Annotated in this window: 43 protein-coding genes and 1 pseudogene (1 of these 44 cut by a window edge); 29 read left to right on the top strand and 15 right to left on the bottom strand. The window is 61.7% G+C overall.

Annotated elements, in window-relative coordinates; translation table 11 throughout:
- On the bottom strand, positions 1-283 hold a 283-nt coding region (locus tag IE166_RS09310; protein ID WP_189503143.1), incomplete at its 3' end, for a TRAP transporter large permease subunit.
- Positions 280-864, bottom strand: coding sequence for a TRAP transporter small permease subunit (locus tag IE166_RS09305; protein WP_189503142.1), 585 nt, complete (start codon positions 862-864; stop codon positions 280-282). The genes IE166_RS09310 and IE166_RS09305, both read right to left, overlap by 4 nt.
- A gap of 306 nt (positions 865-1,170) precedes the next feature.
- Between IE166_RS09305 and IE166_RS09300 the strand changes: the two genes are divergently transcribed.
- From IE166_RS09300 to IE166_RS09265, 8 genes and pseudogenes are all read left to right on the top strand, one after another.
- Positions 1,171-3,498 carry a putative bifunctional diguanylate cyclase/phosphodiesterase gene (locus IE166_RS09300; RefSeq protein WP_189503141.1) on the top strand — a complete coding sequence of 776 codons (2,328 nt, stop codon included), beginning with the start codon at positions 1,171-1,173 and terminating at the stop codon, positions 3,496-3,498.
- A gap of 171 nt (positions 3,499-3,669) precedes the next feature.
- Positions 3,670-4,452 carry an N-acyl amino acid synthase FeeM domain-containing protein gene (locus IE166_RS09295; protein WP_244641379.1) on the top strand — a complete coding sequence of 261 codons (783 nt, stop codon included), beginning with the start codon at positions 3,670-3,672 and terminating at the stop codon, positions 4,450-4,452.
- A 130-nt stretch (positions 4,453-4,582) separates the two neighbouring features.
- On the top strand, positions 4,583-5,182 hold the full coding sequence (locus IE166_RS09290) for an NUDIX domain-containing protein (RefSeq protein WP_244641378.1): 600 nt from the start codon (positions 4,583-4,585) through the stop codon (positions 5,180-5,182).
- A gap of 46 nt (positions 5,183-5,228) precedes the next feature.
- The gene (locus IE166_RS09285; protein ID WP_189503139.1) at positions 5,229-5,378 is read left to right on the top strand and encodes a DUF3096 domain-containing protein; all 150 of its coding nucleotides are present in this window, start codon (positions 5,229-5,231) and stop codon (positions 5,376-5,378) included.
- Positions 5,379-5,489: 111 nt separating this feature from the next.
- On the top strand, positions 5,490-5,723 hold the full coding sequence (locus IE166_RS09280; RefSeq protein ID WP_189503138.1) for an aa3-type cytochrome c oxidase subunit IV: 234 nt from the start codon (positions 5,490-5,492) through the stop codon (positions 5,721-5,723).
- 64 nt (positions 5,724-5,787) lie between these two features.
- Positions 5,788-7,047 carry a Re/Si-specific NAD(P)(+) transhydrogenase subunit alpha gene (locus IE166_RS09275; protein ID WP_189503137.1) on the top strand — a complete coding sequence of 420 codons (1,260 nt, stop codon included), beginning with the start codon at positions 5,788-5,790 and terminating at the stop codon, positions 7,045-7,047.
- A gap of 89 nt (positions 7,048-7,136) precedes the next feature.
- A pseudogene (locus IE166_RS09270) lies at positions 7,137-7,454 on the top strand (proton-translocating transhydrogenase family protein); the annotation flags it as partial.
- A 3-nt stretch (positions 7,455-7,457) separates the two neighbouring features.
- A complete protein-coding gene (locus IE166_RS09265; RefSeq protein ID WP_189503135.1) occupies positions 7,458-8,855 on the top strand; it encodes an NAD(P)(+) transhydrogenase (Re/Si-specific) subunit beta in 1,398 nt (465 codons plus the stop codon).
- A 57-nt stretch (positions 8,856-8,912) separates the two neighbouring features.
- On the opposite strand, the gene IE166_RS09260 is transcribed toward IE166_RS09265, so the two are convergent.
- From IE166_RS09260 to rpsU, 3 genes are all read right to left on the bottom strand, one after another.
- Positions 8,913-9,389 (bottom strand): DUF992 domain-containing protein, encoded by a 477-nt coding sequence (locus IE166_RS09260; RefSeq protein WP_189503134.1) that lies wholly within the window; start codon positions 9,387-9,389, stop codon positions 8,913-8,915.
- Between the two features lie 145 nt (positions 9,390-9,534).
- Positions 9,535-10,386 carry a tetratricopeptide repeat protein gene (locus IE166_RS09255; protein ID WP_189503133.1) on the bottom strand — a complete coding sequence of 284 codons (852 nt, stop codon included), beginning with the start codon at positions 10,384-10,386 and terminating at the stop codon, positions 9,535-9,537.
- A 181-nt stretch (positions 10,387-10,567) separates the two neighbouring features.
- On the bottom strand, positions 10,568-10,816 hold the full coding sequence (gene rpsU / locus IE166_RS09250) for a 30S ribosomal protein S21 (RefSeq protein ID WP_189503132.1): 249 nt from the start codon (positions 10,814-10,816) through the stop codon (positions 10,568-10,570).
- A gap of 321 nt (positions 10,817-11,137) precedes the next feature.
- Here rpsU and IE166_RS09245 point away from each other — a divergent pair, with 321 nt between their 5' ends.
- Genes IE166_RS09245 through IE166_RS09225 form a run of 5 tightly spaced genes read left to right on the top strand, consistent with a single transcriptional unit; the run spans position 11,138 to position 16,705 of the window.
- A complete protein-coding gene (locus IE166_RS09245; RefSeq protein WP_189503131.1) occupies positions 11,138-12,391 on the top strand; it encodes a sarcosine oxidase subunit beta in 1,254 nt (417 codons plus the stop codon).
- A gap of 36 nt (positions 12,392-12,427) precedes the next feature.
- A complete protein-coding gene (locus IE166_RS09240) occupies positions 12,428-12,757 on the top strand; it encodes a hypothetical protein (protein ID WP_189503130.1) in 330 nt (109 codons plus the stop codon).
- 3 nt (positions 12,758-12,760) lie between these two features.
- Positions 12,761-13,150 carry a sarcosine oxidase subunit delta gene (locus IE166_RS09235; RefSeq protein ID WP_189503129.1) on the top strand — a complete coding sequence of 130 codons (390 nt, stop codon included), beginning with the start codon at positions 12,761-12,763 and terminating at the stop codon, positions 13,148-13,150.
- Entirely contained in the window at positions 13,150-16,158 is a 3,009-nt protein-coding gene (locus IE166_RS09230; protein WP_189503128.1) for a sarcosine oxidase subunit alpha, read from the top strand. The genes IE166_RS09235 and IE166_RS09230 overlap by 1 nt, the downstream gene beginning before the upstream one ends.
- Positions 16,151-16,705 (top strand): sarcosine oxidase subunit gamma, encoded by a 555-nt coding sequence (locus IE166_RS09225; protein ID WP_189503127.1) that lies wholly within the window; start codon positions 16,151-16,153, stop codon positions 16,703-16,705. Before IE166_RS09230 ends, IE166_RS09225 begins: the two co-directional genes overlap by 8 nt.
- A 79-nt stretch (positions 16,706-16,784) precedes the next feature.
- Here IE166_RS09225 and IE166_RS09220 read toward each other — a convergent pair whose 3' ends face one another.
- The 4 genes from IE166_RS09220 to IE166_RS09205 form a co-directional block, all read right to left on the bottom strand.
- Positions 16,785-17,561 (bottom strand): SDR family NAD(P)-dependent oxidoreductase, encoded by a 777-nt coding sequence (locus tag IE166_RS09220; protein WP_189503126.1) that lies wholly within the window; start codon positions 17,559-17,561, stop codon positions 16,785-16,787.
- 29 nt (positions 17,562-17,590) lie between these two features.
- Positions 17,591-18,076: a MaoC family dehydratase gene (locus IE166_RS09215; protein WP_189503125.1), complete on the bottom strand. Its 486-nt coding sequence runs from the start codon at positions 18,074-18,076 to the stop codon at positions 17,591-17,593.
- 127 nt (positions 18,077-18,203) lie between these two features.
- Positions 18,204-21,497 carry an efflux RND transporter permease subunit gene (locus IE166_RS09210; protein WP_189503325.1) on the bottom strand — a complete coding sequence of 1,098 codons (3,294 nt, stop codon included), beginning with the start codon at positions 21,495-21,497 and terminating at the stop codon, positions 18,204-18,206.
- Positions 21,498-21,511: 14 nt separating this feature from the next.
- On the bottom strand, positions 21,512-22,696 hold the full coding sequence (locus IE166_RS09205) for an efflux RND transporter periplasmic adaptor subunit (RefSeq protein WP_189503124.1): 1,185 nt from the start codon (positions 22,694-22,696) through the stop codon (positions 21,512-21,514).
- 387 nt (positions 22,697-23,083) lie between these two features.
- Between IE166_RS09205 and IE166_RS09200 the strand changes: the two genes are divergently transcribed.
- The 6 genes from IE166_RS09200 to IE166_RS09175 all read left to right on the top strand — a co-directional run bounded on the left by IE166_RS09200 (position 23,084) and on the right by IE166_RS09175 (position 29,051).
- Positions 23,084-24,145 (top strand): ABC transporter substrate-binding protein, encoded by a 1,062-nt coding sequence (locus tag IE166_RS09200; RefSeq protein WP_244641427.1) that lies wholly within the window; start codon positions 23,084-23,086, stop codon positions 24,143-24,145.
- A gap of 73 nt (positions 24,146-24,218) precedes the next feature.
- Positions 24,219-25,127 carry an ABC transporter permease gene (locus tag IE166_RS09195; RefSeq protein ID WP_189503122.1) on the top strand — a complete coding sequence of 303 codons (909 nt, stop codon included), beginning with the start codon at positions 24,219-24,221 and terminating at the stop codon, positions 25,125-25,127.
- Positions 25,124-25,915 carry an ABC transporter permease gene (locus tag IE166_RS09190; RefSeq protein ID WP_189503121.1) on the top strand — a complete coding sequence of 264 codons (792 nt, stop codon included), beginning with the start codon at positions 25,124-25,126 and terminating at the stop codon, positions 25,913-25,915. The genes IE166_RS09195 and IE166_RS09190 overlap by 4 nt, the downstream gene beginning before the upstream one ends.
- Positions 25,916-25,920: 5 nt before the next feature.
- Complete coding sequence (locus IE166_RS09185; protein WP_189503120.1) at positions 25,921-26,988, top strand: ABC transporter ATP-binding protein; 1,068 nt, start codon at positions 25,921-25,923, stop codon at positions 26,986-26,988.
- A 146-nt stretch (positions 26,989-27,134) separates the two neighbouring features.
- Positions 27,135-27,977: an EamA family transporter gene (locus IE166_RS09180; protein ID WP_189503119.1), complete on the top strand. Its 843-nt coding sequence runs from the start codon at positions 27,135-27,137 to the stop codon at positions 27,975-27,977.
- 108 nt (positions 27,978-28,085) lie between these two features.
- On the top strand, positions 28,086-29,051 hold the full coding sequence (locus tag IE166_RS09175) for a Tim44 domain-containing protein (RefSeq protein WP_244641376.1): 966 nt from the start codon (positions 28,086-28,088) through the stop codon (positions 29,049-29,051).
- Positions 29,052-29,132: 81 nt separating this feature from the next.
- On the opposite strand, the gene IE166_RS09170 is transcribed toward IE166_RS09175, so the two are convergent.
- Positions 29,133-30,026: a hypothetical protein gene (locus IE166_RS09170; RefSeq protein ID WP_189503117.1), complete on the bottom strand. Its 894-nt coding sequence runs from the start codon at positions 30,024-30,026 to the stop codon at positions 29,133-29,135.
- A gap of 174 nt (positions 30,027-30,200) precedes the next feature.
- Between IE166_RS09170 and IE166_RS09165 the strand changes: the two genes are divergently transcribed.
- The gene (locus IE166_RS09165) at positions 30,201-30,776 is read left to right on the top strand and encodes a transglutaminase-like cysteine peptidase (protein ID WP_189503116.1); all 576 of its coding nucleotides are present in this window, start codon (positions 30,201-30,203) and stop codon (positions 30,774-30,776) included.
- Between the two features lie 25 nt (positions 30,777-30,801).
- Here the strand turns inward: IE166_RS09165 and IE166_RS09160 are convergent, their stop codons facing one another.
- Together IE166_RS09160 and IE166_RS09155 are read right to left on the bottom strand one after the other, a co-directional pair.
- A complete protein-coding gene (locus tag IE166_RS09160; protein WP_189503324.1) occupies positions 30,802-31,284 on the bottom strand; it encodes a hypothetical protein in 483 nt (160 codons plus the stop codon).
- A 1-nt stretch (position 31,285) separates the two neighbouring features.
- A complete protein-coding gene (locus IE166_RS09155) occupies positions 31,286-32,059 on the bottom strand; it encodes a helix-turn-helix transcriptional regulator (RefSeq protein WP_244641375.1) in 774 nt (257 codons plus the stop codon).
- Between the two features lie 691 nt (positions 32,060-32,750).
- Here IE166_RS09155 and IE166_RS09150 point away from each other — a divergent pair.
- The 4 genes from IE166_RS09150 to IE166_RS09135 all read left to right on the top strand — a co-directional run bounded on the left by IE166_RS09150 (position 32,751) and on the right by IE166_RS09135 (position 40,267).
- Positions 32,751-34,445, top strand: a complete 1,695-nt coding sequence (locus IE166_RS09150; protein ID WP_189503115.1) for a hypothetical protein — start codon at positions 32,751-32,753, stop codon at positions 34,443-34,445.
- A gap of 97 nt (positions 34,446-34,542) precedes the next feature.
- Positions 34,543-36,606 carry a type I secretion protein gene (locus IE166_RS09145; protein ID WP_189503114.1) on the top strand — a complete coding sequence of 688 codons (2,064 nt, stop codon included), beginning with the start codon at positions 34,543-34,545 and terminating at the stop codon, positions 36,604-36,606.
- Positions 36,607-36,625: 19 nt separating this feature from the next.
- A complete protein-coding gene (locus IE166_RS09140; protein WP_244641374.1) occupies positions 36,626-38,914 on the top strand; it encodes a type I secretion system permease/ATPase in 2,289 nt (762 codons plus the stop codon).
- A gap of 18 nt (positions 38,915-38,932) precedes the next feature.
- Entirely contained in the window at positions 38,933-40,267 is a 1,335-nt protein-coding gene (locus IE166_RS09135; protein WP_189503113.1) for an HlyD family type I secretion periplasmic adaptor subunit, read from the top strand.
- Between the two features lie 47 nt (positions 40,268-40,314).
- On the opposite strand, the gene IE166_RS09130 is transcribed toward IE166_RS09135, so the two are convergent.
- Entirely contained in the window at positions 40,315-41,181 is an 867-nt protein-coding gene (locus IE166_RS09130) for an SDR family oxidoreductase (protein WP_189503112.1), read from the bottom strand.
- Between the two features lie 164 nt (positions 41,182-41,345).
- Here IE166_RS09130 and IE166_RS09125 point away from each other — a divergent pair, with 164 nt between their 5' ends.
- On the top strand, positions 41,346-41,663 hold the full coding sequence (locus IE166_RS09125; RefSeq protein WP_189503111.1) for a hypothetical protein: 318 nt from the start codon (positions 41,346-41,348) through the stop codon (positions 41,661-41,663).
- A 2-nt stretch (positions 41,664-41,665) separates the two neighbouring features.
- Positions 41,666-41,923: a hypothetical protein gene (locus IE166_RS09120; RefSeq protein ID WP_189503110.1), complete on the top strand. Its 258-nt coding sequence runs from the start codon at positions 41,666-41,668 to the stop codon at positions 41,921-41,923.
- A 3-nt stretch (positions 41,924-41,926) separates the two neighbouring features.
- Here IE166_RS09120 and IE166_RS09115 read toward each other — a convergent pair whose 3' ends face one another.
- Positions 41,927-42,661, bottom strand: coding sequence for an IclR family transcriptional regulator (locus tag IE166_RS09115; protein WP_189503109.1), 735 nt, complete (start codon positions 42,659-42,661; stop codon positions 41,927-41,929).
- A 243-nt stretch (positions 42,662-42,904) separates the two neighbouring features.
- Here IE166_RS09115 and IE166_RS09110 point away from each other — a divergent pair, with 243 nt between their 5' ends.
- Entirely contained in the window at positions 42,905-44,902 is a 1,998-nt protein-coding gene (locus IE166_RS09110; protein WP_189503108.1) for a pyridoxamine 5'-phosphate oxidase family protein, read from the top strand.
- Positions 44,903-44,906: 4 nt separating this feature from the next.
- Here the strand turns inward: IE166_RS09110 and IE166_RS09105 are convergent, their stop codons facing one another.
- On the bottom strand, positions 44,907-46,091 hold the full coding sequence (locus tag IE166_RS09105) for an amidohydrolase (protein WP_456121122.1): 1,185 nt from the start codon (positions 46,089-46,091) through the stop codon (positions 44,907-44,909).
- A 437-nt stretch (positions 46,092-46,528) separates the two neighbouring features.
- On the opposite strand from IE166_RS09105, the gene IE166_RS09100 reads away from it, so the two are divergent.
- Both IE166_RS09100 and IE166_RS09095 read left to right on the top strand, forming a co-directional pair.
- Positions 46,529-47,482 (top strand): ABC transporter permease, encoded by a 954-nt coding sequence (locus tag IE166_RS09100; protein ID WP_189503320.1) that lies wholly within the window; start codon positions 46,529-46,531, stop codon positions 47,480-47,482.
- A gap of 13 nt (positions 47,483-47,495) precedes the next feature.
- On the top strand, positions 47,496-48,169 hold the 5' portion of the coding sequence (locus IE166_RS09095; RefSeq protein ID WP_189503107.1) for an ABC transporter permease. 214 nt of this gene lie beyond the right edge of the window; only the first 674 of its 888 coding nucleotides appear in the window; the start codon lies at positions 47,496-47,498; its stop codon lies off the right edge, out of view.

Below are 48,169 nucleotides of genomic sequence, written 5' to 3'. Positions count from 1 at the left end.
CCATGCCGCTTTTTTCAAGCACGATGCCCATGAAGGTAAAGAACGGGATCGCCAACAATGTTTCGTTGGCGAGCGTCCCCCAGAAGCGATCGGGCAGAGCGTAAAGCAGCGGCCAGGACAGGTTGATATTGCCGCCCGACACCGGCGCCAGTTCAACGCCGATCACGAAGAACAGCAAACCGTTCGCGGCGAGCGAGAAGGCGACGGGGTATCCCAGGATCAGGAAGAAGATCAGTGACACGAACATGATCGGCGCCATGTTCTCGGCAATCAAAGCCATCATTTGCGGATGTCCTCCGCGATGGCCTGGCCTTCGAGTTCGGCCGCTTCATGGGCCGACACAAAGGGATTGGGATCCTCGATCAAGCCGCGCATCACGCCGATCTTCTTGATGATTTCGGAAATGCCCTGCAGCCCCAGCATCACGAAGCCGATCAGAAGCAGCGACTTGGCCGGCCAGATCAGCAACCCGCCGGCGCTCGATGAGGTCTCGCCATTGCGGTAGGACAGGAGGAAGTAGGGCCAGAAATAATAGATCATCAGCAGCACGAACGGCATGAGAAAGAACACATGCCCGAACAGGTCGATCCAATGCTGCGTGCGGCGCGACCACATGCCGTAAACGATGTCGACGCGGATATGCTCGTTCTGCTTCAGCGTATAAGCAGCGGCCAGAAGGAAAGCGGCGCCGAACAGGTACCATTGCAGTTCCAGCCAGGCATTGGACGACACGTTGAAGGTCTTGCGCACAACGGCATTGCCGGCGCTGACCAGGATCGCCGCAAGGATCGCCCAGGCAAAGATCTTGCCGATCATCTCGTTGACGCGATCAACTGCCCTCGCAAAAGCGAGCAAAGCTTTCATGCAGAACCTCCTCCCACGACGGCGCATCATCCCACCACGCGCCGACCCGACTGTATGCTCGACCCCATGCACGGCGCAACAACCAGCATTCCACAGGCATCCCGCGCACTAGCAGAGTTGTGTCAGGCTTAAAAGTGCGGCGAAGGGATAAGGAGAGAGTTGCAAGTCTCAGGCGCCTGCTCCCCGCTTGACATCGCCGCCATTCAGGCTGGCATTATCTGTCAATATCAACGGCTTCAATCAGGAAGGTCTAAACCTTTCTTAAGGCGGCATATGCGATAGACAGGCACTGACCGGCACCAGGCAATGAGCAGCGCGAAGCCCGACACAATACCGAAGGACGTCTACGTCCAATTCATCCGGTCATTGTACGACAACGTGCACATGATCCTGATCGGGGCGTTTTGCCATGCGATCATGACCTTCATGTCTTTTCGGACAACGGGGGAGCCGGTCTACCTCTGGCTGACGATCATCCTGGCTGGACTGGGTCTTGGTCGCTTCCTCAGCATGTCTCGGGTCGTTCGACTTTCCTTGATCGTTGATTATGAAAGCGCCAAGGCATGCGAGCGGAACTATATTCTGCTGGGGTCTTTGCAGGGATTGGCACTCGGCGGATATTGCTTCACGGCAATCTACCTCGTTCCGGATGCCTTCTCGGAAATCGCGGCTCTTGCGGTAACGCTGAGCTCGCTGGTCACCGTGTCAGGCCGGAACTACGGCTCCCGCAGCATGGTAGCAATCTTCGGGATCACCATCGTATCGCCGATCTCACTCAGTCTGATCCTTCGAGGTGATCTCCCGAATATCGTTCTCGGTCTCCTGATCTTTCCGTTCCTCTTCGTCCTGAAGGGGACTGCTGACCAAGTCCGCTACGTCCTCTTCTCCGCAGTCACCGGGCACAAGCAAGCGAAGCAGATCGCCCAGCGCTTCGATCGTGCACTGAATACGATGTCGCACGGCTTGGTCATGGTGAACTCGGCCAATGTCGTGGTTGTGGCCAATGCGGAAGCAGCGGGCATGCTACAAATGCAGTCGGCCGATCGCATGATCGGCCGCAGCCTGCATTCCCTGCTCATGCGCAGCGTTGCGGCAGGACTGATGGAGGCGAAAGACTGCGTTTACGTGGAAAGCCAGTTGGGACGTGCTCTGAGAGACCAGCGCGACCGCAAGCTGCTCGTGAGTTTCGCTAATGGTCAGCATGTTGAATTCTCTGCGCGAGAAGGGTCGAACGATCTCGGCGTCATCACGTTCGAGGATGTAACCGCGAGGATCGATGCCGAAGAGCGTGTTCGATTCATGGCGCGGTATGATGGCCTGACGGGGCTTCCCAATCGCGCCTACTTCCATGAAGTGGTGACAGGACATATGGCCGTCGGTGACCGAAGCCGTTTGTGCGGCCTCGTCGTGGTCGATCTCGACGACTTCAAGAGCGTCAATGACACGTTGGGTCATCCGATCGGCGATGGGTTGATCTACGCGATGGCAAGCAAGCTGAGCGCCTTTTCTTCTGACGAGGTGAAAGTCAGCCGTTTCGGGGGCGATGAGTTTGTTTTGTTTTTCGATCAGGTGAAGAACGAAGACGAGTTTGTGTCGCAGCTGGACGACATCTTTCGAAGCGTGTCCGGAGACGTGGACGTGGCCGGCCACAACTTGCGGATGCAGGTCAGTGCGGGTGCCGTCATCTCGCAGGTTCAACGAACCGACGTCGACAGTATGTTCGTGAAGGCGGACCTGGCGCTTTACAAGGCTAAAGAGCAAGGCAAGAACGGGTGGCGTTTGTTCGAAACCGCCATGGATGATGCATTTCGCAATCGGCAGGTCATGAAGGCGGATCTGCGTAGCGCTGTCGACATGGGCAAATTGCGCGTTGTGTATCAGCCGATCGTGGGTCTGACGTCCATGCGCATCGATGGGTGCGAAGCCCTTTGCCGCTGGGATCACCCCGAACTTGGGCCCATTTCGCCAGCGGTGTTTATCCCGCTTGCGGAGGAGATGGGCATCATCTCCGACATCAGCATCTTCGTGCTGAACACGGCGTGTCGTGAATGCCTTGCTTGGCCGCAGCCGATCAGCGTTTCCGTCAACCTGTCGGCGAAAGATCTGCGCGACGGAGATATTGTCGAACAGGTCAGGCTGGCTTTGGAGAGTTCCGGTCTTGAACCGAGCCGCCTGGAGATTGAAGTCACCGAAACAGCGCTGCTAGACGACAAGTCGCAGAGCCGCCACTATCTTGAGGATCTCAAGGCACTGGGTGTCCGAATTGCTTTGGATGACTTCGGCACAGGCTATTCCAGCCTCAGCTACTTGCACACGCTGCCGCTGGACAAGATCAAGATCGACCGCAGCTTCATCATGGATCTGGCAGGCGATGAAAAGTCGCTGACGCTGCTCAAGGGGATCGTCAACCTGTCTCGGTCTCTCGGTTTGCAGGTGACCGTAGAAGGCGTTGAGACCATCGAGCAGCTGCGCATTCTGTCTGACACTGTCGAGCCGGACTTGTTGCAGGGCTTCCTCTTCGGGGCTGTATTGACGGCGACCGGCGTCGATACAATCGCCTCCACTATGTGGCCGTTCGGTAAAAAGTTGCGCGCTGCAAAATCGCGCCGCTCACGATTGGCTTCTCACGTCTGACGACTCGCTCGGCAAACTTGATAGGCCTACATGCGGCCGCCGAGAGGCCTGCTACCGATATGCACAAGAGAAAGGATAAGGTTAACAAAGGGTAAACATGATAGGTCGAATTTTCAGCTTTACTGATGTGCCCGGCGCGGTAACGTCGCCCCCAGGCAGACGGGGGCCATTATGGGAATTGAAGGCAGCGGGGCCGCAGCACAGCAGCCCGGCGTAGAACAGGTTCGGACTATCGCCGAGCCTGATACTTTTACAAAGAGCGTCATCGCTCTTCTCGACCAAGTTGAATATCGACGCTGTGAAACAGGCGAGGACATTGAAGCCATCTACCGGCTTCGCTATGATTCATATTTGGCAACCGGGATGGTCGGGCCAAATCCATCCAAGATGGTCGTTGACGAGTATGACGACCTGGCAAATTCATATCGCTTCGGCGTGTTTATCGACGGCGCGCTCGTCAGCACGATCCGCTTGCACCATGTGAGCGCAGAGCAGCCGCGGTCTCCAAGCATGACGGTTTTCGGTGATGCGCTAAGGCCGAGGCTGGAAGCTGGAGAAACCTTCGTCGATCCAAGTCGGTTCGCAGCCGATCTTTATGTCTCCAAGCAGCATCGGGTCCTGCCCTACCTCACTTTGCGTCTTGCCGTTGTCGCTTGCAGCTACTTCGACCCGACATATTGCCTGACCGCCATCAAGGAGGAGCATGCGGCCTTCTACAAACGGATTTTCAATGCCAGCCAGGCATTGCCGCCGCGTACATATCCCGGACTGATGATGCCAGTGCATTTGTTCCAGTCCCGGACCTCGGAGAACATGGAAAACACCCTGCGCCGGTTCCCCTTCTTCCGCTCAACGGCGGCGGAGCGGCGGATGTTGTTTGCGCGGCCGGGGCCGGGTGAGCTGGCGCCGCTGACGATCCTGCCGACCGCGAAATATTACCGGCCAGCCGCCTGACCTTTGGTGATATGCCGGTAGACGCGGGCAGGGGAATCATCGAGCGTCTGTTTCATGCGCTGGCATTGCCCGCCCAGCTTTTGTTGCCGGAATGCGAGGGATCTTGACCAAGCCGCCGAAACACAACCCCTTGGTTGAGCCTCGCTCCGACGAGCAGGGCGACGTTGCGATCCGCGATGTCCAGGTCCTTTCGGACAACTGGTACACGCTGCGCAACTACACGATCGATGTGCGTCGCTCCGACGGCACATGGCAGCAACAGAAGCGCGAAGTCTTCGACCGCGGCAGCGGCGCGGGCATTCTGCTTTACAACAAGGAACGGCGCAGCATCATCCTGACGCGGCAGTTCCGGCTGCCGGCCTACTTGAATGGTGTGGCTGATGGCATGATGCTGGAAGTCCCTGCGGGCCTTCTCGATGACCGCGATCCGGCCGACGCGATCCGGCACGAAGTCGCCGAGGAAACCGGATATGCGATTGGAGAGCCGCAGAGCATCACCGACTGCTTTTCAAGCCCCGGTTCCGTGACCGAACGGCTGCATCTGTTTCTGGCGGAATATGATCCTGCGTCACGTCCCAGCCTTGGCGGCGGGCTGGTGGATGAGGGCGAGGACATCGAGGTCGTGGAAATGGGCTTCGATGACGCCCTGGCTGCGATTGCCGATGGCCGCATTCGCGACGCCAAGACGATCCTGTTGATCTATCATGCGCGGGTGCATGGGGTTCTTTGAACCTTCGGCGCCACCGGTCGTTCCCAAGCGAACCAAGGAGATTCTCATGACCCTGACTGCCCTGACGCTGACGCCGCTGATTTCGCTGATTGCCGGCGTGCTGATCCTGATCATGCCCCGCCTGCTCAACTATATCGTCGCGCTGTACCTGATCATTATCGGACTGGTCGGCCTCTTTCCGCAGCTTGGCGGATAAGGCGTTCTCCGGGCTGATCTCTTATCAGGCCTTCCGCCGCGACAAGTGCGCCATTGCCCTGATCTCGGAGTTTCGCTATGTGCGAGAACAATCTTGCTTGTGGGGGTAAACATGGCTGATCAGACGCCAAGCGGGCCGCTCGAAATGGGCGCCGAGATGGATTATTCCGAGCATGAGAAAACCTATGAAGGTTTTCTTGCGCTGACCAAGTACGGCACGCTCGTGCTTGTTGCTCTGATGATCGCGATGGCTTTTGGCTTCTTCATGGGAGGCGGGTTCATTTCCTCCATCATCCTGTTCGCCATCATCTGCGCCGGCGGGACGTTCTTCCTGCGCTCCGCTTGAACGGCTTGAGCCTAGGCTGAAGCCGCTTCCTTCCTGAAACATCAACGGCGAAAGGGGCGCGCTGTTGGCTCAGACCGTCTTTATTCCGAAAGAGATTGATCCGGCGGAGCCGCGTGTTGCGGCCTCACCCGACACGGTCAAGCGCATGAAGGCGCTTGGGCTTGATGTCGTGGTGGAAAGCGGTGCCGGGCTTAATTCCCGTATTCCAGACAGCGAGTTCACCAAAGCGGGCGCAACGATCGGCGGTGTCGCCGATGCCTCAAGCGCTGACGTCGTGCTCAAGGTTCGTCGCCCCTCCGCGGACGAGATCCGCGGTTACAAGTCGGGCGCGCTCGTCATTGCGACCATGGATCCCTATGGCAAGCAGGCCGAAGTCGAGGCCATGGGGTCCGCGGGCATCTCTGCTTTCGCCATGGAGTTCATGCCGCGCATCACCCGCGCTCAGGTCATGGACGTGCTGTCCAGCCAGGCAAATCTTGCCGGTTATCAGGCCGTGGTTGATGCCGCAGCAGTTTACGACCGCGCGCTACCGATGATGATGACGGCGGCAGGCACCGTGCCCGCCGCCAAGGTGTTCGTGATGGGTGCGGGCGTTGCAGGCTTGCAGGCGATTGCCACCGCGCGTCGCATGGGCGCCATTGTCACCGCCACTGACGTGCGCCCCGCTGCCAAGGAACAGGTTGCTTCGCTCGGCGCCAAGTTCGTGGCTGTCGAGGATGAAGAGTTCAAGGCCGCCGAAACGGCGGGCGGCTATGCCAAGGAAATGTCCAAAGCATATCAGGACAAGCAGTCAGCGCTTGTTGCCGAGCACATTGCCAAGCAGGACATCGTCATCACGACGGCGCTGATCCCCGGCCGGCCTGCGCCGAAGCTGGTCTCGGCGGCGATGGTCGCAGCGATGAAGCCCGGCTCGGTCCTTGTCGATCTCGCGGTTGAACGCGGCGGCAATGTCGAAGGCGCCGTGGCGGATGCCGTGATCACGCTTGAAAACGGCGTCACGATCGTTGGCCACACCAATGTTGCCGGTCGCATCGCGGCTTCCGCCTCGCTGCTTTACGCGCGCAACCTCTACGCCTTCCTGGAATCGATGGTCGACAAGACCTCAAAGACGATCGTGGTCAATCCGGACGACGAGTTGGTGAAGGCGACGTTGCTGACCCATGGCGGCGCGGTCATTCACCCCAATTTCGCATCGGCAGCACCTGTGGCTGCGCCGACCGCACCTGCAGAAGCGGTCAGCACCGAGCCTGGCCTCGACGCGGCGCCGGAAGAGGCCGCTGCGGTTGGTGGCGAGCAGCCCGGCAAGCCGGAAGGAGCAGCGTGATGGAAAACACAGCAGTTCAGGACGCACTTGATCGCGTCGACGCGGCAATCACCAACCTTCATCTGGCGCTCGCGCATAACGACAATGTCGCGCAGGCCGTTCATGCCGCATCGGGCGGGGTGATCGATCCTTTCGTGTTCCGTTTGGCGATCTTCGTGCTGGCGATCTTTGTCGGCTATTACGTCGTCTGGTCGGTGACGCCGGCGTTGCACACGCCGCTGATGGCCGTGACCAACGCGATCTCATCGGTGATCGTGGTGGGTGCGCTTCTGGCGGTCGGCATCTCGGCTTCCGGTCTGGCGACCGGCTTCGGCTTCATTGCCTTGATCCTCGCTTCCGTGAACATCTTCGGCGGCTTCCTTGTCACGCAGCGCATGCTGGCGATGTACAAGAAGAAGGAGCGCTAGTTCATGAGCATCAACGTCGCTTCCTTCCTTTATCTCGTTTCCGGCGTCCTGTTCATCATGGCGCTGCGTGGCCTGTCGCATCCGACCACCAGCCGGCAGGGCAATATCTACGGCATGATCGGCATGGCGATCGCGATCGTCACGACGCTCGCTCTGGCGCGCCCGAGCCTTGGCGGCTTCGGCCTGATCGTGCTCGGTCTCGCCATCGGCGGCGGCATCGGCGCGGTCACCGCTCGCCGCATCGCCATGACATCCATGCCGCAGCTCGTCGCGGCCTTCCACAGCCTGGTTGGCTTGGCCGCCGTGATGGTTGCGGCCGCAGCCATGTATGCGCCGGAGAGCTTCGGCATTGGCACGGTCGGCGACATCCACGGCCAGGCGCTGGTGGAAATGAGCCTCGGCGTTGCCATCGGCGCCATCACCTTCACCGGCTCGGTTATCGCTTACCTGAAGCTCGACGGGCGCATGTCCGGCAAGCCGATCCTGCTGCCGGCACGCCATGCGGTGAACATCGCGCTGGCTGCAGCTTTGGTGCTGCTCATCATCCTGCTGGTGACCACGCAGAGCTATGCGGTCTTCTGGCTGATCGTCATCGCCTCGCTGGCACTCGGCGTCTTGCTGATCGTCCCGATCGGCGGCGCGGACATGCCGGTCGTGGTGTCGATGCTCAACTCCTATTCGGGTTGGGCGGCGGCTGCACTCGGCTTTACGCTGGGCAATCTCGCGCTGATCATCACTGGCGCGCTGGTTGGCTCGTCGGGTGCGATCCTGTCCTACATCATGTGCAAGGGCATGAACCGCTCCTTCATCTCCGTCATTCTCGGCGGCTTCGGCGGCGAAACGGCTGCCGCTGCCGATGATGGGATCGAGCGCAACGTGAAGCTCGGCTCGGCCGACGATGCCGCTTATCTCATGGCCAATGCCTCGAAGGTCATCATCGTGCCGGGCTACGGCATGGCGGTGGCGCAGGCGCAGCACGCGCTTCGCGAACTGGCCGATAAGCTCAAGGCCAACGGCGTCGAGGTCAAATACGCGATCCATCCGGTTGCCGGCCGTATGCCCGGCCACATGAACGTGCTGCTTGCCGAAGCCAACGTGCCTTATGACGAGGTCTTCGAACTCGAAGACATCAACTCGGAATTTGCGCAGGCCGATGTGGCCTATGTGATCGGCGCTAACGACGTGACCAACCCGTCGGCGCGCGACGACAAGTCCTCGCCGATCTACGGCATGCCGATCCTTGACGTCGATAAGGCCCGCACCTGCCTCTTCGTGAAGCGCTCACTCGGCTCCGGTTATGCCGGCATCGATAATACGCTGTTCTATAAGGACGGCACGATGATGCTCTTGGGCGACGCCAAGAAGATGACCGAAGACATCGTCAAGGCGATGGACCACTGAGACAACAAAAAAGGCCGGCAGTGATGCCGGCCTTTTTTATACGAGAAGGCGAAAGCCTTATTTGTAGGAGTAGGTGAGTTCCAGGCCCGAAACGGCAACAGCGGCATTAAGGCCGGTCTGTGCCTGAACGCTGAGCGGCTGCAGCGTGAAGCTGGTACGCGGTCCGCCGGTCAGCAGGTTTGCGCCTGCGCCCACAACGATGCTCGCTTCAGCATTCGCGCCGTAATAGTTGCCGGCCAACTCGCCGTCACCGACATTGTAGTTCACGCCGAACACTGCCCAATGAAGATTGCCGCCCTGCGTCATGCCGAGATCGACGCCGAGCTTCGAAATCATGCCGCTGTAGCGCTGCACCGAGCCGCCGCGCGCCGGCGTGTATTCGCAATCGACGGATTTGTTCGAGCCGACGATGAAGCTCGTGCCACCCTGAATATCGCAGCTGAGAACGCCGAGCTGAACACGCTCGTTTGCGAAAGCGGCGGGCGCGGCAGAAAGACCGGCGGCAAGGGCGGCGAAGGCAATAACTGATTTCATGATAAGGAACTCCTACAAACGGAAGAAGTCCCAACAATCCCGCACCAGCCAGGTTGTTCCGCCTGGGATGAGCGACGGAAGGTCACAAGGTGTTACAAACCTCAACACCCGTGACCCGAGTCCGTTCGAAGGGCAGGCGCTTGGATCAAGCACCGCCGCTGCGGGTGCGCGAAAGGCCGTTCACTGCCGGCTTGTAGTTCGGATCGAGCTGAGCCGCGCGGGCATAGGATTTGGCGGCGCGAGCCTTGTCGCCGCGCTTTTCGTAGACCAGACCCTGATTGGTCCAGCTTTCCGCCACGCCGTCATTGAGCTTGATGGCGACGTTGAAGTCGGCAAAGGCGTTGTCGTCGTCACCGAGCGCCAGATAGGACAGGCCGCGGCCGTTGTAGCCGTTGGGCTGGTCGGGTGCGAGCGAGATGGTGGTGGCGAAATCCTCGATGGCTTGGCTGTGCTGGCCCGTTGTCTGGTACACGAGGCCGCGTCCGGCATAAGCGCGCGGATCCGTCGTGTTCATCTGGATTGCGCGTTCGTAATCCTGCAACGCCTGCTGGCTGTTGCCGGCCAGGCGATACACGTCGCCGCGACCGATATAGGCGGCGGCATAGTTGCTGTTGATCTGAAGCGACTTGTTGTAGTCGGCAATCGCCTGCGGCTGCTGGCCGAGATAGCGGTTGATCAGCGCGCGGTTGGCATAGGCCTGGTAGAAGTTCGGGTTGAGCGCGAGCGCCTGGTCGAAATCCTTGATGGCGCGGCGATAATCGCCGGCACGGCCGTAAGCGGAGCCACGCACATTGTAGGCTTCGGGATCGCGCGGATTGCGGTCGATCACCGAGGTTAGCGAAGAAATGTTTTCGCTCGAACCCTGCGCGGTCTGGATGCTTGCCACTTCGCCCATCGGGCCGGTCGACTGACAGGCAGCAAGCCCCAGCACCGGCAGAACGGTTGCGGCCAGCATTGCGGAACGCAGCTGGCGGGCGGGCACGGCGGAATAGCGCATCGGAGTTGGTCCCCACAAAACACGCGGCCAGGCGCGCATCCGAATCAAAGAGCGTGCCGTTAGTCTTACGAAAGGACCGCTCGAGGCAAACGAAAATGGCGTCACGGCGATTACGCCCGCGCCATTTAACGCTAAAGCCTCAAAAAAGAGACCAAATCTAGGCGAAAAGCGTATCGCGCACTCAGCGTGCGGCAGGACGTGCCGTAGCAGCCGGCTTCGGCGCCGCAATCAGACCTTCACGCTGCGCCAGCTTGCGAGCCAGTTTGCGAGCCCGGCGGACGGCTTCGGCCTTCTCACGGACGCGCTTTTCCGAAGGCTTTTCGAAGTGGTCGCGCATCTTCATCTCGCGAAAGACGCCTTCGCGCTGCAGCTTCTTCTTGAGCGCGCGCAGCGCCTGATCAACATTGTTGTCGCGAACGAGGACCTGCACGGGCTTCCACCGGTTCAAAGGGTTTCAATGAAAAGCAGCCCGCTTGCGGCAACGGGCCATGCCATCGCAGCAGAACCTGCCCGCGATGTGTCTGTCAGTACCAGCAGAACGGCCTTTTGTCCATCTGCTTTCCGTTACGTCGCTTTTGCTTCATGCTCGGTTTCGCATGCGTGTCAGGAAGACGCAAAGCGGCTAAACCCGTCGCATTCAGAGCACAGATGGAAGCGGCTTTTCATTAGTGCTAGGGAAGCGGCGGCGGCGACACAAAGCTCTGCAAGAACTGGTCGTTGACGCTCCATCAGGTTTGTTCGAGGCTTGGCCATGCGGAAATATTCGGTCTTTGCGATCGCGCGCGAGGCAATGCGTGGCCATAAAGGCTGGGACCAGCAATGGACCTCGCCGGAACCTCGCAAGGACTATGATGTCATCATCATCGGCGCGGGCGGCCACGGATTGGCGACGGCCTACTACCTCGCCAAGGAGCATGGCATCACCAATATCGCCGTGCTTGAAAAGGGCTGGCTTGGCGGCGGCAATACCGGCCGCAACACCACGATCATACGTTCCAACTACCTCTATGACGAAAGCGCCGGTCTTTACGACCACGCGCTGAAGCTCTGGGACGGGCTCAGCCAGGACCTCAACTACAACGTCATGTACAGCCCGCGCGGCGTCATGATGCTGGCGCACAATGTGCACGATGTGCAGGTGTTCAAGCGCCACATCCATGCCAATCGGCTGAACGGCATCGACAATGAATGGCTGACCCCGGAAGAAGCCAAGGAATTCTGCCCGCCGCTCAACCTGTCGAAGCAGGCCCGCTATCCGATCGTCGGCGCCGCCTTGCAGCGCCGTGGCGGTACGGCGCGTCACGATGCTGTGGCTTGGGGTTATGCGCGTGCGGCGTCGGCGCGGGGTGTCGACATCATCCAGAATTGTGAAGTGACGGCGGTGCGCCGCTCGTCCAACGGCCACGTCATTGGCGTTGATACGTCGAAGGGCTTTATCGGCGCCAAGAAGATCGGCGTGGTTGCGGCCGGTCATACGTCGGTGCTGATGGAAATGGCCGGCGTGCGCATGCCACTGGAAAGCTATCCTTTGCAGGCGCTGGTATCCGAGCCGGTGAAGCCTTGCTTCCCCTGCGTGGTCATGTCCAACACCGTGCACGCCTATATTTCGCAGTCCGACAAGGGCGAGCTGGTGATCGGCGCGGGCACCGACCAGTATATTTCCTATTCGCAGACCGGCGGCTTGCACATCATCAACCACACGCTGGATGCGATCTGCGAGATGTTCCCGATGTTTACGCGCATGAAGATGCTGCGCTCATGGGGCGGCATCGTGGATGTGACGCCGGATCGCTCGCCGATCCTGGCCAAGACGCCGGTGCCGGGCCTTTACGTCAATTGCGGCTGGGGCACGGGCGGCTTCAAGGCAACGCCTGGTTCAGGTCATGTCTTTGCGCATACGATCGCCAACGACAATCCGCATCCGATCAACGCGCCGTTCACGCTGGAACGCTTCCGCACCGGCCGGTTGATCGACGAGGCTGCGGCTGCGGCTGTTGCGCATTAGTTCGACATGACGAGGCGTACCAATAGGCGCTTTTTCATGGCAGGCGCGCTTTCGATAGTTCTCACCATCCTCACGGCGCAGCTTCAACAAGCGACGGGATGGGAGTTCGGCTGGAGCTTAGTCGGCTTCTTCGGCTTTTCCGCCTTTGTCTTCATTGTGTATCTGGGCATCGGACCTTGGGCCGCCACCTTTGGGTTGAAATATCCAATGCATAATACCCAAGGCTATCGCGAGGACCTTTCTGCCGAGCCGGAAAAGGAGCGAGGCGGATATGGATCTCAAGGCTGGCGGCGAAAGCGCGAACGTCAATCCATGCGCTTCATCAAAGCGCTTGGCCTCTACATCGAACCGGACATGAAGAGCTGAGTTATGCTGTTGATCCACTGTCCTTATTGCCAGGAAGAGCGGCCGGAGATTGAATTCCGCAATGGCGGCGAGGCGCATATCGCACGCTCTACCAACATCGCGGGTGAAAGCGACGAGGCCTTCGAGAGCTTCTTCTTTATCCGCACCAACCCGAAGGGGCTGGTGTATGAGCGCTGGCGGCACATTCATGGCTGCGGCCGCTTCTTCAATGCCGTGCGCGATTCCGTCACCGACAAGTTCCTGCGGGTTTACAAGGCCGGCGAGCCGCAACCGGAGCCAGCGGAAGTCATGAAGACCCTGCCGGAACACAGCGCTTGGGAAAACATCCCGCCGGCGGATCAGAACGTGGCAACGCCGGCGCGCGACCGCGTATCCACCGATGGAGAAGCGTGATGGCGACGACCACCACCAAGAAGGCCGTTACAGCCACGCATCGCATTCCGAACAAGGGCCGCCTCGGCACGGCGGCCACGCTCGCCTTCACCTTTGACGGCCAGACCTATGCCGGCGTTCAGGGCGATACGCTGGCTTCCGCGCTGCTCGCCAACGGCGTGCATCTCGTTGGCCGCTCGTTCAAATATCACCGGCCGCGCGGCTTTCTTTCGGCCGGTCCGGAAGAGCCGAACGCGCTGGTCGGAATCCATCGCGACGCCGCCCGCAAGACGCCGAATGTGCGCGCCACCGTGCAGGAGCTTTACGACGGGCTGACCGCCGTATCGCAGAACCGCTGGCCGTCGCTCGCTTATGACGTGGGTGCCGTCAACAATATCGGTTCGCCGATGTTCTCGGCCGGCTTCTACTACAAGACCTTCATGTGGCCGAAGGGCGCCTGGGCCAAGGTTTACGAGCCGCGCATTCGTGAAGCAGCCGGTCTCGGCGTTGCGCCGGATTTGGCCGATCCCGACACTTACGCGCAGCGCTTTGCGCATTGCGATGTGCTGATCGTCGGCGCTGGTCCGTCCGGTCTGGCGGCAGCGATTGCCGCAGCCGACTCGGGTCAGCGGGTCATCCTGTGCGACGAGCAGCCGGATATCGGCGGCGCTTTGCGCTATGAAACTGGCGCGTCCATCGAAGGGCAGGATGGTTGGACCTGGGCGCAGGCTGCGGGGGCGTCGCTCCTTTCGCACGACAATGTCCGCGTGCTCACCCGCACCACCGCCTTCGGCTATTACGCGCAGAACATGGTCGGGCTGGTGGAGCGCGTCACCGAACATCTCGCGCATCCCGACCTCACCACGCCTCGCGAACGGCTGTGGCAGGTTCGCGCCAAGAAGGTGATCCTCGCGACCGGCGCCATCGAGCGGCACATGGTGTTTGCCGACAATGATCGTCCGGGCATCATGCTGGCTTCGGCCGCGCGCAGCTATCTCAACCATTACGGGGTGGCCGTCGGGCGCAATGTCGGCGTCTTCACCGCCAACGATTCCGCATATCCTGCCGCGATCGATTTGAAGAGAGCCGGCGTCAACATCGCGGCAATCGTCGACATCAGAGACAACCCGTCCAGCGCGCTGGTGGAAGAAGCCCGCGCACTTGGCATCGAGATCAATCAGGGTCGCACGGTTGTCGGTACGGACGGCCGGTTGCGCGTCTCGTCCATGACGGTGCAGGCGAAATCCGGGGGACCAGAGCGCAAGGTCGCAATCGACGCGCTGCTGATGTCGTCGGGCTGGACGCCCTCCGTTCACCTGTTCTCGCAGTCGCGCGGCAAGGTCGCCTTTGACGAGCCGACGCAGCGCTTCCTGCCGGGCACCTACGCTCAGGACTGCATTTCGGTTGGCGCCTGCAATGGCGCCGACAGCCTTCAAGCCACCGTTGATGAAGGCTTCGCCGCCGGCGAAAAGGCAGTGCGCTCCACTTCGGCTTCCAAGCCGAAGGTCGACAAGGGCGAGACCTGGGGTGGCGGCATGTTGGGTGCTGCTCCCGGGTCCGGCCCGGACCAGATCGTCAAGGCGTTCGTTGATTTCCAGAACGATGTCACGGCCAAGGACATCCGCCAGGCCGTGCGCGAAGGCATGCGCTCGATCGAGCATGTGAAGCGCTTCACCACCAACGGCATGGCAACCGATCAGGGCAAGACGTCTAACCTACATGGCCTGGCGATCGCGGCCGAAGTGCTGGACAAGCCGATCCCTGCTGTCGGCCTCACCACATTCCGCGCGCCTTATACGCCGGTGACCTTTGGCGCGATCGTCAACCATGCCAAGGGCGACCTGTTCGATCCCACACGCCGCACGCCGATGCATGGCTGGGAAGAACAGCAGGGCGCGGTGTTCGAGGATGTAGGGCAGTGGAAGCGCGCCTGGTGTTATCCGCGCAAGGGCGAGGACATGCATGCAGCGGTGAACCGCGAATGCAAAACCGTCCGTACATCAGCCGGCCTGTTCGACGCCTCCACCCTCGGCAAGATCGAGGTGGTCGGCCCGGACGCCGCCAAGTTCATGGAGCTGCTTTACACCAACCCGTGGGCGAAGCTCGAAGACGGCCGCTGCCGCTATGGCATCATGCTGCGCGAAGACGGCTTCATCTATGATGATGGCGTCGTCGGCCGCCTGTCCGCCGATCGCTTCCATGTAACCACCACGACCGGCGGTGCGCCGCGCGTGATGCACCACATGGAAGACTATCTACAGACCGAATTCCCTGATCTCGATGTCTGGCTGACCTCGATCACCGAGCAATGGGCGGTGATCGCCGTTCAGGGTCCGAAGAGCCGCGACATCCTTCGATCACTGGTCGACAATATCGACATTTCAGACGCCGCCATGCCGCATATGTCGGTGCGCGAAGGCACGATCTGCGGCGGGGTTCCGACCCGGCTGTTCCGGATGTCGTTCACCGGCGAGCGCGGCTTCGAAGTGAACGTGCCGGCCGATTACGGACGCGCCGTTTGGGAAGCCATCTGGGAAGAAGGCAAGAAGTACGACGCCTGCGCCTACGGCACCGAAGCCATGCATGTGCTGCGCGCCGAAAAGGGCTACATCATCGTCGGCCAGGATACGGACGGCACGGTCACACCTGGTGATGCCGGGCTGGACTGGGCGATCGGCAAGAAGAAGACCGACTTTGTCGGCATTCGCGGTCTGACCCGTCCCGATCTCGTAGCGCCAGGCCGTCGCCAACTGGTCGGCCTCAAGACTAAGGATCCGAAGACCGTGCTGGAAGAAGGCGCCCAGGTCGTGGTCGATCCGAAGCAGCCGGTGCCGACGAAGATGATCGGCTTCGTGACCTCCAGCTACTGGTCGGAAAACTGCAACAGTTCAATTGCCATGGGTCTGGTGGAAGGCGGCTTCAGCCGGATCGGCGAGACGTTGTACGTGCCGATGCCCGACAGCGTGATCGAGGTCGAAGTGTGTAAGCCATTGTTCTTCGATGAAAAAGGGGAGCGGCTCCATGGTTGAGGCAGTAGCGATCACGGCTAAGCGGCGCGGTGCGCTCGATCATCGCAGCGAGGCGATCAACGGCGTCTCCCTCCAACCCGCCAAGCCTGCGCGACGCGTTTCACTGCGGGTGCGGTCCGATGGTTTGGCTCCGCTTTCGCTGGCTTTGGGTCTGGATTTACCGTCGAAACCAAAGACTTCCGTCACTGCCAACAGCCGCTCGGCCTTGTGGCTGGGCCCGGACGAGTGGCTGGTGATTGATGACGGCGAGGGTGATCCGATTGCCGATCTGGCCGGGGTTTCTGTCCTGCATTCCGCGGTGGACGTCTCGCACCGCAATGCCGCTATCATTGTGTCGGGCGAGAAAGCTGCTGACGTGATCAATGCAGGCTGCCCGCAGGATCTGGGCTTGCAGGCGTTTCCGGTCGGCGCCTGCTCGCGCACGGTGCTCGGCAAGATCGAGATCGTGCTGTTGCGGACCGCGCCTGACACATTCCGGGTGGAATGCTGGCGGTCGTTTGCGGACTACGCGTTCAGCTATCTTTCCGACGCCGCGAGGGGCGTTTAGCGGGAATTTTCCGGACAAATTCCGGCAAAAACCGGCAAGTGGCGGCACAAAACCGGCGTTCTCAGCCGGTTTTTTCGGCTCAAATGGCGGTTATCCCGCCATCTGCCGCAATGGCCTGACCGGTCATGAAGCTGTTTTTCGGGTCGGCGGCGAACAGGAAGACCTCGACGATCTCGTCCACTTCCGCCAGCCGTTTCATTGGCACGCCCCGCGTCAGATCGGCTATTGCCGCGTCGGTTCCAGCAGTCGACATGCCGAGCATGTCCATCGCCATCTTGGTCCGTGCAAAAGCCGGACAGACCGCATTCACGCGCACACCCTTGCTGGCATATTCGGCGGCCGCCGACCGGGTCAGGCCGACGACGCCGTGTTTGGCGGCGGAATAAACGGACAGGCGAGGGGCGCCGGCGACACCGGCGACGGAAGCGACGTTGACGATCGCGCCACCTTTGCCGGTGCGGCGGAACTGCCGTTCCATCTGCGGGATCTGGTAGGACATGGCGAAAAAAACGCCGAGCAGGTCGATTTCCAGGATGCGGCGGGCTTCGTCGGAAGGAACGTTGGGCAGCTTGACGTAGCTTTGTGCGATGCCGGCATTGTTCAGCGCGACATCAAGGCGGCCGAACTTCTCGACGGCCAGCTTTACCAAATCCTTGGAGAGGCTTTCCTGGCTGATGTCGCCGGAAAGCAGGGCCGTTTCGCAGTCGAGGGTCGCGGCAAAGGCTTGAAGGGCTTCCGGGTTGACGTCGGACAGGATGAGTTTTGCGCCTTCTCCAGCAAAGCGCTCGGCAGCGCGACGGCCGAAGCCGCCGGTCGCGCCGGTGATCAGCACGGACAGGCCGTCGAAGCGTTTCATGGATGAGCGAGCGTCTTGTTCGGAGGCGCTCACGCGCGGTCTTTCGTGCGGTCGGGCATCATCAGGGTCAGCCAGTAAGCGGTCAGCGCCGGCTTGATGCTGCCTTCGAGCTCGATCGTTACCGCGTAGTTGATTTCGACGATGCCGGATGGCCGCTCGCGCAGCTTGTCGAGGATGAAGCGGGCGCGGATGCGTTGGCCGGTTTTGACCGGCGACATGAAGCGCACCTTGTCGAAGCCGAAATTGACGCCGGCAACCATGCCTTCCAGCGCCGGCACGGCCTCATAGGTCATAGCCGACAGAAGCGACAGGGTGAGGAAGCCATGCGCGATGGTGCCGCCATAAGGCCCTTCGGCGGCGGCGCGCGTGGGATCGGTGTGGATGAACTGGTGATCGTCAGTCGCATCGGCGAACTGGTCGATCATGGTCTGCGAAACCTCGCGCCATTCCGCCAAGCCGACTTCCTTGCCGACAAGAGCCTGCGCATTTGCCAGGGAGATTCGTTTGCTCGCCACGGCGGCATGCTCCTAAACCATTGATGACAGGTCCATGCTGCACGCGGCAGATGCGGTCAAGAGGCACGCGGTCAAGAGGCAGGGGGTGCCGCATGAACCGCGCATAACAGCGATGCGCGGTTGATCCTCACTCGGCAGGGGCGGGATGAGCATCCGGTGCCGGACGGGTCTGTGCCGGACGTGGATTGTTGGCGGCTTCCAGCTCACGTTCAAGCCTGGCTTCTTCCTCGACCTTCGGCGTTACGAAGCGGCCGAGCAGAAGATAGGAAACCGGCGTGATGTAAAGCGTGGCGATCGTAGACAGACCAAGGCCACCGACGATGACCCAGCCAAGTGCGATGCGCGCTTCGGCACCCGCGCCCGACGCCATCACCAGCGGCACGCCGCCGACAATGGTGCAGAGCATGGTCATCATCACCGGGCGCAAGCGGATGTTCGACGCTTCCTCGATCGCTTCGCGCAGGGGCAAACCGCGATCACGCAATTGGTTGGCGAATTCCACGATCAGGATGCCGTTCTTGGCCATGATGCCGACAAGCAGAACAAGGCCGATCTGGCTGTAAACGTTGAGGCTGGTGCCGGTCAGCACCATCGCGAACACAGCGCAGGCGAGGCCAAGCGGCACGGTCATCATGATGATGATGGCGCTGACGAAGCTTTCGAACTGGGCCGCCAGCACAAGAAGCACGATCACGAGCGCGAAGCCGAAGATGGTCAGCATGCCGCTGGATGTTTCGCCGAGCGTTGCGGCTTCGGCCAGCGGCACGATGCGACTGCCGGCCGGCATGTGCTTGCCGGCGATTTCCTGCACCTGGGTATAAGCATCGCCGAGCGCCAGTTCCGGCGCCAGCGAGGAGGTGATGGCGACCGAGCGCAGCTGCTGTTCGCGGGCCAGCGACGGCGGCACCGCACGCTCTTCCAGCGTGGCGATGGTGGACATCGGCACGAAACGGCCGTCCGACGCTTTCAGGAAGATGTTTTCCAGATCGGTCGGATCGTTCACGGGGTTGGCTGACGACACCAGCTTCACGTCGAAGGCGCGGTCCTCGATGAAGACCGAACCGATCTCACGTCCGTCCAGCATGGCCTGCATGGCGGCGGCGAGGCCATTGATCTCGATGCCCAGATCGGATGCGCGGTCTCGGTTGATGGATACGAAGAGCTGTGGTTGCGTGGCTTCGGTGGACAAACGTGGCTGCTGGAAGCCGGGCGTGTTTTCAAGGTCGCGCACGGTGGATTCGGCGGCTGCGGTCAGGTCGGCATAGTTGTTGCCGACGATGGCAAATTGCAGGCCGCTGCCGGCGCCGCGAATGCCCAGGCTGTTTGGCTGGAAGGCGAAGGCGCGCACGCCGTAAACATCGCGGATGCGGCTTTGGATATCATCCAGGATCTGCTGCTGCGTGCGCTCGCGGTCGCTCCAGGAAGCAAGCGACATGACCATGAAGCCGCTGTTGTAGTTCCCGCCCTGGCCGGCAATCGAATAGATCGAACGGACTTCGCCATTGTCGCGCAGGGGCTGGAGGCGCTCTTCGATCGCGCGCATCTGCTGGCCCATATAGTCCAGGCTGACGCCCTGCGGCGCCTGCACCCGGATAAAGGCCTGCGAGCGGTCTTCGGTCGGCGTCAGCTCTGAGCGAATGGTGCCGAACATGGCGCCCGCCGCGCCGGCAGCGAGCAGCGCCACGATGATGGCGATCAGCGGGGCGTTCAAGGCGGCATGGAGCGTGCGGCGGTAGAAGGCGGACAAGCCACCGCCGATGCGGCCGAGCAGGCCGGTATGTTCATGCTCGGTATAGCCGCCCAGCATGCGCGAGGCGAGCATGGGACAGAGCGACAAAGCGACCACTGCCGACAGGATTACCGACAGCGCCAGCACAAAGCCGAACTCGCGGAACAGACCACCCGTCTGGCCGGGCAGGAAGGACAACGGCACGAAGACGGCAACCAGCGTGGCCGTGGTGGCAATGACGGCGAAGAACACTTCCTGCGTGCCGAGCACGGCGGCAGCACGCGGCCCGAGGCCCATGTTGCGGCGGCGCACGATGTTTTCCAGCACCACAATGGCGTCATCGACCACAAGACCGGTGGCGAGAACCAGCGCCAGCAGCGTCAGGATGTTGAGCGAGAAGCCGGCGAGATAAATGCCGGCCACCGTGCCGATCAGCGCCACGGGCAGGGCGACGGCCGGGATGATGGTGGCGCGAATGTCGAGCAAAAAGGCGAAGATGATGATCAGCACCACGGTGGCCGAAATGCCGAGCGCGATCTCGACCTCATGGATGGCGCCTTCAACGAAGGTTGCGTCATCGCTGGTGATGAAGATGTCCATGCCTTCGGGCAGGGTCTCTTTCAGCTGATCGACCGCGGCGTGAACGCCTTCGCTGATGTCGAGCGTGTTGGATTGGGCCTGGCGGATAATACCGAGGCCAACACCGGTCTGGCCGTTGGCGCGCAGCTGCGTCTGGCCAATGTCAGGGCCGAGCGTGACGGTGGCAACATCGCCGAGGCGGGTGCGGCCGTTGAGGAGCACGGCTTCGAAGGCTTCGGGCGTGGTCAGGGATGCGGTAGCGCGCACGATCAGGTTCTGGTCGTTGCTGGACAAAGCGCCGGCCGGCGCATCGAAGGCCATCGAGCTGAGCGCGCTCGACACATCGGCAACCGTCATGCCGAGCGATGCAAGCTTGGCCTGGTCGATGTCGATGCGGAAGATCTTTTCGCGGTCGCCGTTGATCTGCACGTCGGCCACACCTGGAACGGCGGCCAGCGTATCGGATATCTCGTCTTCCACCAGCACCGTCATGTCTTCGATGGACATGGTTTGCGAGGTGACGGCGAGACGGATCACGGCTTCGGCGTTGGCATCGGCCTTCACCACCGTTGGCGGGTCCTGCAGATCGTCCGGCAGCTGGTTGACCACACGGCTGACGGCATCGCGCATGTCGGAGGCCGCGATATCGAGATCGACGCCGTCGTTGAACTCCACCGTCACCCGGCTGCGGCCAAAGGACGAAGAAGAGGAAATCGACTTCACGCCGGACACGCGGGCGATGCCGCCTTCCACGATCGCGGTGATTTCGCGATCGATGGTTTCGGCGGCGGCACCTGTATAATTGGTGTTGACGGTAATGACGGGGCGATCGACATCGGGAAGCTCGCGCACATCGATGCCGAAAAAGGCGGCGAGGCCGGCCACCACGATCAGCACGTTCAGCACGAAAGCGAGAACCGGCCGGCGCACGAAGATCGCGGTTGAACCGGTTTCCTGCTTTGCCTGAGGCGCTGCGTCTTCGGTTACGGCTTCGTCGGCGGCAGCATTCGCTGCTTCGTTCGCCGGTTCGGATGCTTCTGTGGACGGCACCACCGCCGGTGCTTCAACGGGCGCGTTGGTGTTCGGCTCGTGCTTGGGTTCGTTCTCGCTCATGTCGGGCTTGTCCGTCACGAGCCGCTTCCCGGTGTCTGTGTGGTTGCCACCGGTTCGGGCCGATTGCCGCCCGCGATCTGGACGGACGCGCCGTCGCGCAAGGCTTGCAGGCCTTCGGTGATGATGGGGCGACCATCGGCAATGTCGGCCTCCACCAGAACCGCATCGGTGTTGCGCTGGATGATGCGCACCGGCGTGCGCTCCGCCTTGTTGTCGCGGATCTGCCAGACATAAGCGCCGTCCGTGCTCCACTGGATGGCCAGCGGATTGACGGCCGGGAACGTGTCTCCGGGGAAGGTCATGGCGACTTCAAAGGACATGCCGGCGCGCAGGAGATCATCGGGATTCGCGAGCTTGGCCTGGACGCGCATGGTGCGGCTGGCCGTATCCAGACGGCTGTCGAGGGCACTGACCACGCCGTCGAAGATGCGGTCTGGCCGGGCAACCAGGCTGGCCTTGACGGGCGCGCCGACCTTGACCGCGCCCGCAAACCGCTCAGGCACCCAGAAGTCGACCAGGATTTCGGAGCGGTCGTCCAGCGTGACGATTTCGGTCTGTGAGGTGACGTAATCGCCGATTTCCACCGGCACGATGCCGACCATACCGCCGATCGGGGCGGTAATGGAGCGGCGCTCGAGGTTGAGCTCGGCCTGCTGTTGCTCGAGCCGCGCATTATCGACGGCGAGCTTGGCTTCGGTTTGGGCAACGGCGGTGATGGTGTTGGAATTGCGTAGCGCGTTGGAACGATCGAGCGCTGCCTGCGCGTTTTCCAGCGCGATCTTGGCGCGATCAACGGCAATGCGCTCGGCGTCGGCATCGAGGCGGGCGATAACGTCACCGGCCTTGATCTGGTCGCCGGACGCGACCGGGATCTCGACGATGCGGCCGGACACGAAGGGCAGCACGCTGACGGAGCGGATGGCGTTGCCGGTGCCGATCGCGGTCAGGCGATCATTGATTGTGGCGCGGGTGGCCGGCGGTGCGACCACTGTGGTGGTGCGGTTCTGGCGCTGGCCGCCATTCTGGCCGCCGCCGCCTTCCGCTGCTTCCTTCTGCTGCGGCTCGACGGCCGCCCAGGCCGGCACATCAAGGCCGATTTTCGCCAGCGTATCAGCCGAGCCCGGTACGAAGCGGACCCAAAGAGCGGCGCCGATCACAGCCACGAGAAGGCCGAGGATCAGTTGTTTCCAGACCGCCATTGAAGTCTCCGGCTCAAGTAACGCGTAGAAGCATATCGATGCGTGAGGCCGAACAGACCTTTCGTTTCGATCATTGTGCAACACACAATGCCATGCCTGACGCTGTCGTTGTGTTAAATATCGGCAATGTTGTGCCCGAAGCTCTGACGGCTTCGTGATCGCCGGGTTTGTCCTTGGCCGACGGGTTACCACCGGAACAGGGTTTGCCGGGCAGAAACTCGCTCAAAGCTTTTTTGTTCAGGTCTTTGCGCGGGTGCTTGCGTCGGCCTTCATCCTCCTGTCATGTGCAGGGCATACGGCGCTTTCGAACGCCGGGAAGGCGGAACAACAACGGAGATGATCGTGACGGGTTTGGTGGGGAAAGTACTTTCGTGGACGGCCGTTGCCATGATGGCGACAACGGCGATTTCGTCCGCTCAAAATATGGACGAACTGGTTGCAGCGGCCAAGAAGGAAGGCCAACTCACCACGATCGCGCTGCCGCATGACTGGTGCGGTTATGGCGAAGTCATCGCCGCCTTCAAGACAAAGTATCCCGAGATCACGGTCAACGAACTGAACCCGGATGCCGGTTCGGGCGACGAGATCGAGGCCATCAAGGCCAACAAGGACAACAAGGGCCCGCAGGCGCCTGACGTGATCGACGTCGGCTTGTCCTTCGGCCCGGCTGCCAAGGCCGAAAACCTCCTGATGCCCTACAAGGTCTCGACCTGGGACTCGATCCCGGACGACGCCAAGGATCCGGAAGGCCATTGGTACGGCGATTATTACGGTGTTCTGTCGTTCATGGTGAACACGGATATCGTCAAGGACGTGCCACAGGATTGGGCCGACCTCCTGAAGCCGGATTATGCGAACGCGGTAGCGCTCGCCGGTGATCCGCGCGCGTCGAACCAAGCGATCCAGGCCGTTTACGCCGCCGGTCTCGCAACGGGCGGCACGGATGCGGCTTCGGCCAGCGAAAAGGGCCTCGACTTCTTCAAGAAGCTCAACACGTCCGGCAATTTCGTGCCGGTGATCGGCAAGCCAGCGACGCTGGCGCAGGGGCAGACGCCGATCCTGATCAACTGGGACTACAACGGTCTGACCGGCCGCGACACGCTCAACGGCAATCCGCCGGTTGAAGTGGTGGTGCCGAAGTCGGCCGTTGTTGCCGGCGTTTACGTTCAGGGCATCAGCGCTTACGCGCCGCATCCGAACGCCGCCAAGCTGTGGATGGAGCATCTTTATTCGGACGAAGGTCAGCTCGGATGGCTGAAGGGCTATTGCCACCCGATCCGCTTCAACGATCTGGTCGCCAAGGGCAAGGTGCCGCAGGAGATGCTCGCCAAGCTTCCGCCGGCTGCTTCCTATGAAGCCGCGAAGTTCCCGACGCTTGACGACCAGAACGCCGCCAAGGAAGCGATCACCAAGGCCTGGGATCAGGTCGTGGGCGCCAACGTTCAGTAAGGCGTCTTGATTGAACGGCCGGGTGGCCTTCTGGCTGCCCGGCTTTTCCTTATTCCCACGGATACCTTCCTGCATGGCGACGATCAGCCTGTCAGAACCGGACGCGGCACATGCCGCCCCGCCCCATGCGCGTGCCGTTCGGCTGCCGACACAATGGCTGGGCGTCGCGCCGTTCTTTTTGTTCGCGATCTTTTTCCTGATTGCGCCGACCGCTTACCTGATCCTCGGCGCGTTCCAGACGCCGGAGGGCACGTTTACGCTCGGCAATCTGGCTGAGCTTTGGCAGCCGACCATTCGCGCCGCCTACTGGATTTCCATCAAGGTCAGTTTCGCTTCCGCCGTGATCGGCGCGCTGGTTGGTCTGGCGATTGCCGTTGCGATCGTGCGGGGTGGGTTGCCGCGCTGGGTGCGCGGTGCGACGATGACCTTTTCCGGCGTCGCTTCGAACTTCGCCGGCGTGCCGCTGGCCTTCGCCTTTCTTGCCACGCTCGGGCGGCTCGGCCTCGTGACGATCCTGCTGCGCGACATCTTCGGCTTCAATCTCTATGCGACCGGCTTCAACATCCTGTCCTTTTCGGGCCTGACGCTGACCTACCTTTATTTCCAGATCCCGCTGATGGTGGTGATCATCACGCCGGCGATCGACGGCTTGAAGAAGGAATGGGGCGAGGCGGCCGCAACGCTGGGCGCGACGCAGTGGCAGTATTGGCGCATGGTGGTGATCCCGGTTCTGTGGCCGAGCTTCCTCGGCACGGTCATCCTGCTTTTCGCCAATGCTTTCGGCGCCATTGCGACGGCTTACGCGCTGACGGGTTCGTCGCTGAACATCGTACCGATCCTGCTTTATGCGCAGATCCGCGGTGATGTGCTGCACAATGCGCATCTCGGCTATGCCATCGCCTTCGGCATGATCTTCATCACGGGCATGGCCAATGTCTTCTACATCTGGTTCCGCACACGCTCGGAACGGTGGCTGAAATGAAATCTGGCAAGTTCTGGGCCTGGCTCACCTTCGGATTGGGTGCGGCCTATTTCATCATCCCGCTGCTGGCGACGCTGGAATTCGCCATGCGGATGCGGCGCGGCACCTATTCCTTCGATGCCTTTGCCGTCGTCTTCGGCGATCCGCGCTTTCAGCAGACATTCGGCTATTCGGTGATGGCCGCGATTTTCACAATTCTGCTCGGCGTGCTGATCGTGGTGCCGACCGCCTATTGGATCCGGCTGCGCATGCCGCATATCAGGCCAATCGTCGAATTCGTGACGCTGTTGCCGCTGGTCATCCCGGCGATCGTGATCGTGTTCGGCTATATCCGCATGTATGGCTCGAACTCGCCACTGCCGTTCCTGGCATCGGCGCGCGGCACGGATGCGCTGCTGGTGATAGGCTATGCGATCCTGGCGCTGCCTTACATGTATCGCGCGGTGGATACAGGCCTGCGCACCATCGATGTCCGCACGCTGACCGAAGCCGCGCAGATCCTGGGTGCCGGCTGGGCGACGATCATCACACGGTTGATCCTGCCTAATGTGCTGATCGCGGTTCTGTCGGGCGCCTTCCTGACCTTTGCCATCGTGATCGGCGAGTTCACCATGGCGAGCCTGCTCAACCGACCGGCTTTCGGCCCGTATCTTCAGAACATCGGCGCCAACCGCGCTTATGAGCCGGCAGCGCTTGCCGTCATCACCTTTGCCGTGACCTGGGGCTGCATGTCGGTGATCCAGATGCTCGCCCGCTTTGCTCCCAAATCCGCCAACCGCCCGGACTGAAAGACATGACCGAGACTTATCTTTCGATCCAGGGCGTCCAGAAGAGCTTCGGCTCCACCACTGTCGTGCGCGACTTCAACCTCGATGTCGGGCGCGGCGAGTTCATTTCGTTCCTGGGACCATCCGGCTGCGGCAAGACGACGATGCTGCGCATGGTCGCCGGCTTCGAGGAACCGAGCGCGGGCAAGATCTTCGTCGGTGGCAAGGATGTCACCAACCTCAAGCCGAACCAGCGCAAGGTCGGCATGGTGTTCCAGGCCTATGCGCTGTTTCCGAACCTGACCGTGGCACAGAACATCGCCTTCGGCCTCCGTGTCGCCGGTACGCCGAAGGCTGAAAGCGCGCAGCGCGTCCAAGAGATGCTGAAGCTGATCAGCCTGCCGCATCTAGGTGACCGCTATCCCTACCAGCTCTCGGGCGGCCAGCAGCAGCGTGTAGCCCTGGCGCGCGCGCTTGCGCCGAAGCCGCGCCTGCTTCTGCTCGACGAGCCCCTGTCCGCGCTGGATGCCAAGGTGCGCGTGTCCTTGCGCGAGGAAATACGGTCGATCCAGAAAGAACTCGGCATCACCACGATCTTCGTGACGCATGACCAGGAAGAAGCGCTGTCGATTTCCGACCGCATCGTCGTCATGAACAATGGCCGCGCCGACCAGGCCGGCACGCCGTTCGAGATCTACAACCGTCCGGCCACCCGCTTTGTCGCCAACTTCGTGGGCACGCTCAACGTGCTGGAAGCGCGCATTCTTGATGCCGAAGCCGGCTCGGTGGATGTCGCGGGTCAGACCCTGGCACTCCATCGCGATCTCGCGCCCAAGCGCAACGGGGACACGATCTCGTTGGCGCTTCGTCCCGAAGCAGTATCGCTCGGCCGCACAGGCGAGCGCACCGGTGCTCTGGACGCGACGATCGCCGACGTGCATTTTCTAGGTTCGGTGATCCGGGTGCGCACGAAAGTCGGCGACAGCACGGTGTCACTCGACACGTTCAACGATCCGACCATGCCGCCACCGGTATCCGGTGCACCGGCCGAACTTGCCTTCGCGCCGCGCGACCTGATGGTGCTCGCGGACTGACGGATTTCGGCTGGCCGAAGGATTGGCCGGCTCTGTGCTTTGCGGATGCTAGGCGCATTCGCTATGCATGCGGGGAAACGAGCCCGCCGCATGCCGCCACTCCGCCACTCTCAAAGTCGCCGTCGCGATTTTCCAGGAGATCACGCATGAGCCCGATCGTGTTTACGGCCGTGCTCATTGCTGCCGCCATGCATGCGGTGTGGAACGCGATGGTGAAGGTCCATCTCGACCGTTTCGTATCCATCACCCTGATGAGCGCGGGCATGGGCACGATGGCGCTGATCGCTTCGCCCTTTGTGGCTTTCCCCGCATGGGGCGTTTGGCCCTTCATTTTCGCTTCGGCAGCGTTTCAGCAGGGCTATAAGCTGTGCCTGATCAAGGCCTACGCGGCTGGCGATCTGGCCCAGGTTTATCCGCTCGCCCGCGGCAGCGCGCCGCTTCTGACGACGATCGGCGCGTTTGCGCTGATCAACGAGCATCCCGGCAGCTGGGCGGTGCTCGGCATCGCGCTTCTATGTGCCGGCACGATCCTGATGTCGTTGCGCGGCGGCGGGTTGGAGAAGCTTAACCGCGAAGCCATCGCCTATGCCTTTTCCACCTCCTTTTTCATCGCCTGTTATACGCTGGCCGACGGCAATGGCGTGCGGCTGGCAAGTTCCGCTTTCTCCTATGCGGTGTGGCTGTTCATTACTGACGGCACGATTTCGCTGGTTCTGGCGCTGGTTCTTCGCGGACCCGGCATTTTGCCGGTGATGGCACGGTCGTGGAAGATCGGCGTCGGCGTTGGCGGCCTGTCGGCGGCATCCTACGGCATCGCGATGTGGGCGATGACGCTGGCGCCGATCGGCGCGGTCGCCGCCTTGCGCGAAAGCTCGATCCTGTTTGCGATGATCATCTCCGTGGCCTTTCTGCGCGAAGGCTTGGGCCTTTGGCGCTTTGTTGCCGGAGTTTTGATCGTCGGCGGGGTCGTGGCGCTGCGTTTGGCATGATCGCGCACTAAAACTTTCAATCACAATCGCTTATATGCGGCACAGCTATCATCAAGGAGGATGCTGCCTGTGCTTGGTTCGCGTGGAAAACGCCTGACTGCTCTATTCATGGGGCTGTTTCTTGCCCTGTCCATGGTCGCGGTTGACCACGCTGAAGCCCGACGCGGCGGCAGCTTCGGCAGCCGTGGCGGACGCACGTTCCAGTCCGCGCCTGCAACGAATACCGCGCCGCGCCAGACAGCCCCGGTCGAGCGTTCGATGACGCCGAGTACCGCGCAGCCCGGCGCCGCGACGCGTCAGGCGCAAACAGCCGGGCAGCAGCGCGGCGGCTTGTTCGGTGGTTTGGGCGGCGGCTTGATGCGCGGCCTTTTGATCGGCGGTTTGTTCGGCATGCTGATGGGCCACGGCTTCGGCGGCATGGCCGGAATGTTCGGCATGCTCCTGCAGATCCTGCTGATCGGCGGCCTGATCATGCTTGCCATGCGCTTTTTCCGCTCGCGGTCTCAGCCGAGCCCTGCTTATGCGGGGCCAGGCCGTGCTGCAGCTGGTGCCGCACCCAATCCAAACTGGCAGGCGCGCCGTGATGCGGAGGCTCAGCCGCAAAACAACCGCTCCTTCCCGATCCCGTCGATCGGAGGTGGTGCCGGCAAGCCGGCCGCAGTGGAAAGCCGCGACATCGAGCTTGCGCAGACCGATCTCGACACGTTCGAGCAACGTCTTGCGGAGGTGCAGGCAGCGTTTTCCCGCGAAGATCACGCCGCACTGCGCCGGCTCGTGACGCCGGAAATGGTGTCCTACCTGTCGGAGGAACTGGCTGAGAACGCGCAAAACGGCGTGCGCAACGAGGTGACGGATGTGACCCTTCTGCAGGCTGACATCGCCGAGAGCTGGAGCGAAGGCACGCAGGACTATGCAACGGCCGCGCTGCGCTACGAATCGCGTGACCGACTGCTGGACCGCAACAGCGGCCGCCTGTTGGATGGCGACGAGGAGCTTAGCGAGATCACTGAGCTATGGACATTCGTGCGCGCTCGCGGCGGCGATTGGAAGCTGTCGGCGATCCAGGAAGCCTAATCGTTCCAACGACGTTTTTGCTGACGATAAAAAAGGGAGGCCGGTTGGCCTCCCTTTTCCTTTGAGGGTTGGTGAGGGCTCTTAGCCGCCGGCTCCGCCGTTGCCGCCGCCACCACCGCCGCCGCCGGAACCGCCCGAGCCGCCGGACCCACCGTTTCCGCCGCCGCCACCAGCACCGCCGGAGCCGCCGCCGTTTCCGCCGTTGTTGCCGCCACCGCTGGAGCCGCCGCCGTTTCCGCCGTTGCCGCCACCGCTGGAGCCGCCGCCGTTTCCGCCGTTGCCGCCACCGCTGGAGCCGCCGCCGTTTCCGCCGTTGCCGCCACCCCCGGAGCCTCCACCGTTGCCGCCGTTCCCACCGCCGCCATCGGAGCCGCCGCCATTCCCGCCGCCGCCGCCATTGCCTCCGCCGTTTCCGCCGTTGCCTCCGCCGCCGCCATTGCCCCCGCCGTTGCCGCCGTTCCCACCGCCGCCGCCGTTGCCACCGTTGCCGCCATTATCGCCACCGGGACCGCCAGAGCCTCCAGGTCCGTCCGACCCGCCGGGCCCATCGGATCCTCCAGGCCCGTCAGATCCGCCTGGACCATCCGAGCCGCCGGGACCGTTGGAGCCGCCGGGGCCATTCGAGTTGCCGGGTCCGCCGGAATTCCCAGATCCGCCGTTGTTGCCATTGTTGCCGTTATTGCCACGGCCCCCGCCATTATCATCGCTGCGTTGGGAATCCCGCAGGGCTTGCGACACGAGCGACGTCGTCAGTGGCGGGCATTGCGCCAACTGTCCGCGCGACAGGATGGTGCTTCGATTAAGCGCGGCGCAGCACAGCGCGAGATTGTTGCGCGTCAGCGTGCGGCATTGATTGGCCGTCACGTTCTGCCGTGCCGATTGCGAGATCGCCGTGGAGCTTGAAAAGACGAGAGAAGCCGTTGAGATCAGCAGGGCAGCACCAAGGCTGCCCGCGTTTTTTGCGAACGAGTACATGCTCTTCCTCCTAAGGAAAGATGCGCCCGTCCCCTCTTTGGCGTATGATGGATGTCACCGTCATTGGTAACAATCTGTAAACGCTAGTGTAATCCTGATCTGTCCGCAAGCGGGATTCTTTATATTTGCCTCACCGGCGCATTTTAGCCTATGCGATTGACGCCGGAGATAGTCATGATTCGCTGCGTGATCGTTCTTGCCGTGCTCCTGGGTTGTGCCGCTTGTTCGGAAACCACGAGTAGTATTGGTGCACCCTCGACAATGAAGCCGCTCGGCTTCGCCTTTGCACCTCCTGGCTTCTACCCCTTCTGTGACGAGCAGCCGCGCTTGTGTTCAACCAATGGCGCGTCCGATGCCATGACCATGACGCCCGCGCGCATGGCCGAGTTGAAGGCCGTCAACACATCCGTCAATCGCGGCTTCAAGCAGCGCGATGACAAACCGGGTCTCAGCGGCGACCAATGGGGCATGCCGACCGCGGATGCCGGCGGTGACTGCGAGGATCTCGCGATCATGAAGAAGGCCGAGCTTCTGAAACGCGGATGGCCCGCTTCGACTTTGCTTCTCACGGTCGGCACTCTGAATGGTGCCGGTCATGCTGTGCTGACCGTTCGCACGTCGAAGGGCGATCTGGTGCTCGACAACATGACGGATGCCATCAAGCCGTGGTCGCGCACGCCCTACAAATATTTCGCGCGCCAGAAGCCCAATGCCGGCGGCGGTTCCGAATGGACACGCATCGACAGCTAGCCGTTTTACCGGCGGACAGAACGCTTCAATGCGGAAAGTTCTTGGCTTCCACCAGCGTCCAGATGTCCTTGTTGATGCCCTGGATCGCCGCGATCGAGGCTGAAATGCGCATCATTTCGGGATCGTCCAGCGCCTCGACCTTGCCGTAGCGCACGGCATCCTTGCTTTCCACCACGCGCATCAATTGCGTGCTGGCCCGCGTGCCGGTCTGGTCGAACGAATAAATGCAATGCGTGTATTTGTTGCGCAGCCGCGCCTGACGGCTCAACCGGCTCGTCAATTCGAGCACGGCCTTGCGGTCTTCCGACTTGGTTTTCGACATCTTCGCGAGACGTTCCACGAGCTCGATGCGGGCTTTCGTGGTGTTCAGGGTCAGGAAGATGATGATCGCGGTTTCCTTGTCGGTTTTTGCAAGGCCGGCGATCAGGTAGATCAGGAGGCTTTCCGTGTTGGTCCACGTGTAGTTCAGGTGGCCGACGAGCTGGAGAACATCCTTGAACAGCACGATGTCACCGTCCGGGCAGGAGGGTGAGGGCAGAGGCTCCGTCGGCTTCTCCTCCACGGCTGCGGTGGAAGATGGCCGCGGCCTGTGTGCGGTTTGATGTGCCGAGCTTGGTAATGATGTTGTGCAGGTGGATCTTCACCGTGTGTTCAGACAGCTGCAGGCTGGCCGCGATCACCTTGTTCTGCAAACCCCGCGCGACCAGTTCCAGGATCTGCAATTCGCGCTCGGTCAGGCCGCTCAACTCGCGCGGATCGAAATGCCCAGGCGGAGCGGGAGCCTTGGCGGGCTGCTGCGCGACGATCTTTTCGGAAGCGAGCGGACGGAACATGGCGGTCGGGATATATTCGCCGCCGATCAGCAGCAGCCGGATCACCGAGAGCCAGATATCGAGCTTCAGGTGCATCGGCAACACGCCGCAAACAACGTTGGATCGCAAGATTTCGTCGATCGGCACGGAGCGACGGGCGTCGGTCTGGACCATTGCGATCAGCGCGCTCGGATGCGCGTTCATCAGCTCCGGGACCCAGTTTTCAAGCTGTTCGAACAAAGCAAGGTCGACGAAGATCAGTGAAACGTTCCCCTTGGATCCCTCGCATGCTGCAGGCAGATCCGGCACCTGAACGGCTCCCACATCGACAAATTCCGTTTCGATGGCCTGGATCAGACAGTCCGACAGGACTGGCTTTGCCGTGACAAACAGGAAGGTGTCGCGCTTCCGGACAGGCCGGCCGAACCCGTCTCGCTCGGCTTTAGCGTAGGATTGCATTACTTCAGACATAGGCACTCCCCCAATACGCGATACTGCGTTCCCCTACTCCTTAGGCAATTCCTTCTGCGGACGTTCCAACAATGTTTAATAATCGTTTAACTTTGATAGTCTGGAATAAATGTATCTCTCTTCTTGTAACCTGGATATAGCCGGAACGATTTAGTTTTTGTGGCTCGGCAGGACTCGTTGTGCTAGGCGCCCAAAACACCAGCGATTTCCATAAGTTGATGCTAAATTGCTTGTTCAAATCTGCAGTGTTTCGGGTTGCGCGCACCTGCAATAATGGTCAGTGAACCTGTCGTAAGCTTGAGAGACCATGTGTCGCCGGCTTATTTTTGAATATTATGCCGCGCTAACAAAGTAGCCTTGCGTCTTACTGTCGATCTAGCTCCAATTGAGGTATTTTTACTTCAATAAAGGGCTGGCAGTGTAATCTCGTTCCGGTTTGGAGAGTGCCGGACCCATCCAAAGAACCTCAGGTTGCGGCTTGTCCCAATGGGCGAGCGCTCGCTGACACGCGCTCTCCTTTGAGGAGGATCTCATCAAGCAACGCATGCCGGGTCTGCGGTCGTTCGTCCCCTCGATCGAGTGTGTCCGGAGATTGAAGCAGCAGCGAAAATGAACACGCCGCTTAACCCCGCAAAGCGCCCTATGAGATGAATGGCGTTCCGGGTCCGCGGCCTCTTTCAGGATTTTGAAGATGAGCGGTAATAACAGGCACGGTAATCACTACGATCCTTCCAATCAGGATCAGAGCCAGTACGAGTTACAGGGCCAGGCTCAAGGCCAGGGCCAGGGCCAGGGCCAGTATAGCGAGTCCTATAACGGCAATGAAAACGGCAACGGAAATGGCAATCTCAACGGCAATGGCAATCTGAATGCCAATGGAAGCCTGAACCTGAATGGGAACGGCAACCTGAACACCAACGAAAACCATACGACGACGACCACCGACACTCACGTGAACGTCGGCGTTGGCGTGGGCCTGAACATGGAAGGCTGGGAGCCGTCGGACAACGACACGATCGACCTCGACCTTAAAGACGATGCCTCGATCGGTTCGGTGTTCAACACGACTTTCGACAACGCTTTGAACGGCATGACGGGTGCGGACTCGGTTGGAACGCTCATCAACCAGGTCGCCAATATCAGCGACAACGACTACGTCGAGGACTTCTCGACCAGCAACACCGGAACGTTCAACCAAAATGGTAACGCGGATGCCGGCGATGCCCATGCAGGCGACGGGATCAGCGGCGGTGGTGCTGGAGGCGATGGCGGCAGCTTCGCCAAGTCGTTGGGCGGCTCGGGCGCGAACGGTGGAACCGCTTTTGGCGGCATTGCGCTCGGCGGCATTGGCACGGGCGGTACGGCTGGAAGCACGTCGAATGCGGGTGCTGGCGGTGGAGCAGGTTCCACTGGTGGCGGCGGCGTTAGCGGCGGTGCTTCATCCGGCTATGCCAATGGCGGCGGCGCATCTGGCGGCTTCGGCGGCGCCGGCGGCGCAGCCCTCGGCTTCAGCCTCGGCCTCGGTCTAGGCTCCGGACATGCCGGTGCCATGGGCGGAGACAGCACCGCCGAAGGCTCGTCCGGCAACGGCGCACGCGGTGGCGATACCGGCGAAGCCGGCAATGGCGGAAACGGTGCTGCTGGTGGCTCCGGTGGCGATATCGGCGATCTTTCCAGCCACATGCCGACCTCCGCAAGCGGTGGCGATTACTGGCCGGGCACTGCCTATAGCCACAACAATGACGGCAGCGTCAGCAACACGGGCGGCACAGGTGGCGGCGGTGGCGGTGGCGGCGGCGGCGGTGGTGGTGCCTCGGGCGCCGGCGGCGCCGGTGGTGGCAGCGGCGATGTCGGCGGTTCGGGCGCTGGGGGCGCTGGCTCTGCCAGTGGCTATGGCACGGGTTCCGGCTCGAGTTCAGCTGGCGCAGCCGGCGGTGCCGGTGGTGCAGGCGGCGAAGCCTATGGCGGTGGAGCCACGAGCGGCTGGGCTGCTTCGGGCGATGCCTTCGGCGGCGGCGCGCAGGCCTGGGGCGGTGCAGGCGGCGATGCTTTGAGCGGCGCTTGGGCTGACGGCGTCGGTGGTTCAGCTCTTGCTGGCGATGCTTTCTCTGGTGCAGGCGGTGCAGGCGGCTTCGGCGGCTATGCCACCAATGGCGATGGCGGCTTCGGCGGCGCTGGCGGCACCTGGGGTTCGAGCAATGGCGACGACGGCTATGTCACCGGCACGAGCTCGGCTTCGGCTGACGCGGTTATCGACACCAACGCGTTCAATGCAACGCTGTCGATGGGTGCCAACCTGCAGCAGAACGCCGTCGATATGACGGTTGTCGGCGGCAGCCTCTCCAGCATGACCGCTGGCGAGGATGGCGACCACCACAACACCTGAAGGCCAACACAGCACAAGAACCGGGTCGCGCAGCTCCTGCGCGACCCAACTCCTTTCAAAAATCGGCCGCAACGGCGTGCCGACGGAGGCTTGAGCCGTGTTTCTCGACAAGACAACCGAAGCCATCGCTCATTTCGTGGGCCTGTTCGACGTCACCACCGAGGCTGCGCGCCTGCGTAAATCCTTCAACGAATTTACGGCAAAGCAGCAGCACGACCGCGACCCGTCGCATGCCGACAGCCATCCGGTTTCCCTCAATGCCGCGCTCGATCTCGAGGATTTCGATCCCGGCGTTTTGTACCTTCCGCAGCCGTCTCAACTGGTTCGCGTCGTGCATGACACGACGGTGACCTATCGGCCGCTTCCGACAAAGTCGGCGCGCATTGCGGATCATGATGCTGAAGCAACGCGCTCGCTCCATGCCGCGCATGTATCGCGTAGCGGCCATGGGCAGCTCGACCCGCAAGGATCGATCGCAACCCTGATCCATCAGGAAGCGGTTCTGTCCGACGACGATTATGCGTCCGTCGGCAATCACGGCTTGATTTTCCATCAGATTGGCGATCCCGATGCGCAGCTGGCGCAGCTCGTGGATGCCGCGCACGATCTTTCCCCGCTTTGGGGCCTGGATGCCACCGGCGCGACGGACAACACGGCCGCGCTGGCCGACTTCATCGACAATGTCACCGTCATGCTGCGTGATTTCGCGGCGCATCACCAAAGCGTGGAGGCCGACGACTTCTCGCTGTTCGTGTCGAGCGATCCGCTCGGCCAAAGCTTCGTCAACGGCGTGGCGGTGACCGACGATCTTCCTAAGCTGGACGATTATCTCAAGACCAAGCCCGACGACGCCGACGACGATAATGCGCTTCCAAGCTCGATCCGCCTCGGTGGTGATACGCCTTCCACTGCGGCGAGTGCGACTGGCAGCACGGCCTATGGCGGTGCTCAGGCGGACTCGTCAGTCGACGCGTCGACCGGCGGCAACACGCTGGTGAATACTGCGCAAATTGCCAACCAATGGACGGCCGCGCATGTGATGGCCGCCGTTGGCGACTACCATCAGCTCGACGCGATCATCCAGATCAACGTGTTTGCCGATCAGGATGCGATCGGCTCGATGTTGCATGGGCTGAATGGGTGGCAGCTGGATAATAGCGATCCGACGCAGGCCTTCAACATCGCCATGTTCAAGCAAACGGATCTGGGGCCGCAGCATGCCGTCAATCTGCCTGCACCCGGTCAGTTTCCGTCGCAATGGGCCATCACGACGCTGCATGGCGACCTTACCATCATGGCCTGGGTCGAGCAGCTCGCCTTCATGAGCGACAGCGACATCGCGGTGTTGTCGTCGAGCGGATATAAGACCACCGTCACCACTGGTGACAACATGCAGTTGAACGATGTTTTCCTGCAGCAGATCGGCCACTTCTTCGACCTGATCATCGTCGGTGGAAGCATCTACGACGCCAACATTATCCACCAGATGAACGTTCTGCTCGACAACGATCTCGTCGGCGGCGTCGATGGTTTCCAGACCAACAGCCAGTTCCAGTTGTCGACGCAGGGCAACCTGCTTTGGAACCAGGCTACGATCCACAACATGCATGGCGCCGGCGTTGAAGCGCTGCCGAATGCCTATGGGCAAGCCGCCGCAAACTTTGCGGCTGGCAATGAGAGCCTGCCGGCCGGGGTCATGAACGACCCGATGTTTGCGGGCATGGCGGGTCTGCGCGTGCTTTACGTCACCGGCGATTTCCTCAACCTGAACTACATCAAGCAGACCAACATTCTCGGCGACAGCGACCAGATTGCCTTGGCGATGGATCAGGCGAAGGCCGATGCCAACGCCCACTGGACCGTGTCGACCGGCAACAACCAGGTCATCAATCTCGCCGGGATCACCGACGTCGATTATTCCGGCAAGATCTATGCCGGCGGTCATACCTATTCCGACGCCATGCTGGTGCAGGCCGAGCTTGTGTCGAGCAAACCCAGCTTCGGCTTGGCTGATCCCGACCATCTGGTGAACGAGGCAGTTGCCTTTTTGCAGGACAACGCCGTCACGTCACCGTCCGATCACTGGAATGACAGTTTCGCCAAGCCGACGATCGCCGACCATCACGGCGCGGTCGATCCCATGCACAGCATGCTGAGTTAGGTCAAAGGTAAGAACACACATGGTCGACCGGGGGGATTTCCAGCCGTTCCGCGAGGAGCCGGCGGATGAGGCGTCGCAGGACGATACGCATGCCAGACCGAGCACTGCATCCAAGCCGCTGGCACAGATGCTGCGCGGCCCGAGTGAAGCGATCGACAAGACCTTGTCCAATCTCGACACGATGCTGGGCGAGCTGTTCGATCAGGAAATGCTGCAGCGCGCCGGCGTGAAGCGCACGGTTGTCGTGCCTGAAGCCGCAAAGGCGCTGGCGCAAAGCCCGACGGTGCCGGCACCGGTCCCGACTCCCATTCCGGTTGTCCCGCCGGTCGCGCGCGTCGAGACGCCCCAGCCTTCAGCCAAACCTGCAGCGCAGCCGGAAAGCCGGGTTCTTCCCGAAGCACCGCAAGCGCCCGCCGCGCCGGAGATGAAGAGCGAAGCCAAGCCGTCGGGAATGGTGGTGCTGGAAGCCGATCGCGGCCCGGTGGAAGCGCCGAAGAAGGAGCCGTCGCAGGGCGGACGCGGGCCTTCAGACACCGGCAAGGGCGGTGGCGGCGGTGGTGGCGGCGGCGCGTTCCACAAGCGGCTCGGCCCTGTCGATTACTCCCATTCGCTGCAAGCCGGCATCAAGGCGGTGAAGCACAACCTGGCCATCGTGATGGTGTTCACGCTGGCCACCAATGTGCTGGTTCTGGCTATTCCCATCTATCTGTTCCAGATCTCCGACCGTGTCTTGTCCAGCCGTTCGATCGACACGCTGATCATGCTCACCACCGTGATCGTGGGCGCGGTGATCATGCAGTCGGTGCTCGATGCACTGCGCCGCTTCATCCTGATGCGCACGGCGGTGGAAGTCGCGGCACAGCTCGGCGCGCCGATCCTGAGTGCGGCGGCTCGCGCGTCCTTGCAAAGCAACGGGCGCGAATATCAGGTGCTGGGCGATCTGCAACAGCTGCGCTCGTTTCTGACTTCCGGCACGCTGCTTTCGCTGCTCGATGCACCGGTCGCGCCTGTCTTCCTGGTCGCGGTGTTTCTGGTGCATCCGCATCTCGGCTCGATCGTGATCCTGTCGTCCTTCCTGCTTTTGATCGTGGCGATCTTCAACCAGCGCGCCACGCATGCGCATTTTGCCGAAGCCAACGGGCATCTCGTGCGGTCGAACCTTCATCTCGACGCCATGTCGCGCAATTCGCAGATCATCAACGCACTGGCGATGATCCCGGAAACGGTGCGGCTGTGGGGCAGGGACACGGCGTCTTCGCTCAGCGCCCAGGTGGAAGCGCAGGATCGCAACATCGGCTTTGCCTCACTGTCGAAGGCGATCCGGCTTCTGACCCAGGTCTCGATGCTGGGCTGGGGCGCGTTCTTGTCGATCGAGGGCGAGCTGACCGGCGGCATGGTGATCGCGGCGTCGATCATCGCCGGTCGTGCGCTGGGCCCGATCGAAGGCGCGATCGAGGGCTGGCACCAGGTGGTGCAATCGCGCGCCAGCTATCAGCGCATCGCCACACTTCTGAAGACCTCGCCGATGAACTTTGAGCGCTTGAAGCTGCCGAACCCGGAAGGCCGGCTCGATGTCGAGCGCCTGCTTTTCGTTCCCAACGGCACCAAGCGCGTGGTGCTGAACGGCGTGACCTTCTCGCTCATGCCGGGCGACTCCCTTGCGATCATCGGCAATTCAGGTGCCGGCAAGACGACGCTCGGCAAGATGCTAGTCGGTTCCATCTTGCCGACTTCCGGCGCCGTGCGGCTCGATCTGATGGATCTCAGGAACTGGGACCAGCGCCAGTTCGGCGAGAATATCGGCTATCTGCCGCAGGACGTGCAGCTCTTTCCCGGCACGATCAAGGCCAATATCGGCCGCATGCGGGAAGATGCGAGCGACGCCGACATCTACGAGGCCGCCAAGCTTGCCGACGTGCATGAGCTGATCGCCTCGCTTCCACATGGTTATGAGACAGTGGTGACGGCCGATGGTTCGCCGCTGTCGGGCGGCCAGAAGCAGCGCATTGCACTGGCCCGCGCTTTCTTCGGATCGCCGAAGATGGTAATCCTGGATGAGCCGAACTCCAACCTCGACAGCTTCGGCGAACAGGCGCTGGCGCGTGCGCTCGACCATGCCAAGCAGAACAAGATCACGGTGGTGACAATCACGCAGCGGCCGGCACTGCTGCAAAGCGTCAACAAGGTGCTCGTGCTGGTCAACGGCACGGTGGTTCTGTTCGGTCCCCGGCAGGAGGTTCTGTCAGCGCTGGCAGCGCGCGGCATGAACCTCGAAGGCGGGCCTTTCTCCAACATTCAGATCGATTGAGCGCAAGGGGAAAGACGCATGACCGACCTAGCCACAGTTCACGGCGGCGAATGGTATGCGGAAGTGCCGCGCTCGATCCGCAAACACACGATCTTCGGCATGGTGCTGCTGGCCGTCATCCTCGGCGGCTTCAGCGCCTGGGGCTTTACCGCGCCGCTGGCTGCTGCCGTCATTTCGCAAGGCAGCTTCGTCGCCACCGGGCAGAACAAGATCGTGCAGCATCTCGAGGGCGGTATTATCGAGGAGATCCTGATCAACGAGGGCGATAAAGTTACCGCCGGCCAGCCCTTGATCCGGCTGGACAAGACGGCGGCGCAGGCCAACGGCCGCCAGCTTTATCTTCGCCGCGCGCGGCTGGAAGCGTTGGTGGCGCGGCTGCGGGCGCAGGTGCACCGCGCTCCATCGGTGACCTGGCCAGACCTTGTGCGCGGCGACGATGCCGATGCGGAGATCGGCGAGATCGTGGAAACGCAGCGGCTGAATTTCGAGGCCTGGACAGCCAAGCTCAACAGCGATGTCGGTTTGCTGGAGCAGAACATCGCCTCGCTCGATTTCCGCGGCCGTGGCTATGATCTGCAGCGCTCGGCCATGGAAAAGCAGCTCGCGCTCCTCAACGAGGAGTTCGAGGGCAAGCAGGTGCTGTTGAAGCAGGGATTGATGCGCGCCACCGAGATCAAGTCGATCCAGCGCGCCATTGCTGACTCGGAAGGGCAGATCGGCCGGCTGGTGGCGGAAATTTCCGAAACGGGCGCGCAGGTGGTCAAATCCCAGCAGCAGATCGAGCAGGTCAGCAACACCTATGTGCAGGCAGCGCTCGACGAGTTGCAGAAGGCCCAGAGCGAGTTGGACTCGATCCGCGAACAATCCCGCGAGGCCGACAGCGTGCTGCGCCGCTCCACCATCGACGCGCCGGTCGCGGGCACGATCATCCGGCTTTATTACCACACCGCCGGTGGCGTCATCGAAAGCGGCAAGGCAATCCTGGAGATCCTGCCGTCAGATGTGCCGCTGATCATCGAAACGCAGGTGCCGCGCAATCAGATCGACAATGTGAAGGTCGGCCAGCATGCAACGGTGCGGCTTGTGGCGCTTAGCGCGCGCACGACCCCGGTGCTGAATGGCGAGGTCGTTTATGTTTCAGCGGACTCACTATCCAGCACGCCGAACGGTGCCAAGGAAGTCTATCTCGCCCGCGTGACCCTGTCGCCCGACGAGATCGCGCGCGTGCATGGCTTCCACCCCACACCCGGCATGCCCGCCGAAATTTTGATCCAGACGGCGGAGCGCACCTTCTTCGATTACCTGACCAAGCCGGTGCGCGACAGCATGGCCCGCGCCTTCATGGAGCGCTGAGTCCCCAGACCGGCCCGGTTCAAGCCGCCGGTCCAGACCCGTCGTTTTTACATCGGGCGACCGCCGGTCACCGGAATGATGGCGCCCGTTGTATAGCTGGCATCGTCGGAGGCCAGATAGACATAGGCTGCGGCCAGCTCTGCCGGATGGCCTGCGCGCTTCATCGGCGTGTTGGAGCCGAACTTCTCCACCTTTTCCGGCGGCATGGTGGAAGGGATCAGCGGCGTCCAGATCGGACCGGGAGCCACGCCGTTCACCCGGATGCCCTTTTCGGCCACCATCTGCGCCAGGCCTTGGGTGAAGTTGTAGATCGCGCCCTTGGTGGTCGCATAAGCGAGCAGGCCGGGCGAGGGGTCTTCGGACTGGATCGAGGTCGTGTTGATGATCGACGCACCGTCATTCAGATGCGGAATCGCGGCCTTCGACAGGAAGAACTGGCTGTAGATGTTGGTGCGGAAGGTCTTGTCCCATTCTTCCGTGGTGAGATCGGCAATGTCGTCGATCGTCGCCTGATGCGCGGCATTGTTGACGAGGATGTCGAGCCGGCCGAACTCGTCCACCGCGCGCTGGATGATCGCCTTGCAGTGGCTTTCTTCCGAAATGTCGCCCGGCACCAGGATCGCCTTTCGGCCGGCCTCTTCAACCAGCTTCGCGGTGTCCTGCGCATCCTTGTCTTCGCTGAGATAGGAGATCAGCACATCGGCCCCTTCACGCGCAAAGGCGATCGCCACGGCGCGGCCGATACCGGAGTCACCGCCGGTGATGATGGCCGCACGGCCTTCCAGCTTGCCGCTGCCCTTGTAGCTATCCTCACCATGGTTCGGGCGGGGATCCATCTTGTCGGTTTCGCCGGGCATGGATTGTTGCTGGCTAGGATGCGGCGCCTTGAGTTCGGGATAGCGAGTGTTGGACATGTCATTCTCCAGGATGAGATCGGTTGTTGCGTGTTCGGGGTGGGGTGCAAGGACAACTGAAGCGCTGCGGTGTTGTTCCAACCCAGCCGCGCGCGTTCCGGCAGGTATGATGGGAACCATCCTGGTCTTTTGCGCCTTCTTGCCCACAGACAACGGAGGCAAGCATGTCCGACACCAGCACCACCACCATCACCGGCACTTTTGCCACCCGTCGCGAAGCCGAAATCGCGGTCGAGCACTTGGTTCAGGAATATGGGCTAGACCGTTCCGACATCTTCATCGAGCCGCAGTCATCTGAAAACAGCGCCGGAACGAAAGCTTCGGGCGGCGATGTGGCCGAAGGCGAGCCGCAGGCCGATTCCGCGGAAGATGCGGCGTTGAACGGCGCGCTTTTGGTGTCCGTCGATATCAGCCTGGACACGCTGGACGATGCCGAAGCGGCGTTTCGCGAGGCGGGTGCAACCAACGTCTCACGGAAATAAACATGTCCGAGCTCACATCGTTTGAACTTGAGGGCTCGCTGAACGGTCAGCGCGAGGTTCTCACGCTGATCCTGACGCATCTGCTGCGCAATCCCGACGAAGCCTTGACCAAGGCTCTGGAAGAGCGCCTCGCGCCCTCCAACCAGCAGGAAGATCCCGGCGCCGTGCCGCAAGCCGCCTTTGCGGTGGAAGCCGCGCGCGCACGCGAGATCAAGCGCATGGTGGACGACGCGAAAGCGCGGGTTCGCAGCGGCGAGTAGTTGTCAGCCAATCAGCTGATTGGCGACAAGCTCCTGCTTCATGAGCTTCGCAATTTCCGACTGGCGTGACAGGCAGCGCGAGGTCGGTCCCGCCACCACGACGGACAGCTTGCGCTGGTTCAGCTCGATCGGCAGTGCCACGCCGGCGAGGTCCGGAATATATTCCGAATTGCTGCAGTGGTAACCGCGCTGGCCCGCTTCCTTCAGCTCCGCTTCCACGGCCTCCGCGCTCATCGGCGTGCTGGTGGAAAAATCCTTAAAGGTGATCCGCCGGTAGATTGCGTCGCGTTCGCGCTGGCTGCATTGCACCAGGATCGCGCGTCCAGCTGAGCTGGCATGTATGGGCACGCGCGTGCCGGCCTGCGCGAAATAGCGGATTGGCTGCTGCGATTCACACACATGCACGAAGATCACGTAAGCGCCGGCGGCCTGACCAACGGCTGTGGTTTCGCCGGTCTTCGCTTGAATTGCGGCAATTGCCTCCACGAGAGATGCGGGAAGGGGATCGGCCGCGGCAATTTCCTTCACCGTACTCATCCAGCGCGAGCTCGGATAATAGCCGCCGCGCTGGCGCGGTTCGTAGAGATAGCCCTTCTCGGCCAAAGTCGCGACGAGGTTGAAGGTGCTCGAGCGCGGCCATCCCAGACTGTCGGAAATTTCCGCCATGGTCGCCGGCTGTTTGTGGCGAGCGAAATACTCCAGCAGTTCGAGGACGTTCGCTGCCTGTTTTACCAGCATGCGCGTTCAACCAGAATTGGCCGCAGAGCCACGGTCATGAAGCCTTCCCTTCCGCCTCCAAGAACCAAGGCCGCCATCTCCCCTTACCATCGAACCGGCCACCAGATCGGCGGACACATCCCTTGCTGCCGCAGCTTCGAGCGGCGAACAAGGATAATCTGCAATTCATCCACTTGCGCTCGGAATTTAGATGGTGGAATTTTGCCTCGTCTTTCAGACCATCCGCTTTGTGGGATTGTGACCATGGACGACCGTGCGCGCCAGTTCATCGCCCATTCCACGCTGCTCTTCATTGCGTCGCGCAATGCGGCCGGTGCGATGGACGTGTCGCCGCGCGGCGGTCAGCCCAACGTGGTCACTTTGCGCGAAGACGGAGCGATCCTTTTGCCGGATTACCTCGGCAACCGTCGCCTGGACACGATCGGCAATGTTCTCGCCAATCCCTCTGTGGCGCTGTTGTTCATGAACCGGCGCTGCAACGACTATCTGCGTGTTGCGGCGCGTGCCGAGATTTCCCAGGCCCCGGATGATCTCGCTTTATTCCCGGCGGATGAAAACCCGCCGCTCAGCGTCATGGTGCTGACGCCGACAAGCTGGAACTGGGTGCACAGCGACGTGTTCGGCGATGCCGGCTTCTGGATCGATCCCGCCTTGCGCAAGCCGCCGCTCGATCTCGGCGGCGTTTATGGGCAGGAAGGGCAATGGCAGGCAGCCGGCGGGCGCGTGTTCGTTCGGCGGGATGCGGCCGGCGAAACCGAGCTGCAGCGCTCCGGCATCCGCGAGCATTACGGCAAGCCGAGCACACTGGTTCAGCAGAAGGTGTACCAAGCAGCCGGCCCAGGCTTCATGCCCTTTATCGATCAAGCGCCGTTCATCGTGCTGGCGCGCGAAGATGAAAACGGCGCGATCACGGTCGAGCTTGCCGGCGGAACCCCACTGCGGCGCGATCCTGCGACCAATCAGGACGCTTTCCTTCTTGAAATCCGCCACGCTGAAGCCGGCGATGCCGCCTGGACGCATTCCGGTGAATGCGCATTGCTGGCGGCCGAACCTGGCCGCTGCGAAAACATCAGGCTGAACGGCACTTATCGCGCTGTGGCGGGCGACTCCGAAGGGCCGCACCAGATCAGCGTTTTGCCGGAAGAAATCTACTTCCACTGCTCGGCCGCCTTTTCCCGCTCGCGGATCTGGACCGATGCGCGGCCGTCGGCATGGACCGGCCTACGCGCGTTTCGTTGTGTCGGGCGCAAGCAGGAAAATGCGGATGTCGTGTCCTTCCTATTCGAGCCCGAGGACCAAGCGCCCGTCGGACCGATCGCGCCCGGCCAATATGTGACGCTGGCGCTTCCCGGGGATGACGTGCAGCCGCCGCGCCGGCGCTGTTACTCGGTCTCCGCAACGCCCACGCCGCGAACCCTGCGCCTGTCCGTGCGTCGCATCGGCGCCGGGGGCGTGTCGGATCTGCTTCATCACACGATCCAGCCCGGCAGCGACGTTCTGCTTGGTGCTCCGGGCGGCCAGTTCATCCTGAACAGCCAGGCGGCGCGCCCGGTTGTGCTTGTGGGTGCCGGCGTCGGCATCACGCCGCTGTTGCCGATGGCGCAGGCGCTTGCCGCGGCACCCGACGGGCGCGAAGTCTGGTTCGTTCATGCCGCGCGCAGCAGCAAGCATCACCTTTTTGCCGACGAGGTCGTGCGGGTCATCGAGCAGGCCGGCGAAAGCTTCAAGCTTTTCACCGTGTATTCCCAGCCAGACGAGGGCGACGCCTTTCATCATCACGGCCGCCTTGATGCTGCAACGCTCGCCACCCTCGTGCCCGTCACCGAAGCCGACTTCTATATCTGCGGTCCCGACGCCTTCATGGATGCATTGAAGGCCGGCCTCGTGGCACTCGGCGCTGATCCCGCCAATATCAGGATGGAAGCCTTCGAAGCCAAGGCGATCGGGCTGGCTGGGTTGCTGGCGAGTCAGCACTCAACCGTGACGCCGTGCCAGGTGCAGTTTGCCCGGTCCGGCAAAACGGCCACCTGGCACCCGCATAAGGGCTCGCTGCTCGATCTCGCTTTGAGTGAAGATGTCGAGATCCAATATTCCTGCCGCAGCGGCGAATGCCAGTCTTGCGTGCAGAAGATCGTCAGCGGCATGACCGATTATCCGGCCGGCAACGAGCCCTTGCTGGCCTATGGCCAGGTTTTGCTATGCCAGGCGGTGCCGCGCGGCGATCTGGTGCTGGATTGCTGACGTTTCACGCCTGTTCCAGGCAGGCGGCCAGGGTTTCCGAGAACAGCCGGATGCCCATCGGGATCAGCTCGTCGCGAAAATCGTATTCCGGCGTATGAACGCGTGGCCAATCCGGCCCGGAACCCAGAAACACCATGGCCGATTTCGCCCCGCTGAGACCGAAGCGGCCAAAATCTTCGGAGCCATAGGACGGCACGGTCTGTTCCTCGTGGCTGATGCCGGCGCGTTCCATGCCGTTCAGAAGGATTTCCGTGGCGCTGGCGTCGTTCGTGCAGGCGAGAAAGACGTCGTCATAGTCGTATTCGTGCTTCAAACCGTAGCGTGCTGCCGCGTCGGCCACGAGCGCTTCCACCTTTGCCGTCAGCGCATTCATTTCCGCGTCGGCTACCGTGCGCAGCGTGGCGAAGATGCGCGCTTCGCCGGGAGCGATCCCGAAGACCGGTTCGCCCATGGATGCATGCGTTACCGTCACCATGGAAAAGTCCGGACCGAGCGGCTTGCCGCTGCCGCAGGCTTCGAGCGCGGGCATCAGTTCTGCAAGGGCCTTCATGGGCGAACGGCCGTCGCTTGGCCTTGACGCATGCGCGGTGCTTCCGGTCAGCTTGATCTTGATGCCGCTGGACGCGCAATTTGTGGCGCCGGCACCGAGCTTGCCGAAACCGAAGGCAACGTCAGGCGCATTGTGGAGCGAAAAGGCCCAGTCCGGCTTGATCTCATTGTAACGGGGATCGGCGATCACTGCTGCCGCGCCCGCGCCGTCTTCTTCCGCCGGCTGGAACATCAGGATGACGCGGCCGCTGGTTGGACGTGCCCGCGAAAGGATGCGCCCGAACCCCAGCAGGATCGTGGAATGTCCGTCATGGCCGCAAAGATGCGCCTTGCCCGGCACTGTCGAGCGATGGTCAATCTGGCCCAATTCCTGGATCGGCAGGGCATCGAGTTCGGAGCGGAACAGGATGGTCGGCCCGGGCTTGCCGCTGTCATAGATCGCGGCGACGCCATGGCCGCCCACATCCGTCAGCACCTTGTCCGGGCTGGTCGATACCAGCATGTCGCACACGCGCTTGGCGGTTTCGCGCTCTTCGCCGGAGATTTCCGGTGTGCGGTGAAGCTCGTGCCGGAATGCAGTGAGTTCGGCGAGATCTTGTTGCGTCGGCAGGGGAAAAGACAAGCGGTTCGTCATGGTCAGCGGCTCGCGAAAGTGTCGGGCAGGGCTTTGTGGTTCGTTCATAAGCGGCATTGCGCAAGCGGGCCGCTTCATGAAAACAGCTCTTCCCTAGCGGCATCAAGACGTGCATTCTTCCCGTCACCGACGCTCAGCTGCTGAAAAGCTGGTCACGTCGAAGAGTGTGCCTTTCGTGTTGACACTATTCAAGATCCTGATCTACAAATTCACATAAGGGAACAAAGGCGCCGCAAAAGTCGGCTTTGATGCAGCAGTGATCGGGTGTTGTTTGGCTGTTCAACAGAATAGCCAGACCATTCAGAAGACATGCTTATCGGGCTTTCTGGAAGAGCGCCTGCTAGCCTCGACTTCATAGAATAAGCAGGTCCGATCAACGGGCCGCAGGCAGACGGCGCATATTTTTGCGCCGAAATGGAAGGGCTTAAACTGTGCGCAGTGATCTGCTCGGCTATGTCGTGCGCCGAATTTTGCACTCGATCCCGCTTGTCTTCGGCGTGTCGGTCATCGGCTTCGGCATCATGCATCTGGCGCCCGGCGGCCCCTTGTCGGTTTACACGCTGAACGGTTCGATCACGGCAGCCGATATCGAGCGGCTGCGGGTTTCGCTCGGTCTCGATCAGCCGCTGCACGTGCAGTATTTCGGCTGGGTCAAATCCATGCTCGAGGGCTCCTGGGGCTACACCTTGTTTGGCGGCCGCCCGGTGCTGGACGTGATCCTGGAGCGCTTGCCCGCAACGATCCTGCTGATGGGGACGTCGACGGCTTTGGCCGTTCTGATCGGAACGCTGCTCGGCGTGCTGGGCGCTGTGCGCCGCTACTCGATCTTCGATTATCTCGCCACCACCGGCGCGATGCTGGCTTTGTCTTTCCCGACCTTCTGGTTCGGTTTGATGGCGATCTACATCTTCGCGATCGAACTTCGCTGGCTTCCATCCGGCGGCATGTATGACTTCGGTGAAGAGGGCAATGTCCTCAATCTCCTGCAGCATCTCATCCTGCCGCTGCTGGTTCTGACCCTGGTTCTGGTGGCGAGCTGGAGCCGCTACGCACGCTCCAGTTTCCTTGAAGTGATCCAGCAGGATTATGTCCGCACCGCCCGATCGAAGGGCTTAAGCGGCAGCCGCGTTTTGTGGCGCCACGCTTTTCCGAACGCGGTGATCCCCCTGATCGCGCTTCTCGGCGTGCAGTTGCCGACGCTGTTTTCCGGCGCGCTTGTGGCCGAGACCATCTTCAGCTGGCCGGGCATGGGCAGGCTCTTCGTGGATGCGCTCAGCATGAAGGAATATTCGGTGCTGATGGGCACGGTGATGTTCACAGCGCTGCTGGTGATCCTCGGCAATCTCATCGCCGACATCGCGATTGCGCTGATCGATCCGCGCGTGAAACTGTCCTGAGGGGAGGGGTGAGATGACGGATGCAGCGATCGCCACCCGCCCGAACAACCGCTCTTATGCCAGCCTCACGCTGCGCCGTTTCCTGAAGCACCGCATGGGTGTCCTGGGTGCCGTCGTCGTCGTCCTGCTTTGCTTCTCCGCCTTGTTCGCGCAGTTCCTGGCGCCGCATGATCCGCTTCTGATCAACACCTCGCAGCGTTTCCTGCCGCTTTTCGCATCCTGGGAGTTTCCCCTGGGAACGGACGATTTGGGCCGTGACACGCTGAGCCGTCTTCTGTTCGGCGGCCAGGTTTCGCTGATGGTGGGCGTCGTCGCCATGCTGGCCACGATGGTGACGGGCACGCTGGTTGGGCTGGCGGCCGGTTACTACGGCGGCGTGGTGGACAACCTGCTGATGCGCCTAGTCGACACGCTGTTGTGTTTCCCGCAGGTGTTTCTGCTGCTGGTGATCGCCGCCTTCGTGCCGCCGACCATCCTGTCGATCTCGCTGATCATCGGCCTGACCTCGTGGATGGAAGTGTCGCGCATCGTTCGCGCCCAGGTCTCCACCATCAAGGAAATGGACTATGTGCAGGCGTCACGCGGTTACGGCGCGTCCAACTGGCGCATCATGCTGGTTGAGCTGATGCCCAACATCCTGGCGCCGGTTCTGGTCGCGGCAACGCTGAAGGTCGCCACCGCCGTGCT

This window comes from Tianweitania populi (assembly GCF_014652875.1).
Taxonomy (GTDB): domain Bacteria; phylum Pseudomonadota; class Alphaproteobacteria; order Rhizobiales; family Rhizobiaceae; genus Tianweitania; species Tianweitania populi.
This window is presented reverse-complemented; position numbering and strand designations above follow the sequence as displayed.

What these genes read in the sequence shown, in the direction of transcription:
- IE166_RS09155 (WP_244641375.1), bottom strand. Translation starts at nt 32,059, where the DNA reads ATGTCTGAAGTAATGCAATCCTACGCTAAAGCCGAGCGAGACGGGTTC.
- IE166_RS09235 (WP_189503129.1), top strand. Translation starts at nt 12,761, where the DNA reads ATGCTGTTGATCCACTGTCCTTATTGCCAGGAAGAGCGGCCGGAGATT.
- IE166_RS09140 (WP_244641374.1), top strand. Translation starts at nt 36,626, where the DNA reads ATGGTCGACCGGGGGGATTTCCAGCCGTTCCGCGAGGAGCCGGCGGAT.
- IE166_RS09230 (WP_189503128.1), top strand. Translation starts at nt 13,150, where the DNA reads ATGGCGACGACCACCACCAAGAAGGCCGTTACAGCCACGCATCGCATT.
- IE166_RS09285 (WP_189503139.1), top strand. Translation starts at nt 5,229, where the DNA reads ATGACCCTGACTGCCCTGACGCTGACGCCGCTGATTTCGCTGATTGCC.
- IE166_RS09135 (WP_189503113.1), top strand. Translation starts at nt 38,933, where the DNA reads ATGACCGACCTAGCCACAGTTCACGGCGGCGAATGGTATGCGGAAGTG.
- IE166_RS09255 (WP_189503133.1), bottom strand. Translation starts at nt 10,386, where the DNA reads ATGCGCTATTCCGCCGTGCCCGCCCGCCAGCTGCGTTCCGCAATGCTG.
- IE166_RS09300 (WP_189503141.1), top strand. Translation starts at nt 1,171, where the DNA reads ATGAGCAGCGCGAAGCCCGACACAATACCGAAGGACGTCTACGTCCAA.
- IE166_RS09125 (WP_189503111.1), top strand. Translation starts at nt 41,346, where the DNA reads ATGTCCGACACCAGCACCACCACCATCACCGGCACTTTTGCCACCCGT.
- IE166_RS09225 (WP_189503127.1), top strand. Translation starts at nt 16,151, where the DNA reads ATGGTTGAGGCAGTAGCGATCACGGCTAAGCGGCGCGGTGCGCTCGAT.
- IE166_RS09260 (WP_189503134.1), bottom strand. Translation starts at nt 9,389, where the DNA reads ATGAAATCAGTTATTGCCTTCGCCGCCCTTGCCGCCGGTCTTTCTGCC.
- IE166_RS09240 (WP_189503130.1), top strand. Translation starts at nt 12,428, where the DNA reads ATGGCAGGCGCGCTTTCGATAGTTCTCACCATCCTCACGGCGCAGCTT.
- IE166_RS09265 (WP_189503135.1), top strand. Translation starts at nt 7,458, where the DNA reads ATGAGCATCAACGTCGCTTCCTTCCTTTATCTCGTTTCCGGCGTCCTG.
- IE166_RS09175 (WP_244641376.1), top strand. Translation starts at nt 28,086, where the DNA reads ATGGGGCTGTTTCTTGCCCTGTCCATGGTCGCGGTTGACCACGCTGAA.
- IE166_RS09120 (WP_189503110.1), top strand. Translation starts at nt 41,666, where the DNA reads ATGTCCGAGCTCACATCGTTTGAACTTGAGGGCTCGCTGAACGGTCAG.
- IE166_RS09195 (WP_189503122.1), top strand. Translation starts at nt 24,219, where the DNA reads ATGGCGACGATCAGCCTGTCAGAACCGGACGCGGCACATGCCGCCCCG.
- IE166_RS09245 (WP_189503131.1), top strand. Translation starts at nt 11,138, where the DNA reads ATGCGGAAATATTCGGTCTTTGCGATCGCGCGCGAGGCAATGCGTGGC.
- IE166_RS09165 (WP_189503116.1), top strand. Translation starts at nt 30,201, where the DNA reads ATGATTCGCTGCGTGATCGTTCTTGCCGTGCTCCTGGGTTGTGCCGCT.
- IE166_RS09110 (WP_189503108.1), top strand. Translation starts at nt 42,905, where the DNA reads ATGGACGACCGTGCGCGCCAGTTCATCGCCCATTCCACGCTGCTCTTC.
- IE166_RS09150 (WP_189503115.1), top strand. Translation starts at nt 32,751, where the DNA reads ATGAGCGGTAATAACAGGCACGGTAATCACTACGATCCTTCCAATCAG.
- IE166_RS09280 (WP_189503138.1), top strand. Translation starts at nt 5,490, where the DNA reads ATGGCTGATCAGACGCCAAGCGGGCCGCTCGAAATGGGCGCCGAGATG.
- IE166_RS09295 (WP_244641379.1), top strand. Translation starts at nt 3,670, where the DNA reads ATGGGAATTGAAGGCAGCGGGGCCGCAGCACAGCAGCCCGGCGTAGAA.
- IE166_RS09170 (WP_189503117.1), bottom strand. Translation starts at nt 30,026, where the DNA reads ATGTACTCGTTCGCAAAAAACGCGGGCAGCCTTGGTGCTGCCCTGCTG.
- IE166_RS09305 (WP_189503142.1), bottom strand. Translation starts at nt 864, where the DNA reads ATGAAAGCTTTGCTCGCTTTTGCGAGGGCAGTTGATCGCGTCAACGAG.
- IE166_RS09205 (WP_189503124.1), bottom strand. Translation starts at nt 22,696, where the DNA reads ATGGCGGTCTGGAAACAACTGATCCTCGGCCTTCTCGTGGCTGTGATC.
- IE166_RS09190 (WP_189503121.1), top strand. Translation starts at nt 25,124, where the DNA reads ATGAAATCTGGCAAGTTCTGGGCCTGGCTCACCTTCGGATTGGGTGCG.
- IE166_RS09185 (WP_189503120.1), top strand. Translation starts at nt 25,921, where the DNA reads ATGACCGAGACTTATCTTTCGATCCAGGGCGTCCAGAAGAGCTTCGGC.
- IE166_RS09200 (WP_244641427.1), top strand. Translation starts at nt 23,084, where the DNA reads ATGATGGCGACAACGGCGATTTCGTCCGCTCAAAATATGGACGAACTG.
- IE166_RS09130 (WP_189503112.1), bottom strand. Translation starts at nt 41,181, where the DNA reads ATGTCCAACACTCGCTATCCCGAACTCAAGGCGCCGCATCCTAGCCAG.
- IE166_RS09220 (WP_189503126.1), bottom strand. Translation starts at nt 17,561, where the DNA reads ATGAAACGCTTCGACGGCCTGTCCGTGCTGATCACCGGCGCGACCGGC.
- IE166_RS09115 (WP_189503109.1), bottom strand. Translation starts at nt 42,661, where the DNA reads ATGCTGGTAAAACAGGCAGCGAACGTCCTCGAACTGCTGGAGTATTTC.
- IE166_RS09180 (WP_189503119.1), top strand. Translation starts at nt 27,135, where the DNA reads ATGAGCCCGATCGTGTTTACGGCCGTGCTCATTGCTGCCGCCATGCAT.
- IE166_RS09210 (WP_189503325.1), bottom strand. Translation starts at nt 21,497, where the DNA reads ATGAGCGAGAACGAACCCAAGCACGAGCCGAACACCAACGCGCCCGTT.